Raw genomic sequence first — 57,671 nt, 5'->3', positions numbered from 1 at the left:
AGTATCAACATACCAAACAAGCATACCAGGTGAGTAACTTGCTCCACGCGTTGTGTCTTTTAAGGCTTCATCAACACCAAAGTGCTGACGCCACTCGACCAGATAATAATGTGGATAATCAAATTCACCTGTAGACGCTTCAAAACCATTGATAGCAAGACCTAGGTTGCTTGCTTTGTCAGCATCATAGTCAACCAAAACCTCTGACTCAGCCATTACTTTAATATCATCAAAGATAACGCCAATATGGCCAGTATTAAATGCCCAATATTGCAAAGACACTGTAATTTTTTGGCCTGCAAAGTAAGTTAAATCAAACTCAGCATCACGAGGGCCGTCAGAACGCCCCGCAAACCCAGGACCAATGTACTGAGAAAAGCGGCTTAACATATCGGTCAAATTACCATTTACGACATGCAAGTCTCCATTGCCATCCGTTACTCGCACCTGAATTAAAGAGTTATTTTTATCTGTTTTATAATCAGTAACAAAAGTTAAAACCGCTTCTGACTTCGCACTTAAGTCAACTTCAAAATCCAGCGTTTTAATGGCTAAGTCAGAGCCAGTAACAGGTGAGCTGATAAAACCTTTGTTATCACTTGGTAAAAGCTCTTTAACGGTCTTATCGTTCAAGTCAATGCGAATATAGTCATTGTTATTACCACGTACAGACGCAGCATCTAACTTATAAACACTACCTGTTGAGGTAAGTTCATTTTCATGTAAATCAGTGCCAACGAACCAGTTTCCGCCCATAGAAGATTGCAAGTATTGTTTGGCAAAAGGACTCATTCCTGTAGGCGCTGTCCCACTAATTTCTCCTCCATAAGACCCTGAAGACATAACCGACCAAAAGCCAACTAATGAACCTGGCGCCTTTTCAATTTCTCCAAGCCCATCCTCGGTATAGTTAACATCGTACTCGTCTGGTAGCCCTAAATCATGACCATATTCATGTGCTGATACACCAGCGGCACCATCAACGGGCTGCAGTGTATAATCGTGAACTCTGTAGCCTGTAGTACCAACAGGTTGAAAGCCAACTGCCGAACGGTGTGACCAAATAGCATCTTCACCTAAATCACCCCCTCCTGCAGCTTGATCAATTGATGAGTGATAAATCATCACATGATCTAAAATGCCATCGGGCTCTCTTAAGTCACCATCACCATCGTAATCATAGCGATCTTCTTGGTCGAAATAACTCAAATCTACGCTGGGGTCATTTGCAAGATGATTAATCGCTTCCATTACAAGTGCCTGAGCATTGATATCAACTTGTCCTGCTTGGCCTGGAGCACCATAGTAAGCAGCGTTGTTTGCGGCGGTATACCAACCAAACACTTTTCCTTCAACTTGATATGAACCACCACTTTGATCTAAATAGTACTGCTTCATACTTATTAAGTTTTGACCACTCGGCCCTGCGTAACCAGTACTCGAAAATAGCATGTCACGATAATGTTCAACCGAATAATCTGAGTAGTAATTTCTAGTTAGATCAGAAGTTACAGCATTGACTGGATAGTCAGGGAAATCTATCAAAATTGCCAGCACACGGTCAGTCGTCACTGCACCTTGCCATGCTCTGCCAGTTGCTTTTAAAGGTTTTGAATTGTCAAAACCTGAGCCACTGGCCTTACCACGTGCCACATGCCACTTAGTTTTTAATATTTGGTTGCGTTCAATCTCAGCTTTACCGCCGCTATTTTCTAACAACGGTTTAATTGTGACGTTTGTGCTACTGGCATATGCACCGCTACAAATGAGTGATATTGCAGCAGCTAACAGTACATTTTTTTTCTTCATTTTTGCATCCTAATTATGTGACTATCGCCCAGCCCATGTACCTATTAAGAGTGCAAAATACAATTACTCTGTTTGTATTGTCAATTTTTTTATAATTATTTAACAAGAAATATTTATTCCGTTTAATAACAATGAAAGTAATAGAAAGTTACCAACAAAAATATATCAATAAATTCAAACAATTAGATAATAAGGAACGTATCTATGCAATATTTTGTTAAACTAATTAGTAAGCAACCATGAAAAACAGTTCAAAAAAATTAAACAAAACGATAGCCAAGCATCCCCACTTTAGATTTGGGTTGAAGAAAAATAGACTAGTTGGTTGAGTTCGCCCTAGGGTGTTGCCACTTTGTCACAAGCGCGTTTTCTTATCGCTTTTGCGATTGGCCTTTCAAAAAGTTTGAAAGATAAATAAGCGGCCAAAACACTCAGCAACAATGACAGAATCAGCTTTAGTTCAACGGATAGCGCTAATGTGTTAACCACTTCAATGATTGGCATATGTAATAAATACAGTGAATACGATATCTTGCCAATAAAATCTCCAAGCCTATTAGACAGCAAGACATTGTTATCAGGCACTAAAAAGACTATACAGAAAAACACTGTCCCCATTACAAACAACACTTCATAACTTAACCACATCCTATTTTTAGAGTCCGACGTGATAGGTGAAAACTCAGGATACATCAATGGAATTAAGCACAACGCTAAAATAAACCAATGGCTTCGTAAATAAGCCGGAATATTTGCGCACTTATAATGCAACCCAAAAATGACGCCGATAAAGAAAAAAGGCAAGGTTCTTAAAATACTAAATAAATTGTATGGAATACCGTAGAAGTCACCAAATACCTTCGGGAAGTTAGTGAAAAAGAGCAATAACATAACTGCAATTATCACTACATAAATATAGCCTTTTCGATGTTGTGAAAGTGACCATAACAAAACAAAGATAAAATAAAAATGCACTTCTGGGGGGATAGACCACAGCACACTTTCACCATAAACGAACAATAAATGACCGACAAGAGTATTATAATCAGCAATGTTATAGAGCACGTTTTTGTCGGCTTGAGTAAAAAAATAAGAAGCAAACACAATAACTAAGTAAAGGGGAATAACTCGCCCTACCCTCGCCAAAAAATAATCCGTTATGTTTTGTCGATTACATTGCTTATCTAAATACAGGTGTGCCATTAAAAAGCCACTCAGTAAAAAAAACAGCATAACCCCATAAGCCCCAGAACCACCGCCTAAAGCGCCATCGAGCCAATTGGTAAGATCACTAAAGTGAGTAAAAAAAACGATGAGGGCAGCAAGTGCTCTAAGTGTATTTAGCTTCCTTATTTGCATACAACCAACTCCATGAGGATCTATTTCTTAGCAAAGGCAAGATTCTATAACCTGCTTTAATAATTACAACAGTTTAATTTTTTATTAATAACAATCACCTAAGATTGAGCGCTGCGATGTTGCTGTGTTAAATGAATTTATACAGCGAATTATGGATTCTGTTTTGAGTATGATGTATTTACAAAGCTTCACCAAAAAACCAACCGATTGAGTACCTGAAAAATAACCAACCTGTACAATGCCAAGCCTTTTATATGCACTAATTAAAAGGTTTTTGGTTACCATGGCAGTTGTTGAATGCTCTTCTCGAAAATGCTTATTTTCACTGTTTTTGCTCACCTGCTCATTGTTCACCAATGCATCCAATGACTTAGCTAGTATCAACACCGCTGATTTAGCTCAAAACGTTAACTTCATTGTTGAACTTAATACTCAACCTAAAACAGCCAGCTCACTGCATCTTAGCAAGGCACAAAATGCCCAGCAATTGGCCCAACGCCAGCAACACGTTATCAGGTCAGTGCATCGCGTTAGTCCAAGTATCGTTATTGATGCCAATTACAACACGGTGCTAAACGGATTTTCAGGCAAAGGAAAACGTGCAGATATTCAAGCTCTGCAGCGTCTTCCGATGGTCAAGCGCATTCATATTGTTGAAGATAAAACTTTACCACCACTTGATAAAATAGCAGCAAGAGGGGCCTATTTATCTTTTCGAAGTGGTGCAGACCAAACTACACCTACGGGCCTTGGTGTAACCGTTGCAGTGTTGGACTCAGGTGTTGACTACACACACCCTGCACTCGGTGGGTGTTTTGGCCCTGCTTGCAAAGTAGTCGGAGGCTATAACTTTATAGACAACAATCATGATCCTATGGATGAAAACGGCCACGGTACTCACGTAGCCGGTATTATTGCAGCACAAGGACAAAACCCTGGTATTGCACCGGATGCTAAAATTTTGGCTTACAAAGTATGTACCAAAACATGCCCCGTTAGTGCTATTTTACAAGCCTTTGAACATGCTCTTGACCCCGATGGTGACCCAAATACCGATGACGGAGCAGATATCATCAACATGAGCTTGGGTGGTAAAGGTGATATTGATAGCCCGCTTACTATTGCAGTAAATAATGTTGTAAAAAAAGGCGTAACTGTCGTGGTTTCTGCAGGTAATGTGGGCGCGCTTGGACCGCAAACCATAGGTAGTCCCGGCAACGCAGAACTAGCAATAACGGTAGGCTCGTCGGGTAGTTACGATAATACCAAAGCAGTCTCTGAGTTTAGTTCTCAAGGCCCTATTTTATCTCACAGCTATCAAAAGCCCGATATAATCGCGCCTGGCTACATGATTAATTCGCTTGCGCTTAACAGTTCTGATACCACGATGTCAGGTACATCAATGGCAGCCCCCCATGTTGCAGGGTTAGCTTCTTTGTTAAAAGAACAGCGCCCAACTTTAAGTCCACTTGAAATAAAGTCTTTGATTGTGGCGCATTCCTACAATAAGCACGCTCCATTTGCCAAACAGGGTAACGGTCAGATGAGTATCACGCGCGCACTGAACGCAAAATTACTCCCTTTTCAATCACAAGTGATGATTGGCAAACTCAATAGAGACGGCGATGTACACAACTCTGAGCACAGTGTTGCAATAAAAAACATATCTGATGAACCTGTTACATTAAAAGCGCACATTAAAGTCCCTAGTGATCAAACAAACATCTCATACTCTATTGATAGTACCAGTTCACTTACACTTGCGCCCAATGCTACCCATCGTTTTAAAATAACAGTTAAATCAAGCAAAGAGTTAGATTATGCCAGTGACTTTTTACACGAAGCCCAATTAGTCATAGAGCATGAAAGCGCACAACTTTACGTGCCCATTATCATGCTAGACGCGATTGAATACACGATTAACTCGCAGCAACTTGTTAAAGAGTTATGGCTCAAAGAGCACGACAATAGTGGCTCTTATACCGATCAGTACATCACACAAACGCAGTACCTACTCAGACCGGGGCAATACACACTGAATGCGTGGTACAGCCTTGCCGATAAAGAAGCCATCGTGGTTAAAACACTTGATATAAAAGACGCATCGCATATTTCAATTTCAACAGCGCAAGCGCCACATAAAATCAAAGTACAAAGCTGGCTAGATCATCAAGGTGCTTCAAGAGACCTCAATGAATTAGAGGGGTTTGGCGTGTTTTTTGATATCGCGAATAAAAGCCAACAAACACGCTGGAGCAAGTTTTTTGACCTGTCAAATAACGGTATGTTTGTAAGCAAACCGCTATTCTCATCATCGATACCACAAGGCAATATTTTAAGCTTCTCACTCATGTATGGTGATACAGCAAGTTCAGCAGATGATTATCATTTATATGCATGGTCGCAAAGTATCGATAAGCTCGATGGCAATAAAGCCATTGAGTTAGACGGCTCATCAAGCAGCACTGTATTTTCAGTCTCTGCCCAACACCATAACGAGTTTAAGTGGTTAGTCTATAACAATCTTGAAACTATTCGTGACGACACCCCATTTAATAGTAATACACTCGGTGTATACACATCAGGTAGAGCATTTGCAAAAGCACTAAGTTCAGCCCACCGATTATCTCAGCCTTTAAGTTTAACGGTGCATGGCAACCCTCAGCAATCGACGTTTGCAAACAGCTATAAATATCAGTTAACAGAGCAAAAGACTCCCTACAAGTACGTTACCACCCCTACTTTTAATTTTGAACAGGCGGGGGTAAAACAGCGTAACCACGCTACCATTGAACGTAATTTTAATATTGATTGGCAAGCCTTAGTCATTGATGCACATCAAGCTGGCTTTGATAGCCAGCTGGTTTTTCGAGATGAATTAAAAAGCCACAACAACTTACAATACAGCGACTATATTGATGACTCGGTACTTGTTTGCGATCAATTTATCGTCGCTAAACGCCAATACACATCATCAACAAACGGTAACCTATTTGGTACAACAACTGCGCATAATAAAGTGCAAGCATGTCAAAATAGTCAATTTATTACCTATGCAAATAGCTACCTTGCAAACACTCCATCTTTGATTGCAAGCCAATTACAGCTAAACAACAATGAGCAACAAGCACGTATAAATGTTGTTAAACTTGATTATCAAAGCATTTCTCAAGCGAGCATTCCATTTCATTATTTGGTAGAAAACGACGATTCGTTACAAGGCGATGTAAAAGTTCTTGCTGAGTTAAATATCAATGGCCAGTGGCATGAATTAGATGTAACGACGCTAAGCAAAAGCATTGATGATAATGGATCACTGGTAAAAACGAGTATCGACTTACCTGAACAAGAAAATACGCAACTTGCAACCCTAAGAATAAAGCTATTCACCAACACTTTGCATAAAACCATTTGGTTAACAGATTCTATTGTTGTCGGTGGCACGCTCGAGGAATTATTTGCTCAAGACTCAGATAACGACGGTATAAACGACGCTCAAGACCGCGATGCTGATAACGATGGGATGACTAACGGGTATGAGTTTTTAAACAACCTGAACCCCTATGACCCCACAGATGCCAAAAGCGACTTAAATAAAAATGGTATCAGTAACCTTGCACAGTTTGAGCAAAATACCTGGAGTCAATTTATAGAAAGCACGGTTGATAGTGATCTTGATGGTTATGTTGACCTGCGAGACCTATTTCCTAACGATCCAAACGAATGGGCAGACTTTGATAAAGACGGCACTGGCGATAACGCCGATACCGATGATGACAATGATGGTTTTGTTGATAATCAAGATGCATTCCCCTATGACGCGAATGAATGGCTAGACTCTGATCAGGATAGCATTGGCAACAATAGCGACCCAGACGATGATAATGACGGATATTTAGATGCTGAAGATGCCTTTCCAACGGACCCAAGCGAATGGCTAGATACCGATTTAGATGGCCGCGGTAACAACATAGATAATGATGATGATAACGATGGCTTTCAAGACCATGTAGATGCTTTTCCTTTAGATGCCAATGAATGGCTAGACTCCGACCAAGACGGTGTTGGTAACAATGCAGACAATGATGATGATAATGATGGATTCATTGATACTGAAGATGCTTTTCCAACAGACGCATCAGAGTGGTTAGATAGCGACTCAGATGGCGTTGGTAACAATGCAGATAATGACGATGATAACGATGGCTATAGTGACGACAATGACGCATACCCGTTAGATGCGTCAAAATGGTCAGATAAACCTATAACAAATGTTACACCAATAACAACGTCTCACACTGAAAATGGTGACGCGCAGGCAAAAAGTAGCGGCAGTTTTGGCTTATTCGCTCTTGCCCTATTGCTGTTATGCCTGTTTCGTTTAAATTTAATGACGAATTCACCTTATAAATTTAAATGCAACAGCTTATAGTTTTATTGATATGCTCAATCCTAAACACTTAGATTGAGCATATTGAGAATCATACGTACAAACGCTAGGTAGACTTATCCCATATACCAGGCTCACATTGCCCTTGAATAGCCACCTGCTTGGCGTTAAATTCAGGCTCTTTTCCCTGTTTTCTTTGTTTGTTGTAATCTTTATTTACAGCAACAATAGTCGGTGTGAGTTGAACGATGGCAAAAATATTAACCAAGGTCATCAAACCCAAAGCCATATCCGCCAAGCTCCATACTTCTTTTAGGGTCGCAGTTGCTCCCCATAACATCATGCCCAAGTACATTGTGGTATAGATACTACGACCTACTTTATTATCAAGCTTAAACAGATGTAAATTACTCTCTGCGTATGCAAAATTGGCGACAACCGACGTAAATGCAAATAACGTGATTGCACCTGCTACAAAATAAACACCGCCTTGTGCTAAATGAGCTGTCATGGCATTTTGCGTTAATCGGATCCCTTCCATGTCGCCACTAATATTCACATCAGCGAGCAAAATGATCACGGCCGTGCAACTACAAAGCACAATGGTATCAAAAAACACCCCTAGCATTTGAATATACCCTTGAGTTACTGGGTGATTGGGTATTGGACTAGCAGCTCCTGAAGCATGAGGCACGCTTCCCGCGCCCGCTTCATTGGAATACAAGCCTCGCTGAATGCCATTTTTAATCGCAGCCCCCATAGCACCAGCCCCGGCTTCTTGTAGTCCAAATGCAGAAAGCAAGATATCTTCAAGCATGGCTGGAACATGCTTAAAGTTAATAAGCGTGATGAGTATGGCTGCGGACACAAAAAGTATGCCCATGATCGGCACAACCCGCTCAGCAAAGCGCGCTATTGCTTTAAAGCCCCCCATTATAATAGAGCCTGCGAGCACTGTGATCACCACGCCGGAGTAGAACGGTGGAATATCAAACGCAAACGATAAGGCATCTGTAATCGTATTAGTTTGCATGGCACTAAAGCTAAAGCCATATCCCAAGAACAAACAAACAGCAAACGTGATAGCCAACCAACGTTTATTTAAACCTAGTTGAATATAATATGCCGGCCCTCCACGAAACTCACCTTCACTATCACGCACTTTGTATACTTGACCAAGCACACTTTCAGCAAACCCTGTTGCCATGCCTAGCAGCGCAATGACCCACATCCAAAAAATGGCACCGCTGCCACCGAGCGAAATAGCCACAGCAACACCAGCTAAATTACCGGTGCCAACACGAGCAGATAAACCGGTGCACAAGGCTTGAAAAGAGCTCACTTTTTCTTTATCGGCGTTACCGCTGCTCTTTAGGAGCTTAAACATGTGCGTAAATTGACGCAGTTGGATAAGCCCTAAGCGGGCTGAAAACCACACGCCGGCAAACAACAAAATATAAATAAGTAATTGACCTTCACCCCATAACAGGCCGTTAATACTTGCTATTACTTCATTGATCATGCCGAACTCCTCTTACGCACTTGCGTGCTTTATTATCGTTTTTGTAAGTGCACACCACCTAGCATACAGCGTATCGAGCCACCAGCCGATTCCAAAGTGGGAATACTCATAGGTAACAAACTCGCAGAGCGCTCTATGATATGTTTTTGCTCGTCACTCAATGCATCTAAAGCGCTTTGAGATAAAGCTAAAACGCGCCCTTGATGACCTTGTAACTCTAATGCATTACCACAAAAGTGAGCTACCTGCGCATTAGTCAGTCGGATCACGGTCTTATTTTGGCTTTTAAAGTACGCAAGTAACGCCGAGCGTTGCGCTACAGGCACCATATCTAAACCTATCATCACAAACTCTGTAGCAACACACATTAGAACATTGGTGTGATATACGGCCATTTGTTGTTCATCAAACGCATTAAATACATGTGCTTGATAGCCGAGCTGCTGACAGACTTGTTTAACCAACTTAGCACATGTACGCTTTGACTCAACCGCAAAGGCGATTTTATGGATGTGATCTATAACCATTGAGCCCGTACCTTCTAAAAACAAGTTACTCTGCGCCAATTGACTCAAATCAGTTATAGACGCTACATGATAGTGCTGCTTTAAAAACTCCACGATATCCAAGCGACGTTCGGCACGACGATTCAGTGCATACATGGGATAGGTGATCAGTTGCCCATCACGGTGTGTTGAAAACCAATTATTTGGAAACACAGAGTCTGGTGTTAAGCGACTTTCATCTTCAAATAAATGCACATCGACACCAGCATTTTGCAGTGTATCCGCAACATAAGTTACCTCTTTATAAGCCAATTCACTCACCTGAGCGCTCTGTGCCTCCACTTGATAAGCATTGTCCTGCATAGTTTGTGGGTTGGATACAAAATGATGTGGGCGGATCATCACTACAGCATTGGGGGCTTGAATAGCGCTCATACCCTAACCTTACTACAGAGTGATAAAGTAATATCTGAAAATGTATGTTCAATAAAAAAAATGAAAGGCTGCATGGCCCCTCCTATCATGTTGTCATAATGTCTAGGTTACTATAGCGAGCGAAATCTTTAGTTAAAATGGCAAAACATCACACAATAAGCATAAATTTTTAGCACAATTAGTAAGCATATTGTACAAAATGGCAGATCACTGTTATTTTAATCATAGGTTTCACTCTTTTAGAACTCACATGCAACCTTACCTCTATGACTCCTTAGACAAAGCCCTGATCGCTGCGCTGCGAAAAGATGGCCGAGCATCCGTATCTACTCTTGCCAATTTACTAGATGTATCTCGCGGGACAGTACAAAACCGTTTAGACCGACTAGTAAGTTGTGGGGCTATACTAGGTTTTACTGTTAGAGTACATGAAGAAATAGACAGTGATGCAGTGCGTGCTGTAATGATGATTGAAGTGGTGGGTCATTCGACATCGCAGGTTATTCAAAAACTCAAAGGCATACCTGAGCTTATTAGACTTCACACCACCAACGGCGCATGGGATCTTATCGCAGAAATTAAAGCTGCTAACTTAAGCGCATTTGATGGTGTGCTCAGAGAAGTCAGAGAAATTCCGGGTATCTTAAACAGTGAAACCAGCATTATGCTGTCGTCAACCTAATGCTGATAATCAGTATACTTTTTATAAATCGCTGCAATTTCTTGGTTATTAACCATAGTAGTTAACGCGGTGTTGAGCTGCTCTTTTAAATCAGTTAGGTGAGGCTGCAGGCGCATAGCAACCTTTGCAGTTTCAATGATATAAGCGTCTTTAAAATGTCGATAGGCGGGGTTGTTCGCCATATAATAGTGCGCAGTGTCTTTGCCAATCAATACATAGTCTAAGCGGCCGTAGGCAAGTTGACCTAGTAATTCTTTTTCTGAAATATTGTCATAAACAATCAATTTATCTTCATCAAAATGACTTTCAAATGCACCATAACGATACCCTCTCACTCGACCAACGAGGCTCCCATATGCTTGGCTAACATCTTCCAGCGTATTAGCGTTATTACCGAGTAAGATTTCCACCGACTTGGCATAGGTGATTGTGTAGATCCCTGGTACTTTTTGCTGTATTCGCCATTGCATACTAACGCCAGGTTCGATGTCTACTTGTCCAGAATCAAAAAAGCGCTGCCCACGTGCAACAGAGGTTGCTACAAACTCAAACTCATGCCCAGTTAACTGCGCCAAACGTGCAAAAATATCAGTAAAAATACCCACTACTTTGTCGTTTTCTTTGAAGCTATATGGAGGGTTAGCGCCATGATAAACCAGCACCGTGTATTTTTGAGCAAACGCGGAAGAAGCCAAAAATAGCAGTAATAAAAGCCATACTTTCATTGAAACTTCCTCCTTAATGCTATAGCAAGCGCATTATTTAGTTATAGCACCATGGATAATTTTTGTACAAAAATAGCTGCTAATCGCCATTATTCGAAGTGCTATAAAGTTGCAGGGTGAACTTTAAAATCACCAGTAAATTCGCGATAAACCACAAGTCTTTAATCACAAATTGACCAAGTCCAGCCAGTACCGTTTGAGCACTAAACGCACCTTGTGCTGTGATTAAAAAAGTTTGCGTCATTACAAATACAGCGCCACACCCTAACATCGCAATGATTAGCAGCTTATAGCGCCTTATTGTTAGGCCAACCCCCAGTAATACGGCAAATAGGATATCGTAGCTGCCAATCAGATTTGACGCCCATTGAACCGAAAACAATTCATACAACCAAGACATAAATGGCGAGGTGCTCACCAAAGATACAATGCCTTTGGCCTCAAACTCATAGAACTTTAAGCCCCCAATCCACATGAGCACCATAGCAACCGGTAAGTAATTAAACCATGCAAGTTGCACAAGCGAGAACCGCGACGCAAAAAAGAGCGTTAACGCTAAAGGGATAAGCGCTGCATATTTGATAACACCTTGGCCCGACCCTAAAATTGGAAAGCCGCCTAGACTTTCGATATAACGACTCGAGTCAAGCAAGGTCAGTAAAGGAAGCGCGGCTACCAGTAATATAAGGCCAAAGCTCAACATGGATAATTTCTGCTTTTTCGAACATAGCACCAAGGCCGCAGCAAGCAACATCAAAGCACCGAACAGCCTGCCAAAACCATTTGCGCTTATCGCGCTTCCCATGTTGAAAAAGTTGACCATAGTCGTCATTTCTTTTTCGCTGCCATTTAATGCCAATGACACGCCTAAAAGTGCAAGGCTTAAACAGACGCACACTTTGACGGCATGATTAATATAATTTTGGATCATCTTATTCTCTCATTTATCTGTATGACTGATGTAGACCGAACAAGCATGGTTTTACATTCACTCTAGGCAGTAAGATAAGATGCTTTTATTATTTAGGATAAACATGCCATACAGTGCAGATAATAAAAATGGCGCTAAAAGCACCATTTTTATTATCAACTCAGATTAATTTGATACGTGGGCGGTTTGTTTAATTGTTTACCAAGCCCTCTTAAACCCAGCCACCAAGCAAATGCAATTCCCCCCATTACGGCGAGCCAAGTACCAGCAAATAGAGGCTGCTGAGCAAAATTTGCTAGCTGATAAATGCTCGTAGATAGAATATAAGCCAAAGAAGTTGTCCAGCCTATCACCAGCCACATCCAACGTGCTCCAGACTCGCGTTTAACCGCGCCTAATACAGCCACACAAGGGGTATACAGCAAAATTAAAACGAGGTAGCTAAATGCCCCAAGCTGGCCATTAAATTGACTGGCCATTTGCGTTAACAGCGCATTGCTGTTGGCATCTTGTTCATCTAATGCGCCTAACCCTAATGGATCGCCTAAGTTACCTAATAGGTCTATAAAATTGTTAGGGATAGTGCTTAAGGCCTCAGCGGTTGCGTTAGTCAGCGAAAACTCGCTTTCTTGCTGCTCTTCACCGATATAAAGCGCATCTAAAGTACCTACAATGGCTTCTTTAGCGAACAGACCGGTGACAATGCCCACCGTTGCCGGCCAATTATCTTCTTCAATCCCTAAAGGTTTAAACGCAGGCGTCACTAGCTGTGCGGTTTTGGCTAATAATGAACGTTCGGTATTTTCATTACCAAAGCTGCCGTCGGTGCCAATTGAATTAAGCATACTCAATAACATAACCACCATCACGATGGTTTTGCCAGCGCGTGCAATAAACCCTTTTAAGCGGTGCCAGGTTGTTAGCCAAATATTGCGCCATACTGGTAGATGGTAAGCTGGCATTTCTGTATAAGAAGGCGTTTTTTCACCGGTGAAAACCAGTTTCCTGAATATAAAACCACTACCAACAGCAACAACAATACCCAGTAAATACAAGGCAAATACCACATTAGCGCCATTGGTTGGAAAAAACGCTGCAGCAAACAAAGCGTAAACCGTTAACCGAGCACCACACGACATAAATGGCGCCATGATTATTGTTAATAATCTGTCAGACTCTCGGTTCATGGTGCGCGCTGACATCACCGCAGGCACATTACAACCAAAACCAACGATTAAAGGCACAAATGCGTTACCCGGTAATCCGATAGATGACATTAAACGGTCAATCACAAATGCCGCGCGAGACAAATAACCACTGTCTTCAAGTAACGATAAGCATAAATAGAGTACCCCTATCACAGGGATAAATGTTGCAACTAATTGCACACCAGCACCAAAACCATCGGCAAGTAACACACTGAGCCATGCAGACGCACCTACAGCGCCAAGTACTTCTTTAACTCCATCAATTAACAAAGCGCCGACAAAAATATCGAAAAAATCAATAAACACGGCACCAAAATTAACGGCAATGGTAAACATCAAATACATCATCGCCAAAAAGATAGGCACACCCAAAAATCGATTAAGAACAACCTTATCAATGGAGTCTGTTATGTCTGAACGTTGGGGTGAAATAATATTCACCCCTTGAGTTAGGCCACGCACCCGTTTGTAACGTGCAACCGTTGCCGCAACAGGATCATGCTGCTGTACTTGCTGTTTTGTGACCACATCAGGTTTGGGTTTACTATCAGCTAATGTACTTGTAAGTGCTTGTTTTAATGAATCAAGACCTTTGCCAGTTGAACCAATGACTTCAATAACGGGTAATTGCAAACGTTCACTTAATAGCGATACATCAAGAGATTTACCGCGTTGGGTCGCTACATCCACCATATTGGCTGCCACCACCATAGGCGTACCAAGCTCTTGCAGCTGAGTTGTCAGCACTAGGTTGCGCTCTAAATTAGAGGTATCAACAATATTGATGATTAAGTCAGCATCACCTTGGCGTAAAAAATCAATGGCAATTTGTTCATCTTGTCCAGGCTCTATTTGTTCAACACTGTAAAGGCCAGGCAAGTCGATAAGCTCAATATGTAACCCCGTAGCCAAGGTACATTGACCGAGTTTTTGCTCAACCGTCACTCCGGGCCAGTTACCTACCTTTTGTTTTGAGCCAGTTAAGCGATTAAACAGTGTGGTTTTGCCACTATTGGGGTTACCCACTAATGCAACTTTCATCTGCGCCCCTAAGTATTTAATGTTAAAGAAATAAAGCTCGCATCAGTTTTACGAACACTCACTAGGGTGTCACCTACCTTTACCTGTAATGGACAGCCCATAGGAGCAACGTTCATCAGCTCGATTGACTCTCCAGGTACTAAACCAAGGGCCATGATACGACTGGCGAGTGCAACATCTTGGTGCCCCAATGCAGAAATAACGGCTTTTTGTCGTGGTTTTAAATCATTTAAAGTCATAGTTTAAGCGCTTACTGCAATTAACAATAATTCCCATTACCATTTTGCGCATAATAACTCAGAGTCAAAGCTAAGGAAAGAGCAGCTTTCATAAAGCTGTAACTTACGCCCAAAAATCAGAAGGTTGCATAACAAAAAAGTATAAAAAAACTGCAAATAGTATATTATTTATTAACATATACACCCACAAAAGTTACGACCCGCACGTAAATATCAATTCAGGAAGTTCTCATTCAAAGTCTTATGTTTATCTCTAAATGACACATTCCCCTGAATAATGGACTAGTTGTAGAAATTAAAATTATATTGTATAAGATATTCATACCGAGTATTTGTCTGGATTGGGTCGATGTTTATTGATATCTAAATAGTTGTCTTTCCTAATTTGTGAAGGGGTTAAGCCAAAAAAGCATTTAAATTGCTTAGCAAAGTAGCTTGGATCACCAAACCCTGTACAAAAACAGATAGATGAGATAGGTAATGACGTTTCAACAAGTAGCTTGCGTGCTTGTTCTAACCTTGTTTCTGTTAAAAATTGTTTTGGTGTTTTAGCTAGATATTTTTTGAACCTTCTTTCTAACGCACTCACAGATAAGTGGGCAATCTGAGCGAGTTGCTCAATGGTAATCGCTTTTTGATAGTTGAGACGAATAAACTCAACGGGTGTTTTTATCGCGTTGATATGAGCAAGTGTTGTTGATGTTTTTTGCAAGTGTCGAGTTATACCGTATGTGCCGATAACGTTGCCTTGCTTATCTTTCAATGGTCGCTTTGAGGTAGTAAACCAAGCCAGCTCGCCATTGTTAGATTGATTTATTTCAAAACGGTCTGTTACACAAGCTCCTGCTAAGACCTTTTTGTCATCTTGGATAAATTGTCGTGCCACATGGACTGGAGCGAAGTCAAAGTCGTTCTTGCCAATCACATCATCCAATTTTGCGGCACCCACGTGGTCCACAAAAGCTTGATTAGCATAAACAAAGCAATGCCTAGAACTTTTTATCCAAAAAAGGACATCTGGAAGTAAACTGAACATATTAATAATTTGAACCATATCAACATCTTTAGTATTTTCAATACATTCTATTTCTTCTTTTTTGTTTTCCATATTTCCGACAACTAATTTCGACATCACAAACTTTATATGTAAAACGCCGATTTTATTTTATTTTAGACTGAAATTATCTTAACAGCTTCATGGGACAAAATAATAGACTGTTCTGTAATTAGAATGTAAATAGGTGACAACGAGTGAGAAAAGTAAGAATGGGCATGGTCGATGGAGGGCCTGATGCATTTATTTGTGCGTTACCTAAATCTCAAAGAATGGACTTCGTGGTTATCGTAATGCCTAACCATTTACACTTTCTTGTATTGCGCGACAAACCAGCTACCGTCAGCCTTGCTCAAGCATTGGAACTTGAACTAGAGATCTATAAATCTAAATGGCTTTGTGGACTTACTTGTGCATACGCGAATTATCTCCTTATCAAACAAGCCGAAGAGCTGGTTAAAACAGGAGAGTTTGGCGCGGTTAAAAAGGTGATTGTTGAGTACACAAGGCTGGTTTGCAAAAAATGAACCAACAAAATTCCAATAGACTATTCGTTGCCTGCTGTTTGGCACTCACCGTAACTGCAATGACTTTTGCTATTAGAGCGGGAATATTAACTCAGCTTAATGCGCAGCTTAGCTGGGTCAATGCGATGGCACTTTTAGACTTTCCTGTAGCCACTATTTTTGATGGCGTTGCTTATAACTGGCTAGGGCCCAAGAAACTACTGTTCATTGCCTTAATCGGATATGTTTTGGGGCTCATATTAACCATGAGTGCAGCGGGCTTTGGCTTGCTAATTATATCAAGCTTTTGTATTGGCTTTGCTAATAGGGCTGTCAAAGCTGGGTGTAATCCACTGATTGCGGATATATTTCATACAAACAAAGCCGTAATGCTGCTCCCAACCATACTTTATGGATATTTAGTGCTGGCCCAAGCCTTCCCAGCTAAAGCTGTAGAAAAAATATCTATATTAGGTAATGTGAGAAACCTGCTGCACCCATTGTTTATCTTTATGGCATTTTGTCAGCCTTTAACCTCTGTGACAGAGCTAAGTACTCAACAATGGATAGAAAGAGTTTTCGGCGACACTGGTGCTCCCCCTATGATTGTTATGGCGATGATAACAGGAGCAATGGCCGTAGGACGCTTTTTTGCAGGACCTTTTGTGCACTCGTTTGACCCCATTGGTGTGTAGTACGTCTCTGCAATATTTGCTGCTTTAGGTCTTTTTTAATGAGTACGAAAATCGGTATTAAGGTCTATTTTTCAGCATTATTGTTTGCATTGGGTGTTACGTATTTTTGGCCTACTATGCTTGGCTTTGTTGCAAAAAAATTACCTAACACTGGCGCTTTAAGTCTGTCAGTTATGGGCGGGGTCGGTATGCTCTCTGTCAGTTTGTGGAGTCCAGTGATTGGTAGGTGGATTGATTTAGCGAGAACAGAAGCACAGCAATATAATTTAACAGACGAGCACGTTGAACTGATTACGGGCCAAGCTACATTAGGGTACTTGGTGTTATTCCCTTGTACTTTAATCATTGCATTTGCCTTTTTACTCGTACAGCAAAAATAAAAACTTCTATGCATAGGAAGCTGAAATGACTCAACTAACCGACATTGATAAGAAAAAGCGGCAATTCTTACATCACTTAACTGTTTTGCTGGGGGGGGCTTCAGCAGCACAATTCTTGGACGGCTCAGTACTATCAAGCGCATTTGCATATTCTATAAAGGCAAATAGTGCCGACAAGGATGGCGCTCTATTAAAACAACATCACATGAAACTGCTCAAATGTATGGTCGACTTGGTAATGCCCAAAACAGAGACTTTATCTGCCAGCGAATTGGATGTACATGGGTTTATAGATCATCAGTTAAAAACGGTTCACAGCATGCAGGACCAGCAAGCAGTCATAAGTCTACTACAAAAAGTAATGAACTTTAGCCAAAGCAACTTTAATGGCCCCTTTATTGCGCAATCTTTCGAGCACCAACTCAAAGTGATGCAATGTGTAGAAGCGCAATCACATGGGTTTGATAAACAAGATAGGAAAACACTCAAGTTGCTTAAAAATTTGATAGTTTTTGGTTATTTCACTACTGAGTATGGTGCAACTCAAGCCTTAAAATACCAAGCGATACCAGGTGGTTTTAAAGGCTCGATTGAATATACATCGGTGGGAAACTGCTGGGGCTCACTCGGGTTTTATTAGGTTCATGTGATGACAGATTTATACATAAAAAATAGCAAAGAAAAGTTTGATGTGTTAGTCGTGGGTTCAGGCATTACTGGCGGCTGGGCAGCCAAAGAGTTTTGCGAACGAGGCTTCAAAACACTGATGATCGAGCGAGGTCGTATTGTTGAACATCGCAAAGATTATATCGGTGAACACAAGGGCCCTTGGTTGTTTGACAATCGTATGAAAGTCGATAATTTACTTGTTGAGCAACAGTATAATGTGCAAAAACGATGCTACGCATTCAGCGATTCAACAAAACATTTTTTTGGCAACGACAGAGACTTGCCGTACACCACTGCTCAAGGCACAGGGTTTAGCTGGATACGCGCCAATCAGCTTGGTGGTAAGTCATTACTTTGGCATCGCCAATCCTATCGGTTCAATCAATGGGATTTTGAAGCTAATAAAGCAGATGGCTATGGTAATGACTGGCCTATTCGATATAACGATTTAGCACCATGGTATGCTCATGTTGAAGCACATGTTGGTATCGCTGCAAATATGGATAATTTAGATACTTTACCCAACAGCGTGTCTTTACCTGCATTTGAATGGACTGCGCCAGAGCGCATGCTCAAAGATAAATTAGCAAAGCTTTACCCCGATAGGCCCATGGTGATGGGCAGAGCTGCACATTTAACTAAGCCAACAGAATTACACTTAGCGCAAGGCAGAGTACAGTGCCAAGCCCGCAATGAATGTCAAAAAGGTTGTTCCTTTGGGGCTTATTTCTCAACGCAAAGTTCAACCCTACCTGCGGCCGCAAAAACCGGAAATTTACATATTGCCCCTAATAGTGTGGTGCACAGCTTGATTTATGATCGCAATAGAAACAGGGTGGTTGGTGTGAGAGTGGTTGACAATGAAAGCTTAGAAACAAGAGAGTATTACGCTCACATGGTTTTTTTGTGTGCATCTACACTCGGATCGACACAAATATTATTGAATTCTAAGTCTAAAACCTTTCCAAATGGCATTGCAAACAGCTCAGGTGTACTTGGTCACTATTTGATGGATCATAATTACAATGCGAGAGCTGTTGGCGTAGTAGAGGGTTTTGACAATGAATATTACTCGGGACGGCGACCGACAAGCCCCTATATCCCAAACTTTCAATATAAACCTAGTCGATACGCAATGGACTATAAAAGAGGCTATGCGTTGGCAGCTTGGTCGAGTCGAGAGGACTGGCGCGCTAAATCTAGCAGTGATGGGTTTGGTGCTGATTTCAAAAATAACATGACGCAAGCCGGACGTTGGTTATTTGGGTTATCTGCTCAAGGAGAAATGTTGCCCAGATACGAAAACCACGTATCGTTGCATCCAACGAAAACGGATAAATGGGGAGTACCGCAACTACTTATCAATTGCCAATGGTCAGATAATGAAAAGTTGATGATGGATGATGCAGCGCAGACCGCCAAAAACATGCTGTTCAAAGCTGGATTGAAGGATGTGTATTGCTATACGCGCTATCACGAGCGCCACCCAGGGCTTGCTATTCACGAGGTCGGTACAGCGAGAATGGGCTCCGATCCAAAAGAGTCAGTATTGAATGGATTTAATCAAAGCCATGATATTCCGAATTTATTTGTAACTGATGGTGCCAGTTTTTGTTCAACGGCTACCGTCAATCCATCACTCACTTTTATGGCTATTACGGCTAGAGCTGTTGATTATGCCGCAAAAGAATTTAAAAACCGTCGAATTTAGGAAAATAAGCATGAAAAAAAGAACACTCGCCTTAGCCCTGCTATTAGGTACAAGTCTATCAGGATGCCAACATGCTGTGGTAGATAATCAAAGAGATTTTTATCGAATAACGAACAAGAAAAAAGTCAGTGTACAACTTTGGTCTGTTAAAGATGCTTTAAAACAAGACTTCAACGGCACCATAACCCAGCTAGCTCGCATGGGCTTTGATGGCGTGGAGTTTGCTGGAGAATTTGGCCCCTATAAAAATGATCCTCAAGGTCTGCGTAAATTTTTAGATAGTTTGAGCTTACAAGCCAGTGGTGCCCATATCGATTTTAAGCAATTCTCAGAAGACAAGTTCAGCGACTCAGTTAAATTCTATCAAACACTAGGCGTAAAGTATTTAATCGACCCATGGGAAAAACGCGCATGGGATCACGAGCAAGTAGCTGATGTAGTCAAAGACTTAAATGATCTTGCAGATAAACTAGCGCCGTACGATATGCAAATTGGCTATCACAATCATCAACATGAATTTGCCCAATATAACGGAGCTACATTCTGGGACTTCATAGCAGAAAATACCAGCCCTAATGTTGTATTGCAGCAAGATGTGGGTTGGACATCTTTTGCGGGACAAGATCCGGTTGCCTATGTTAAAAAGTATCCCAACCGCACAAAAACAACCCACTACAAGGTAGTTATTCCTGAGAAAAACCCTGATAACCTGTCACCGATCATAGGATTAAATAATGGCATAGACTGGCCAAATCTCACTAAAGCGTTATATGAACAAGGCAGCGTTGAATGGATTGTATTAGAGCAAGAGCACTATCCTGAAGGACTCAGTCCAATACAGTCAGTTGCCCTGTCAAAACAAAACTTAGATAAAATTCTTCAATAAAGTGTTAAGGGAAGTGGGCTGCCCATGTCCACTTCCCTTTGCATAAGTAAGTTACAACTTTTCCTAGCCTCTTTGTTTTCATTACGAAGCCTCAATAATTCAACACGTTCGTCTGAATTTAAAGCAGTACCTGATTGCTCAGCTTCAAATTTGGCTTTCCAATTGCACAGCAAATATCTGTAACCTCATACAAGGTGCTGCGGTCTTTGAAACACTATAAACCTTGTTTAAAGCCTTGTTTAGTGACCAATGCGACAGCTTCTCGTATAGACTCAGCAGGATAACTTCAGTTTGCTCTTTTTGTCATTTTTCACATCAATATTTGGATTGTACTCCATTATCAATGATGTCCTGCACAATTGGAGCAGTTCAATAGTTTAAGACCTTAGTAATCAACGTGTATGGCCACCCCTGATACGTGCCTCCAAACATCGCTACTACCTATCAGTACTACTTACTAAACAGGGTTCAACGTAGCGCCATACTTTACCATTGCCAGAATTGAGATCTGGGCGACTTCCTTTGGTCCACCATTGAGCCCGATAGACTAAGTTGTTATACGCGGCTTTATCTGGATAGCGATATATCTGTTCGGGCTTCCAAGCGGCTACATGACAGCTGTCGCTGACAACCTGAATCGTTTGCAATGTATGATCGAGTGTATTTTTGCTATCCATCGCAGTCAAACGAACTTGATAACTCCCGGGTTGTTGGTAGATATGTGTTGGACTTGCGAGTGTTGACGACTGGCCATCACCAAAATCCCAGTAATAACTGGCAATACCGTTATCGTCTGTTGAGTGATCAGTAAAACTGACTTGCAACTGCGTTTTGTTATACGTAAACAATGCGGTGGGCCCCGCGTCATGATCTTGACTTGGGCAGTAACTATCGTTCTTTACACCTGAATCATAAACACCAACCGATTCCATCGCCAGTACAACATCGTTTACACAGTAGTTGAGATCCAAAGCTGCTTGGTAAAGCCCTTGCCCTGCCGACTCAAACGTGGCGTCACTGGTCCAATAGAGCTGATTGGCCAACGTAAACAGCTTAAACGCCTTTTTAATGCTCCAACCGGTCGTTGTGGCAAGTTCATAAAATGCTTTGTTAAAAATCCCTGAGCTACGATGTACGCCTGTGCCTTCAACATATTGACTGGTATGACTCATTTTGGGGTTATCCATTGACCTGACGGTTCCAGGCTCTTTCAACAGTTTGTCACCAATTTGCCAGTTAAATTGTTGGTGTACAAATTGATTCAGCGCAGCCGCGGTAATGTCTGAGTAGGCTTCATTGAGCCCACCTGATTGACCGCTATAAACCAATTGCGAATGTTGCTCCGTAAAGCCGTGCGCAATTTCATGGGATGTCACACTCAATGTAGCGGATGGATAAGTTTTTTGTGTGCCATCCCCTAAAGTTACAAACTCTCCATTCCAAAATGCGGCCGCTCTATCTTGCCCATAGTGCACACGCATTTTGATTTTTGTGGTGAGCGCCGACGTGTTAACCCACTCATTGAACATTTTATCGGTAAGCTGTGCAAAAGCATGGGCATCGTTTAAGGGCGAAAACGCACCATTTACTTCTCTGGTGGTATTCTCTGAACAAGCAAATTCGTGTAAATGCAGTTCGCCTGTGGTGTTACGCATATCATAGGTAGTCACATTGGCACTATCTAAATAGCAAGTACCTTGGCGCTCAATTGCATCGAACTTTGCAAGCCCATCTTCAGCCCCATAGTAGTAGAGTCCAGTTTTACCATTTCCCCCAGGGCCACTTGCTTTTATTGGTGTAGAGGCATGAGTTAACCCTTCCCATTGCTTCAGAATATGGCCACTGTGGGCATCAATAATGAAATAGGGACGAGTCGGTACTACAACGTCACTATAAAAAGAAACCAGCCAAACTAAATGTGCTTTGTTGCTATCGTCTAACCAGACATGCAGCTTTTGTGTGGTATTTTGAACAGCTGAGCGACTCAGCTGTGTATTTTCCAATGCCTTTCGAATAGCTACTTGTGCTGTAATTTTTGGTACTGTTGACGTAATATCGTCGCTAATGTGTGTTATTACATCACCATATAAACTATAAATATTATAGTTCTTGAGGCCCACAACAAAAGACTCTCCCAATAAGGGGAGCCCTTGATAGTATTGTTGTTTGCGCATTTTTGTAATGCCCGAAGGTAGCAAGACTTGGCGCAAGGTTTGTGCATCACGCAGTAGTGTGTGTACAGTAAGATCACTTGTCGTATAAACAGACTGACTATGCTTTAAAGCAGCATAAAATGCACTCGCGTCAACCCGTTCTGCAGCGCACACTGACGATGTACTGAAAGCGAACAAAACGAGTAAATATTGATGTTTATTGATTTTGTTTTTCATTAGCTTATCCCTAAAAATCAAACCACGTATAGCAATATACCTTACTGACGATGCCGATACATGGTTTGAACCGAACTTGATACATTTAAAGTCATGAGCAGGTAGACGATATTAAAAGTCATCATCTAGCCAGAGGTGATGCTTACAATGCGTTCTGAGTGGGGTCGTCACATAACCCATCAAACTTCCATACATGAGTAAACACATCTGGTGTGGCTCCGGCTCCCCAATGAATGGCCGTATATTTTTTATCTAAGTACTTCACCTTATCCCCAATGCGATAGTGTTTATTTTGCTGCCATTGAGCTCGGTCATCACATATTGGCGCAATGCCATCATCAGCATTTACTGCTTTAATTTTTAATGAGCGATGTCCTTCGCTATCCGTGACGACTAAGCGCACCATGTAGGTGCCTTCTTTGTCATAGGTATGAATTGGATTTTGCTGCACACTACTGGTGCCATCGCCAAATGCCCACTGGTGGCTAACAATGGCATCGTTATCGGTGGATGTATCAGTGAAAGACACTTCAAGTAAATTGCCGCGGTAGGTAAAATTGGCAACAGGCAAACCAACGGGTAGCTCACAGGCTTGTTGATCAAGATACTGCTTTGCGGCAAGCACCTGAATCACGCCAAAGCCATATTCATTATCGCGCCCAACAGGACCTTTATCTAAGGCGGTTACTTGCAGAGCTTGGCGAATTTGTTGGTTGGTACAATTTGGGAAATAGCCCCAAAGTAGTGCCGCTGCACCGGACACATGTGGAGTTGCCATTGATGTGCCGCTCATATTCCCATATTCACCATTTTTGGTTGTGGAGTTCACCTTTACGCCCGGCGCTGCAACTTCAACTTGATCGTTATAGGTAGAAAAACTCGCTTTCATTCCTTGCTCATCGACCGCAGCCACAGATACCACATCATCGTAAGAGGCTGGATAGTGATGGTTTAAAAAACCACTGTTACCAGCTGCGGCGATATGCAACACACCTTGTTGATAAGTGGTATTAAATGCCTCACGCTCCAATTCTGAAGGCTTATTGCCACCTAAACTCATATTGATGACGTTAGCACCAGCTGCGGCACACTGATAAACCGCTTCAGCGATTGTAGAGCCATAGGTCCAGCTCCCTTGTGAGTCGAATACTTTGACAATATGAAGTCCAAGCTCACCCGATGGATTAACACCAACAACGCCCAAATCGTTCCCCCCGATCGCCGCGATTGTGCCTGCCACGTGCGTGCCATGACCATGGCCGTCTTCAAACCAATTGCCTGAATCAAATTCACCATAACCATCATCACCGGTGATATTTGCATGCGGTAAATCAGGATGTCCTAGGGTATAACCCGTATCCATAATACAGACCTTGCGATTAGCCGCGCCCACATCGGGTAATTGGTTGGCCTGAATTAAGCTTATACCGTAAGGGATGGATTCTGATTGGAGGTAACGTTTTGGGTCGCCCTCAATAAATTTAACGCTGTGATTGGCCTTTAAAGCCTTGAGTTCAGACTGGGTTAAATAGGCAACCATTGCATCTTGTTGTATCAAGCGTTTTGTGAGTGTTAATCCAGCCTTTGACGCAAAACTCTCGATTACAGTTACTTTTGCTTCATTCATATCTTTATGAAGATATTGCGTTTTTCCTAATTCATTCAACATATACTCAGGATTGAGTTTGATAATAAATCGCTCCTTCATATTGTCTTGAGCGAGGGTTTTTGCATAAAGGGCGTTAGAACCAAATATTGAGATTGCGCACATTGCAATACTGATACTCTTTCTTTTTATATTTTCCATAAATCACTCTCTAAGTTATACGTGAATACAGGTTTGGCTAGCTTTAAGAAAAAAAGACATCGCTGTCATTCATATCAAAAGTAACCCACGACCAATTGAATAAGCCTACTTATGTATAGTTTGTCAAAAAAATGATCGCAAGCGTTAACTGGGCAGCGAAAAATATAACGAAAAGCTTATCAAGTTTAAAAAACAAACATGTTAACCTTTGATTTTAATATATTTAATATGATTTCCTATCTGCGCTTCAGTGCATCTCCCCTCCACTTAACGCCGAAATTATTGCATTAATGGCCGTATTACTCCTAGTTTAAATTTTAACTTTGTATTTACTATTGTTGCGATATTAGAAAAACAAATTTCAAATATCTGCCAAGATCGGGAGTATAAACACTGTTAATGGTAAACAGGAATTCACCTTCCCTATCTTGCACAAATGTCTAACGGACAAACACGTATGCCCAAAGACGTTAAGTAATTACCAACTTAATACTCGAACTTGGGGCGCTGAAACTAAGCGGTGATGAATTCACAAGCAATCAAATAGAAGGTGAATGAAATGACTCATTCTGTGCAATTTAAATCATTATTGAGATGTCTTGAACTACCGAACTTATGTAGTCAAACAACCAACAACATCAAATTGCTAAAAATAAAAAACAGCAGCTTAGAAAATAAAAGAGCCATTAAAAACTAATCAAATCGTTTTTTAATGAAAAGCTTAATTATCAACAAGGATACAACGAGATGAAACTAAAAACCCTAGTCGGTATCTGTACGTTTGGTGCCTGTATGGCACATTTAACGACATATGCAGGCACAAATTCCATCCTTCAGCCGGCGAGCCATATAAAGCTCACACACAACGAACAACTCCAGCAGGCGTTAGCACCCGATTGCGGCATTGAAGACAATGGTCAAGATTGGTCCGCACTACAGCGCGAATCTAAGCAATATCGTGTAGCAAAAACGCTCTCACGCCCTATGATGTCTAAATCCATGGAAAGTACGTCACTACCTGAAGAGTTACTCCAAAACAGTGTCGCAGTTCCAGGGCGTTATTATATTCCTGTGGTTTTTCATGTGTATGGTGATGAATACAACTGTGCGGATGAAACACAAAAATGTTTAACCGATGATAAAATTCAGGACGCGCTGACTAAACTAAATAATGATTTTCAAGGTTTATCCATCGACTCGCCCGAGATAACACCACAGTTTCAAGCAATTAGAGAGAACCTCAATATAGAGTTTGTGTTGGCAGGGAAAAACCCACAAGGCAACGACACTTCGGGGATCGTTCGCCACGCACGTGAGCAAAAAGGGTATGGTAATTATGATGACGAAACCTTAGCTCAAATACAGGCTGATGCGTGGGATAACTACAGTTACATGAATGTTTATCTAATGCATGATTTATATGATGATGGCAAGCTTAATAAATCAGGAGTCGCATGGTATCCAGAGCTGGCGATGACGGAGCAAGGCACGGCGCGTGTTGTATACAACGGCCATTATGTGGGCAACAACACCAGTGAAAACTTCCGCTCAGTACTCACTCATGAATTCGGTCACTGGTTAAATCTGATCCATACCTTTGAAACCAAGCAGTGTTCAATCACTAATGAAGCCTTTTGTGCTTCGACGGGTGACAGAAGCTGCGATACACCTCAAATGTCTATGCCTAGCGATATGCAAAATAATGCACCTAATTGCTTAGGGCAGCCCACCAACACTGAAAATTTTATGCATTACTCCGATAATTACGCCATGTTTACACAAGAACAAGTAAACAGGATGACCGCAGCACTGCATAACCCTGCTCGTAATACACTTTGGTCCAATGAAAATTTGATAGCAACAGGCCTGTCCCAATATGTGAGTAATAGTGCGCATCCTTGGGATGGCGTATCTGGGTTGAATGTTGAGCCAAGCGGAAAATTACTTGCCAGCCACGATATCCCTTTTGCGGATAAAGGGGCGATTGAGACCTTCGAAGTAAATTTACCTTTTGATGCTAAGAATATCTTGTTTTACCTTAATGGACATACAGAAGACCCTGATATGTATGTTTCAAAAGGGCAGGCTCCTACAGCACCAACTGGGGACTCGGACCAATGGGTTGCAGACATAGTGTCTTTTAATTCCGCAGGAGATCGAGAGCTTGCAACGGTCGATATTCCAGACGTGACTGTGCCTTATTTTGCCTCTGTACATGCCTTTACGTCATTTAGTAATTCAAAATTCAGCGTACTTCAAGGTGAAGACCCATACCTAAAGGAAGGGGAGCAACGCTACTCCGTATTGAGCATAGACAACTTATGGGCGAACAAAAACAACGGCTCTTGGAGTGAACGCCCAGGTAAAACGTATGATTTTCAATTTAGTGTACCTGAAGAGGCATCACGCGTCGTGGTTGTGGTGCCCGGTGGCTATCAAGGCCCAAAAATGGCAGATGGAACAATCAAAATAAACGGTGATCTCGACCTCTATGTCGCCAAAAATCGTGCTGTATCAAAAACCGATTTCGACTGTCGACCTTTCACTTGGAAAGGGATCTCAGAATACTGTGAGTTCCAAGGTGGAGGAGATTTTGACCTGTTCATTGAGCCATTTGAAACCTACAGCAATGCATCAATTCAGGTTTACTATGAAATTGCCAGCACACAAAACCAATTACCATTTGCTAATGTCAATGGCAAGACTCGCTATGAGGCTGTGGGTCACGCGCTTGAATTTAATAGTGCTGGTTCAAATGATCCGGATGGAAAAATCGAATCTTATTTATGGGATTTTGGAGACGGTACACAAAGCACGGATGCACAAACAACACATACCTACTCACACACCGGTACTTACAATGTTAGTCTCACTGTAACAGATAATTCGGGTAATACCGCGACGGCACATACCAGTGCTGTGATCACTGAGCTCTCACCAAATGATGCGCCATTATGCAGCGACTGTGAGCGTGTTTATTTAGCTGATGAATTAGATCTCGCTACCCACGCGAATGGGCACGTTTATCGCTATGAGTTTGCTGTGCCTGATGCTGCGTCGTTAGTCACATTTGAACTTGTTGAATATTATAATGGCGACCCAGACATTCATGTGAGTCGTAATCAAGCTGTGTCGAAATCTCAATATGACTGTCGTCCTTGGGAAGCTCCGAATCAAACTGAATTGTGTCAGTTTGAACAAGGTGGCATTTACCAAGTTATGATTGACCCATTTAAAGATTACGAGTCACTGCGTTTTAGAGCTTATTATGATATTCATCGTGATGCTGATCACTCAGCGCCAAACCGTTTACCCAATGCTGATGCGGGTGGCAATCAAACGGTGAGAGCGGGCATTGCGGTGCAACTAGACGGTACTCGATCTAGCGATCAAGACGGAACGCTTGTTGAATATAAATGGGATTTAAATCACGGTTTAACATACTCAGGTGCTGTGGTTACACACCATTTTGAGCGTGCTGGTAGCTACCCAGTTACACTAACGGTCACTGATAATAAAAATGCCAGCGCCAGTGTACAGGTTATCTATCAGGTATTGCCGATCGGCGATTACGATCAAGATGGCAATGTAGACACTGATGATATCAATGCCATAAGCGCAGCTATCGCGGCGAATCTGCCTATCGACAGCAGCTTTGATATTAACGGCGATGGTGTTGTTGATAACGCAGACGTAGCAGCACTTGAAGCCTTATGTAGCTTCGCACAATGCTCCAACATTCCACCAGCACCTCAGCCACCAGTTGCTCACGCCCATGCTTCAACGTCGAAGCTACAAATTGGCCAACAAGTCGCTTTCAGCAGCGCGGGTTCTGACGACCAGTATGGGCTGATCACCGCCTATCAATGGGATTTTGATGACGGTACGCAAAGCAATTTTGCCAATCCAACACACAGTTACGAGCAAGCAGGCATCTATCAAGTCACCTTAACCGTGACAGACAATGACAACATGACGGCTAATACCACCATCACAGTGAATGTTGATCACCCGCCATTAACAGACGCCTGTGCCGACTTCGATGGTGTTTATACGAGAGCGCTCGCGCCAACTGAACCACGCTGCATTAATGGCACGCGCGGCCACTCCTTCGCAGGCATGGACCGAGGTCCAAAAAACGTAGCCATCACACTTATCAATGCCCCCTCTGATGCCAAAGTTTATTTCGGTGATGGTCACTGGCCAAAAACTGATGGTTCCGATCATGAGGCCGTGTCCTTCACTCAAGGTAACCAACAATGTCTGCTCTATGAAATTAACGAACAGTCTCGTTACTGGGGCTACTTACAAATTTCAGGGGATGCGACTGGTGCCACGATAGTTGTAGATTACGACGTCGCCGGCTGTCGCCCACTGTAACTTTTAAATATCGGGCACAATTGAGTATTAAAAGTGCCCGATATTCACTCTCACCAACTCAGGAAAACAACATGTATAAAACAATTAAGATCACACCTTTGGTGGTAGCATTAAGCTGCACATGGGCTTGGGCACAAGATGATAGAGATATAGGAACCCTTGACCATGCTACTGACATTGCACATATCAGTGCTGACGCAGAGTACACACCCGATGCGATGTTCAACGATAAGTCACCTAGCGATAAACCAACGATAAACTTGGCTCAGCCTAAACTGAGCGAGCCGCAATTGATGATAATGAGCGGCCAAGCTGCAACAACGCAAACCTGCCCTACGGAGGCGTTTAGCCACCTCAGTGGTTCGGTATTTTTAGATGCGATTAAAAATTATGGCCACGAATGTATTGATACTTTATTTAACGATAAACCCGAAACGCTAACACTAGGCGGATATACAGACGCTAACTTTAATACCGTTATAACCGAGTTAAAAAGCCAACTGCGCAGCTATGATGGACAAACAAACGCCGCATATCTGAGCAGTTTATTCTACTGGTTAAAAGCATATGCGTATTACGATAATCGACGCTTTGTAAATCCAACAACAAAACAAGCCATGACACAAGCGGTCAATGCCCTCTATGCGAACAGCCATTTTTTCGATAAAACCGCCACCCATGCGCAAGTGGTCAGAAGCGCAACGGGTATTATTAAAAATGCGCAAATCGGCCAGTTTTTAGTCCCCATTGCACTGGGCGTACTTGCTCGTTTCGATGAGTCTTACGAGCATATCAATGACTGGGCCCGTTCAGTTACCCCGTTGTTTTGGCAAGTTTTGAATGACTGTGCCAGAGACGAAACCTGTCGCGCTCAGCAACATAACATGGCTTTAATTGATGCTATTACAGGGTTTATTTACAACAATCTGAATTGGTTGCGTAAATCAGCCAATGACTATCATTTGTTTAATTTGGGCTACCAGCTAGTTAACCTTTACAAAGGTAAAAACGACTCTCATTTTGCTGCTATTGAGGGGAGACTGAGCGCAGAGATCTCAAAAGTACTCACGACCTACGGGCCATTGAAAACCGATAAAGAACGTACCCTGTATTTAGCGGTTTTAGAATCGATTAACTACAACCGCCAATGCGACGCTTACTCTGTGTGTAACAAAAGAGCAGAAATTATCGAGCAAGTGCTAAACAATCGCGTGGAATGTCCATCAGGCAATTTGTTTATTTGGGCTCAAGACATGGATGATGCACAATTAGCATGGACCTGTAATTCCTTAAAAACCCACGACGAGCACTTTCACCAATTGCTGCGTACTAACCATATTCCAGTCACACCTGATGACAATGATTCTTTGAAAATGGTGATCTTCAATGATAAAAAAGAATGGGTGACCTATGGTGGCGTGCTGTTTAATGTCAGCACCAGTAACGGCGGTACCTACCGAGAAGGGGATCCTGCTAAAGCCGGTGATCAAGCCACATTTTATGCCTATGAACATGTGTCTGAGCGACCTATTTTTGATATCTGGAACTTACGCCATGAATATGTTCATTATCTAGAAGGACGATACATCTCCAAAGGTGATTTTCGTGATAGTAATGATGCGGGTCGCACGGTCTGGTTTGGCGAAGGCATTGCTGAATATAGTTCTCTAAAAACATGTAACGCCAATGCAATAGAAGAAGCCAGAAAAGGCACTTATTCGCTCAGCACCATTTTTAGCAATGAATATGGCGTTGGCCAAACACGTATTTATGATTGGGGCTACCTTGCAACAAGGTATATGTACGAACAACAAAACGAGGCGTTTTTTAACATGTTAGCGCTATTTAAAGCCGGCGAATATCAACGCTATCGCACTGAGCTTGTTGATAAATGGGTATCGCAAAAGTTATTTGATACTTCGTTTGCCAGTTGGTTACAACAAGTTGATTATAGCGGATGCAGCACCGATACAACCCGCCCCCCCTCACCCATTGAACCCGTTAATGTCGATGATATACAAGGCAGTGATAATGTTGGGGTAGATGCCTGTGCAGTGCAACCACCAACAACAGACACTCGCAGCCAAGCAGGTCATGCATTGTGTGTCGCACCCGATCCCACCCGCAGAGTCAAAGAGTACCCCTTGTATGTGCCTGATGGGTTAAAAAATGTATCGTTACAGATCACGTTACGCCATGGCAGCGGCAATGCAGAGCTTTACTATGAATATGGTCGCCCAGATAACGGCTGGCAGTATACGCATGAATCAAAGGGACCTAACAACAGCGAAACCATTACCGTCGATAACATTCAAAAAGGCTGGCATTACATTGCCGTAGATTCAGACAACGGTTTTCAAAATACCACCTTACTGGCTCGCTATATTCAGCAACCCATTGTCGGTGATAACGAATTACAAAATGGTGTTTCTGTCCCTGTGAATGTCGCCGATCATGGTCAACTGATGTACACCATGACCGTGCCCGCAGATGCGAAAGACATTACCTTCAGTACCACTGGTGGAACTGGTGAACTGGACATGCATGTGAAATTTGGCAGTGAGCCGAGCAAAAAAGACTATCATTGCCGCCCTTGGATAGTCGGAAACCGAGAAACGTGTCACTTTGCTTCCACAGCTGGTGGGGTCTATTACATAATGCTCAGTGCAGTTCCTATGTTTAGCGGCGCAACGTTGACAGGGTCTTATACTCACTAACTTGAAAACTTCACGCTAGGACCTGTTGATCTTTCGAATTTGTTATTTCAGCAGGTTGATAGGTATTTATGCAAGGCAAAGCCAGTTTACATAGTTACCCCACCTCCATGTGGGGAAATACGCTAGAAGTACAAATCAAGCTCTAGTGTATTAGAGCAAACCTAGAATGGAGTGGGTTATACCTACCCTCTTCCTAAGCTAAACCAAAAAGCCACTAATTTAAAATATTACTGATAAGTAATAAAACGAGTTTATTCTCACATAATCGCTTTTGTGGTGTAGAAAAGTTGGTTGAGGTTTCATTTTTTACATTCAAATTGCAGTGTTTTCGTTCTGTGACTTAAAAAAGTTGCAATTTTAGGGTAGCAAAATCGTTTCGATTGCCAAGTAATTCAAACTGGTTTCAGAATGGACTAAGCACAATCATCACAATTAAATTAACTCAGCAAAAATACGCTCAAAGCTTTACATTATTTAATCTTAAAATTTTTAACCGCGTTTTGACTAGGTCGCTTTGGGGTGTGACAAGGCGTGATGCTTTAACTGAAGTGAGCGATAAGCGCACGGCAAACGAATGCTTGCCGTGTTTTAGAAGAAATTAATTAGACTGCTGTTGGTTAAGCTTTTCTTTTGCCTGCTCGACTTTAGAAAAATCTAAGCCTAGTTCATCAACCGCTTCTTTGATAAGCGCAGGGTTTTGCATTACCAGTCCCATTAACTGCTGCAGTTTTTCTTGTGGGATCCCTAGCTGTGCTATCACACCCATTGCCATCATCGGATTTTCAGTTAACGTTTGAAATAGCGCCTGTACTTGCTCGTCGCTAATATTGTGCTCTTTTAAAATCGCTAAAATAGGGTTCATTACTTTACCTTCGATACTTTGATAATACGCCCTTACTTTACGCTTAAAATAAGGACCAATGATAGTGTTATGTGGTGGCTAAGATGAGAATTTTCAAGCACTCTACTTTAGGCACACTAATTCAACGGCCAATCCTGAAGAAACAAAAGTCAAACCAGCTCATGTATTGAGCCCTGCCACAACTTTGGCTTTGTTATCAACCAAGCAGTAAAACGTGAAGCAAAGACTCCCACCAGCGCAAAACCTAAAGCAGTGTGTCAAATGTAATCATCGCTATCCCTTATTTTTATAATCCGCTGTACCTAGACTAAATTAGCAACAAACGAGTTCAAAATTAACGCATGTTAACCTATTGATTATGTCGCTGAGCAGGGAAACGCTCCTAGCCTATGTTGCAAATTATTGCGTACAGCGGGCCATTCACTGGCTATGATTGAATACACCGCCGTATCTCTAAGTGAACCATCAGGCATGATCTGGTGGGCTCGTAGTACACCATCTAACTTGGCACCTAATCGCTCAATAGCTTGACGAGAAGTCTGATTAAAGAGGTGAGTTTTAAACTCCACCGCAATAGCACTGTATGTGTCAAATATATTTTGTAATAGCAACAGCTTAGCCTCGGTGTTAATGGCTGTTCGACGTACACTATTGGCGTACCAAGTATAACCAATCGCGGCTCTTTTGTTTTTAGCATCGACCTGATAATAGCGCGTCGTGCCCGCTACTTTTCCTGTTTCATTGTTGATCACAGCGTAAGCTATATCGCCGAGTTGCACCGCCTCTAACGCTCGATCTACATACCCTTTCATTTGTTCAGGTTTTGGCACGCTGGCATACCATAATCGCCATGATTCACCGTCTTTTACAGCATTTTGTAAGCCTTGTGTATGACTTAAATTTAGAGGCTGCAAAGTGACATGACGCCCAAACAACGGCTCATTTCTTATCCACATTGTTGTTATTTCCTTTACGATCTTTTTTTCGATGATACACTGCATTCAAAGCCTTAACCGTAAGCAGTCTAACCAGTCGATTAAATTGGCATAGGTAGATACGCTATTGACTTCAGGAGTGAATATGCTGCTAAATTTTGCTGTTTTAATTGCCCTTTTGCAAGGTATGCCGCTAGATCTCACTGAACTCAAAGCACAGTTTATGGCTGAGCCACAAGAGCTTGCGCAGCGCTATTATGATCACCCAAAACTGCCAGCTAACACCGGCTCAGCACAATTTTATCAATTAACATTACGAGCTGCGATCGTCAGTAACCAACCACAGCTGGCCAATGATATTGCCCAAAAGCTAACGCAGCCAATCTGGCAGCCCTATATAGAAAACCATCATGCAAAACTCGTCAGTAATATGGGTGTATTGTTAAGAATTAACGGCCGTTACGAAGATGCAATGAAAGCTTATCAATGCGCTTTGGCTTTGAATAATGGCGATAAGAACTTTAGCTTTCATACTTTGCTCAATCTACAATCAGCCATGTTGCACGCTAAACAATACGACAAAGCAAAAGACATGTTAGATAAAGCGGCTAAATTAGCTACTAATGAGCAACAGCATTTACGGGTCAAAATCAATGTAGCAAATCATTTTCTTGATACCAATAATTTGTATAAAGCCAGAGCGTTATTCAAAGAGCTATATAGAGACTTAAGCCTAGCTGGTGAAACAGAAACCGCAGCACGTGTCGGCTTAAACTTGCTAAATACAGAGATTTTGTTATCTGATTACTCACAATTTTGGCGCTACCAAAATTCGGTTAGACAATCTATTTTCTCAATTGCAGGTAGCAATCATCATTACTACTATCACTTTGTGATAATGCGCTCATTTGTTAACGCTATGCAAGCACCTAACAATATTCAGCATACACGTTTTGCATACGCCATTGAGCACGGTCGTTTTTTGTTTGAATATGGTCAACAGGCGTCTATTGGGCGGTACGTTAATATGCTTAATGTGCCTTGGATCTCAGCTCAGTTCACTAAACAGGTAGCTGATTATCAAAAAGTTAGGCCCAAAAAGTTCGTACCAATGGCCTTACTAGAGCAGCATTGTAATGTAAAAACAGTAGCCCAACATCATTCTGGGCTACTTTAAAAAGCCAGCTAACTCATCTAAAAGCCAGCATAGGACGCTGTATTCTTGCCAAACTCAAACACATTTACTTTACCGCATTGTGCAAAGTGATTTTTACTCGCATAGGGGGCGTCTGGCTGGCGTATATCACCTTCCCAACCTTGGCCATTCTTAACATAAGCTTTTAATTCAAACCAGCCATTGATAGTGTTAGTACAATCCATTTGCACGTCTAACATCCAATAGTGATGACCATATTGGTTTAATGGCGTTTCGCCATAACCATCATTTTCAACAGTACGTTTGGTGCCCCATTCACTCGGCCAAGCGTTTGTTGTCCAATCTAATGGACTACCCTGTGCGGTTATATCTTGGGTAGATTCATTAGCAGACCAATCTAGGTAATGATCTCCTGTTTTCCAGTCTAAGGTTGTATTGTTTTTCAGGTTGTTATGGCTAATTTTCAAAGTACAAAGCGCAGGAGTTTGTGTGCAATCTTTGCCAATACTCAATGCATAGTCATGATCAATACCACCACGGATAAACATATCTTGACCTGAAAGCGTCTGCGCTTTAACAAATACAACGGTACGCTTCATCGCAGTGTGTGTGTCTTCCAATATCTTAGCATTGTGATGAATCGCAAGCGCATCCATTTGTGATAGTGAAATAGACGCAAAACCTTGTGCGCTAACAGAAACTTGACGGCCAGAGCAACTGGATTTATCGGCGCTTATACTTCCAGACAACACATCACAATATATCCCAGGAGCTAACCCTGTTTGTAAAGTTTGAGACAGTGTACCTGACTCTCGGTTAATAACCACAAAGCCTTCATTGCCTCTTGAAAATGCAATTTGGTTATTACCGTTATCCCACCAATTACTCACTTGCCAGTGCCCTGTGGTGTTATTGCGAAAATCAACAGCGCCCGAGATCATACTGTGACGATGCTCACACTGCCATTGATCTGCAAAGCAGTTTAATTGACCATTGTCATGCACGGGAACATTCGGCGCGCCTGCATCGCTGTCATGGTTAAACTCGTAGCTCGACATGACTTTTGGATAACCATAGGGGTAGGCCAACATAAATACATTGGCTAAGTCATAAAGTTTACCATCGGCAAATGTCACCACATTACCTGCACCACCGTGACCGCGTTGGTTATCATGGTTATCCACAAACACCACCGCTTTGTAACTGGGCATCATTCCCCACGCTTCGCCAAAACTGCTAAGCCAAGCGAGCTTGCCGCTTTTAAAAGTTTCACCTAACTTGGTGGTGTATTTAAACTCAGTAACAAGGCCATTGCCAAAGTACTCGCTCGCGCTCACCGCTTCGCTGCCTTGATCAATTACTTCTTGAAACACCAAAGGCGTACCATTTACTTGCGACAAAACCGTTGCTATATCTGACGCTGGCATATGCTTAGAAGCATCGAGTCTAAACCCTGCAACACCTGCGCTAACCAGTGAATTTAAATAGCCACTTAATTGCGATTGTACATAAGCAGAGTCGGTGTCTAAATCTGCAAGTCCAACAAGTTCGCAGTTTTGTACTCGCCAAGCATTATTGCCATAATCTTCGCCATTGATAGCACAGCTTTCATGAAAATCATTTGGACTGTACATAGGGAACTGCTTAATACCATAGCTGCTGCCCGCAACCCCTTGGCCACTGCCAGCCGCCATGTGATTAATCACCGCATCAACATAGATATCAACGCCCGCTTGCTTACAACGCTGCACCATGTCTTTAAACTGCGCTTCGCTACCACCGCGGCTATGTAGTTGATAACTCACAGGTTGATATCGTGTCCACCAAGGCTCACCTATAATGTGCTCATTTGGTGGTGACACTTGTACCGCTGCATAGCCTTTTGGCCCCAAAAAGGTTTCACATTCTTGGGCTACATCGGGCCAAGACCATTCGAATAAGTGTACAAAGGTAGTAGGTTGAGCATGCACGCCCTGTGATAAACACAGCAATGTTGCCCCGCTCAATGTAGATAATTTAGATATTTTATTTAGTGTTGTCATAATGTGCTCTTGTTATTGATTTTATTTACAAACCGATAACAATGTAGAGCACACAGACTAATTTATCCCGCTGAATACGTATGCAGTCAATGAATGCTTGCCACATCACTCGAGTCAAAAACGTACAACTCTTTGTTGATAAAGAGTAAATAACAGTAAGTTTATCTTTATTGAATTTGCTTAATCATTTGCAAAATATCATGCACGCTGAGCCCAGTATCATGCGATTAATTGGCATTGGTTAAGATGCTGCAGCTCGACTTAAGCGATCTAACACATCAAGCCATTGCTCTTGCTCAGGAGGAAGCTCGACCCAGATATGTTTAATATCCGCATTATCTAGCTGATAGAGCGCGTAATATAGGTTTTGCGCGTAGCCCGCTTTGTCTGACGATAGTTTCATTTGCACCACGGACATATCATCAAGTGAGCCTGTTAATGCGTCTGAGTAGTACAATACTGCAATATCATTTTGCGAGAGTGTAGAGTGTAAATTTAGTTGCTCAATTAAACTGTCGCTTGCCAACAACTTAACAGGTTTAGTTGGTTGATAGTGTGCTTTAACATTGCCTGGCACTGCCACATTGTGGCTTTTGGGAAGCTGCACGTCACACTCCAACACAGCTTCTATTTGTGACTTGGTAATGGGCCCAGAACGCAAAATAGTCGGCACATCACAGGTTAAATCCAAAATGGTGCTTTCTAATCCCACTTCGCAAGGGCCTCCGTCTAAAACCGCAGCGATTTTTTTATTCAGGCCAAACATGACCTGCTCTGCCGTTGTAGGGCTGATGCGTTTGTAGGGGTTGGCAGAAGGTGCCGCTAGACCGGTGTTTAGGCGAGCGAGCAACGCGAGCACATCACGCTGATTTGGCACTCTTAGGCCAACGGTTTCTTGCCCACCCGTAACCACATAAGACACATGCGCTGCTTTTGGCAATATAATGGTTAACGGGCCCGGCCAAAAAGCATCAGCCAAAAGCTGTGCACTTTTTGGTACTTTACTAGTCCAGTGACTGAGTTTATCAACACTATCTACATGTACAATTAGAGGGTGATCTGCAGGTCGCCCTTTAGCAGCAAAAATTTTACTTACCGCGTCTGGCTGACTAGCATCTGCCGCAAGTCCATAAACCGTTTCGGTTGGAATAGCGACTAGCTCGCCTCTTTGCAAATGCTCATATGCAATTTCGACACTTTGCGGGTCGTTTGTAGATAAAATGTCTGTTTCTAAGTTTGCGCTCATACCAAATCCAATCAGGAGCTAGGCTCGTACATAGTCTGCAAACCCGCTATTATACCCTAATCAATGTACACAGCCACAACAAATCCATTAGGGCCTGTTTATCTTTCAAGTTTGTTTTTGCAGCATTTTGATTAGCATTTACACAAGGCAGAGCCAGCATAGTATAGTTATTCTATTAAGTCTGACGATAAAGACTTTGCGCTCCTGCAAAGACAACGGCCCTATAAAAGAGTATGCAGTACCTATGAACTTCAATCCCCATTTGCCTTTGGTATACCATCCAAATTACTCTTTCACATTTGATCCAAAGCACCGCTTTGTGATGAGCAAATTTGCGCGCTTATATGAGCAATGTAAGCAACTAGGTTTAATCCAAAACAACCTTTACCGCCCCAGCACAGGTACCCCTAAGCGCTTAGAGCACATTCATTGTGAAAATTATATCTGGGACCTTTGGCATAATCGCTTGAGCGAAAAGAGCATGCGTCGAATAGGCCTGCCTTGGTCAGAACAGCTAATGGCACGTACATTTACCGCGCCACTAGGTACTTTGAAAGCAGCCCAGTTAGCGCTACAACACGGTATCGCTTGTCATTTAGCAGGCGGAACGCATCACGCCCATTACGATTTTGGCTCAGGATTTTGTATGGTTAACGATCTTGCTTTTACCGCGACGGAGTTAGTCATGAGTAAACAGGTCCATAACGTGCTTATTTTTGATTTAGACGTGCATCAAGGCGATGGTACTGCTGCCATGCTCACTCATAACCCTTATGTGTTTACTTGCTCCATCCACTGTGAAAAGAACTTTCCGTTTAGAAAACATCCGAGCGATCTAGATATTGGCCTAGACAACTACCTAGAAGACCAAGCATATTTAAACACCGTCAAAGAGGTACTAACGGGGCTAATTGATGACTTAAACCCATCACTGGTGCTGTACGATGCAGGTGTTGATATTTGGCAGCATGACACGTTAGGAAAGCTAAACATTAGCTGGCAAGGCTTACAACAAAGAGACGCGCTTGTTTTATCCACTTGCCAAGCCCGCGGTATTCCCGTCGCTACCGTAATTGGTGGCGGTTATGACAAAGATCATCATCGCCTCGCGCAAAGGCACAGCATTGTTATAGAGCAAGCAGCTAAACTATAACTCTCAATGAGTTACGGGCTCTCAAACTGTTCGTTGTGCTTAGCAAGCGCTGCTCGGACACTCTGTATTATGCTAAGGTCTGTGTTCTTACTAAATGCCATACAAGCTTGGCGCTCATTTGCATTTTTAACTTCATATGCTATTTCTAATAACTCAAAAGGCCTTCCCATTTCCCGCATTCTTTCATATGCGGTGTATTCAGTGGTGATGATAAAATCAACTCTTCTTGCCAATAGCTTGCGAGGACTCGCACTGGGATCAGCCGTCAAATCAAGATTCACACCATTTTTAAAACCTTGTGCCAATAAATACTCATGAGTAATACTGCCTCTAACTAAGGAAATAATATAGTTTTTAGCATCATCTAAGCTGGTTAATTTAATATCATCGCGGCTACGCAACTTAAATAAGTACTCTTTTACAGGACTGAGTAACGGACATGCCCACAAAAATAGCGGCTCTCGCTCTTCAGTGCGATAAATTGAGTAAATCATTGTATTGGCTTTTGTTTGCGCTATTTTCATAGAACGTACCCAAGGGTAGCTTCTGATCTCATAGGAAATTTGTGCATCATCTAGCACTTCACGCACTTTTTTTGTTGCACGGCCCACTATTTCACCTCTTTCATCGGTGAAATTATATGGGACCCACTCTTCAGTCACTACATTTAACATGGGTTTTGCGTTGATAGAGTATGCAAACAATATCAATGCAAGCCAAAACACCTTCATTTAACAACTCACAATAACCGCTCATTGTTTATTATGCGTCTTAATGCAATACATAGCAAAACCAACCTATCGTTTACAGGGCAATTTTGCATTTTTTCTTAACTTCATGCACCATGCCCTCTTAAATAATAGAAAGTATAGTTAGTTATGAAATCATTCTTCTTTTTGCTCTGCATTTGGTTATGTAGTTATGGTGTGAGTGCTCAGCAATCAGCAAAGCCCACTGAATCTCAACAGGATAAAGCGCTTGAGGAGTTACAAGCGCCAATGTATAAACCCCTATTGGAACGCTATATTTTAGATGAACTAAAATCCGTACGCTATGACCAACAAAAACTGCGCGAAGACGTTACTAAGCAGGTAACTCACTCTCAGCTTGACGCAGCAGATAGAGCGCTAACCTACACCACCGACACCATCAACAATGTGTTATTCATTATCACTGCCACCGCATCTATTTTGGTGGTTGTTGGTTGGACGTCGTTAAGAGATATAAAAAATAAAGTTGAAGACTTAGTTAAAGAACGAGTGGGCAACATTACACAAGAATATGAACAAAGACTTCAGGTACTCGAATCAAAGTTAAAGGAACGATCAGAAGAAATCCTGAACAATCACAAAAAGATAACCATTACCAACGAGGTACATTCGCTTTGGATGCGCGCTAATCTAGAAAGCGACATGAACTCAAAAATAGAAATTTATGATGAAATACTAAAGCGCAAACCAGAAGACGTTGAAGCTATCGCGTACAAAGCTGACGCCTTGCTAGAGCTTGGTGAAACAGGCGTTGCAATTCAACTCTGTAATCAAGCGTTAGAGATGGATAACGACTATGGTTATGCATATTGGCAAAGAGCATGTGCCTATGCAATGCTACATCAACATGCTGATGCGATGGCTGATATACGGATGGCTTTAGAATATGCGCCTAATCTAAAAAATGAGTTATTACATGAAGCAGCGTTCGCCAGCTTGCACGACAATGCCAGTTTCAATGAACTCATTGAGCACGTTTAAGCGCCCTTTTTATTACCCGCTTCTGTAACTTATAAACCTGCTGGGCAACACCGCCCAGCTCAGCTTGCTTATTTTGCAGTTGAACGAATTGAGCATCGCTTAAATCAAATGCAGAAAAAGCGTTACGATGATGGGGAAAAGAAAAAAACAGTCGCTCAAGGCTTCCATCATCGAGTGCTATTTTTAAGCCCCTCTCAAGTAACTGAGCAAGCTCCTGATTTCCTTTTCTTACATAAAAATACATCGTTGCAGGATACTGCAAAACAAACTTTGACCAGACCATTAATTTCTCGCCTTTTATCGCCAACAGTTCAGTATTTGCTTCAGTAATGGCCCTTGGAAAATAGTAACCAGAGTGTTGTTGTAAAACTCTATATAACTCTTCATCACTATAAGTATTTTCAATTAAAAAACCATTAGCTCTTAAGATGTCAGCATCCGGCCAGTCCCTGCCAACAAGCGCTTTTAAACGCTTTAGTTGAGAAACATCTTTCAAAGCATTAAAAAAATGTGATTCGCTTTTATTGATCACTAACAGACGAATACCGTAACTACCAAAAGCTAAGGGAACAGGTATTGCAAGCGCTTGCTCACTTCGCGCTTGTGCAGACATGGTCCACATCACATCAATGTTCTGCTTTTTAAGCTCTATAAACTGACGATTTTGTGTGATCACAACATCAATCGGCTGTAACCATATATCCTGTTTATCATTCGATACCTTAGACAAAGCAAGTTCGAGTACTTTAACAAAGTACATATTGTTAGGGTTATTACGCAGCGATGTTGCATCCACATACTTAATCGTTTGTGAAAAGCTACTTTGTGAAATAAGAAGCAAAGCAAAACAAAGTTTATATATCATATAATTATTAATCTAACCTCTGTTTATAGCCTCTTTAAATATGCGTCAATAGCATGGGAAAGCAGATCATCTATCTGCTCTTCAAATTCGTCTTTATCTTTATCAAGCCTGTCTAAGTAAGCAATAACCTGAGTCGACGATAAATTTTTATTCCCCACTTTGTACTCTCTCTCAGGCAATGACTTGTCATAGCGTGGAACAAAATTAAACGATGCATATATTGGCGGTTTAATAATTTTGTTCGCAAACTGGCAAAAGCCTTCCACATAATCAACGCCGGTCGGACCTAAACACCCAGGTTCAACGCGATACAGTAGTCTTATTCTTTTGTCTTCACTCATTTTTATACCAAATTTATGTTGTTTAACTTACAAACCAATGAGTATGCAAATAATGTCAGCTTGCATTTGCGTCACCAATATTGCTCTACGGTTATATGACCAGGCTCAGCTCGCCTATGTCTTTTAAATCCGCTCTCTATTAACAGTTCAGTGGTGTCTTTCACCATTTGTGGGTTACCACAAATCATAAAATGACTGGATTTAGGCAGTTCAGTAAAACCACAATATGCACTTAACTCTCCTGTTTTCAATAACTCAGTAATTCGCCCTGTAAGGCCAGATAAAGGCTTTTCTCTAGATACTACAGGAATGTAGGTAAATTGCTGAAATAACTGCTGTGTAGCCATGATTTGATGTTGATAAGTGAGATCATCATTATGGCGAACACCGTGCACTAATATAACCTGTTTAAACCGATCCCATAGATTCCCTTGGGCAATTATCGACAAAAATGGTCCTATCGCGGTGCCGGTGCTCAACATCCAAAGCACATCGGCATCAGGAACTTCTTCAAGCGTCAAAAAGCCGTTTGGCTGCGCATCGACATATAACTCATCATTAACCTTAAGCTCAGACAATTTATTAGACAAACTTCCATCTGCAACTTCAACTAAATAAAACTCCAACACAGGGTCTTGCGGAGAATTTACAAAAGAATAGGCACGTGCAATACGCTTATCTTCAATGTGCAATGCTAGCTTCGTAAACTGACCCGCTTTGAAAGGCTGCACATCAGCGCATACTTTTAAGCTAAATAGACTTGGCGTCCACCAATTTACATCGAGTACTTTACCTGTTACCCACTGTGGCATGCATTTCCTCCATTCATAGCCTGCACGTTGCTAAATTCTTAGCTTTACGGACGCGTCCCCACCCTTAGCAAGGCCAAATTTAGTGCAGTTCGACATACTAAAACGCTTTATTTATCTGAGTTAAACCATGGCAGATATAATAATAAAGTCAAAATTTGGGACACCACGGCGCCCCCAAGAATTCAGCTAAAGACTTATCACCTCGCCTTTTGGGCTTTTGTTTAGGGTATAGCTGTATCATATCTATAATCTCTAAATGGGCCTTCATAGCAGTGCCATAGCCTCTTTCTAGTAATGGGTTGATATGCTCAATGAGCCACTTTTCATGCACTGCCGTTACCACTTGTGTTTTAATAGATTGCGCGATTACATCTAACCAATATAAATACTGTGAGTCGTGCTCTTTAAGCAAAACCTCAATGCCTGTTCGATAATCAGCAAATTTGTCCAAAGATTTATATGCCAACGCTGCGCCGAGAATATTGAATGTAACCCCTACTTTAGACAACTGATCATCAAGCAAACCATACTGTTCTCTCGCTTGTTCGAAACTACTGAGCGCATCCTCAAACTTACCCAAAGATGTCAGTATATTGCCCCTCACAACTAAATAGCCGGCCTTAACTTTCATTGATAACTGTTTTTCATCAATGCTGTTAATAAGTTGAAATGCCATAGCTGGCTGATCTGATAACTTATATACAATTGCTAAATTAACCTTAAGCAACGAATGCTCTATGTCACTTGCAGACTGCGCAAGCGCGCATGTGTAGTGCATTCGAGCTTGCTCTAATTGATTATTGTAGCGATAAGCAACACCAATTCTGGTTAGCAAAGTAAACTTCATTGGCTCTAAATAACTCGATAATTCAGCGTCATATAACCGTTTAACAATACGCTCAAAAGTAGCCCACTGCGCCGAGTTTAGCGCTGCTAACAACCCCGTATAATGTAAATCAATGATTGCTTGCTTATTCGTTGAGGTATTGGCTTGTTCAAGCATTTGAGAATACAACTGCAGCGCTTTATCAGGCTCACTAGAGGAGAGTTTTTTCAACTCATCTAGCTGCGCTGCACTTACAGGCAGCATAAGTAACGAAGACAATAGCAAAGCAGTAATCGACATCTAGAAGTAACTCCCAAAGCGTGACGCTATCAAAAGCATAGCTTTGATCTAAACAATTTTCCTAGATGTTTTACAAAGTTACAGACAAAAAAAAGCCGCACTGGGTGCGGCTTTTTGGGTGTGATTCGCTTTGTTTTAGGCGTGTCTCCAAAACTCTGCGATTACGTTACCAAGGAACTTATTCATCTGTGAGCCTAGCTAAACCCACAAATACAAATTTTTTAAATAGACTCTAAAGCGATTTTAACCATCTCGTTGAACGTGCTCTGACGTTCTTCGCTTGGTGTGGCTTCACCAGTAATTACATGATCACTCACTGTAAATAGAGCCATCGCTTTTGCACCATACTCAGCTGCTACGCCATACATACCAGCGGTTTCCATATCAACCGCCATAATGCCTAACTTATCTAGCTGCTCATAGAAACTGCTATCAGCTTGATAGAAGGTGTCGGTTGTGAATACGTTACCGACTTTGGCTTCAATACCAAGTTTACGCGCTGCATTTACGCCATTTTCTAATAAGCCAAAATCAGCTATCGCAGCAAAATCATAACCACGAACACGAGCACGGTTTACGTTTGAATCAGTGCTTGCACCTTGTGCAAAAATTACGTCGCGAATTTTGATGTCTTGACTTATACCGCCACAAGTACCAATTCGGATCAGATTTTTTACGCCATAGCTAACAATTAGTTCTCTGGCGTATATAGACATTGAAGGAATACCCATGCCTGAACCCATGATGCTTACTGGTTTACCGTTATAAGTACCAGTAAAGCCATACATATTACGAACACCAGTCACTTGACGTGCATCTTCTAAAAAGTGCTCCGCAATATATTGTGCTCGAAGCGGGTCGCCTGGCATTAATACTGTTTCAGCAAAATCACCACTGTTTGCACTAATATGAGGTGTGCTCATCGATTGTTTTCCTTCTTTATGCTTTGTTTAGTGAAGTAACAAACCCTTCACCATACTCAAGCGCAGATAAATTAAACCACTGGGCAAGGGTTTGACCTATATCTGCAAAACTTTGTCTTTCTCCTAACGGAGCATTCATCATACCCGGTGTGTAAGCCAATACAGGCACATACTCGCGAGTATGATCGGTACCTGGTGCTGTTGGATCACAACCATGGTCGGCAGTTATCAACAACAAATCATCGCTTTGCAGTTTGTTGAGTATAGTCGGTAAAAATGCATCAAATTGTTCCAATGCTTGCGCGTACCCAACTGCGTTACGGCGATGACCAAATTTTTCATCAAAATCCACTAAATTAGTGAAAATTAAACTGTGATCCGGTGCACTATCAACTAGCTCAGAGGTCTTCTCTAACAAGTTCATTAGCCCTGGCGCTTTGTGTTTCTGAGTAATGCCTTGGTGAGCATATATGTCAGAAATTTTACCTACACTGATCACTTCTCCACCGTCCGCAGCTAGTTTGTCTAATACTGTCGGCGCTGGAGGTAATACCGAATAATCTCTGCGATTACCCGTACGAATAAAGTCGGCACTCGAAGTGCCTATAAACGGCCGCGCAATCACTCGTCCTATATTCATTTCATCAAGCAGTGCCCGTGCGATTTCACATACTTGATAAAGCTTGTCAAGGCCGAATGATTGCTCATGAGCGGCTATTTGAAAAACGCTATCTACTGAGGTGTAACAAATAGGCATGCCGGTTTTCACATGCTCTTCACCCAGTTGTTCTAAAATTGTTGTTCCAGAGGCATAACAATTTCCTAGAATGCCTTCGATACCAGCCCGTTTGCATAACTCGTCTACAAACGACTGAGGGAAACAAGGTGTTGTATTTGGGAAATAGCCCCAATCAAACAACACTGGCACACCAGCCATTTCCCAATGGCCAGATGGCGTATCTTTACCGCTTGACAGCTCTTTAGCATAACCCCAAGCTGCTTGCGGGTTCTGGCGATCGCTCACTTCACATGATTCGCCACCTGCCGCTTCACAAGCGTCTAACAAGCCTAAGCGGCTTAAGTTAGGTAAAGATAAAGCCTTGCCGGTTTCTTTTTTATAAGCTTGTAAGAGGTGTGCAAGCGTATTTGCACCAACATCACCAAATTTATCTGCATCTGGTGCGGCGCCAATACCTAGGCTATCTGCCATTAAAATAATTGCTCTTGCCATCAGTTACCTCATATTTACAAGATCTGGGTTTACATATGTGGAATTATTCAACGTGCGCTCCCATTGGTTGCTACTTTAATTGTTGCTCCGAATAATCGTACAGGACATAAGTCCGCTGTCATAAAAGCATAACAAAATTCACGAACTGCTTTGAAGTTGTTGATTTTGTCTCACAGGACATAAGTCCTGTTTTGTTGTCTGCAAAATCGCTAAATTTGCATCCTAAGCGAAGCAAAAGAGATTAATCGTGTCTTTTTTGCTATTGTGATCTTCCAACGTTAACAACTGCTGGGTGTGAACTTTAGTGACACGAACAATTATAGCTATTGCTGGAGCATCTGCTTCTGGCAAATCTCTTTTTACACAAACAATATACAATGAACTGGTTAACGAGCTTGAGTCAGGCGCGATTGCCATTATTGAAGAAGACGCTTATTACAAAGATCAATCGCATTTGCCGTTCGAGCATAGAACTCAAACTAACTATGACCATCCGGATGCGTTTGAACATGACTTGCTGCGCACTCATTTAGAGCAGCTAAGAAAAGGTAATGCAGTTGAAGTACCCACTTATGATTATGCTCAGCATACTCGTAGTGACACAACTCGCACAGTAACACCCGCAAAGATTTTAATTATTGAGGGTATTTTGTTACTAAGCGATCCTGCATTAAGCGAAGAGTTTGATATCAAGGTGTTTATTGATACGCCTTTGGATATTTGTTTACTGCGTCGTATGCAACGAGATATTGAGCAACGTGGTAGAAGCTTGCCGTCGGTGGTGGAACAATACCAAGCAACGGTAAGACCGATGTTTTATCAGTTTATTGAGCCTTCAAAGCACAATGCCGACTTGGTCGTCACCCGTGGCGGTATGAATCGCGTTGCGATTGATATCATTAAAAGTAAAATAAAATACTTACTGCAAGAATAAAACGGGAACTTTGGGCATGACAACAATAATGAGCTTGGTGGGCATGTTAATGCTACTGAGTGTTGCGTTCGTTTTTTCAACAAATCGTAGCGCTATAAACAAACGTACGGTTGGCGTTGCATTTGCGATGCAAGTGGCAATCGGGGGCTTTGTACTGTTTGTTGAGGCGGGTAAAAACGCTTTGGCGAGCATGTCGAGCGCAGTTTCGGCTGTGATTGGTTACGCCAATGACGGAATCGGGTTTTTATTTGGGCCATTAGCAGACAAAAGTTCTTTGGGCTTTATCTTTGCGGTGCAAGTACTCCCTGTGATCGTATTCTTTTCTGCTTTAGTGGCTGTTTTGTACTACTTAGGCATTATGGAATGGATCATTAAAATTTTAGGTGGCGGTTTACAAAAGCTGTTACAAACATCAAAGCCTGAGTCTTTGTCTGCGACTGCAAATATTTTCGTAGGTCAAACAGAAGCGCCTTTGATTGTTAAACCGTTTATACCAACGATGACAAAATCTGAATTATTTGCCGTAATGGTGGGTGGTTTAGCAACGGTGGCAGGCTCCGTAATGGCTGGATACGTGGCAATAGGTGTAGAGCTTAAATACCTAATTGCGGCGAGCTTTATGGCAGCACCGGGTGGCTTCTTGATGGCAAAAATGATTGTGCCAGAAACAGAACAACCAAAACAAAACTTAGCAGATGTAAATGCTGAGGAAGACAAACCAGTTAATGTTATAGATGCGGCTGCGGCAGGCGCATCAAGCGGTATGCATTTAGCTCTTAATGTAGGTGCAATGCTACTGGCATTTGTAGCATTAATTGCTTTGTTAAATGGCATGTTAGGTGGAATTGGCGCATGGTTTGACCATCCAACCTTAACATTGCAAGAGATTTTAGGTTACGTATTTGCTCCAGTAGCATGGCTAATTGGCGTGCCATGGGATGAAGCCGTTACAGCCGGTAGTTTTATCGGTCAAAAGTTAGTAGTGAACGAATTTGTTGCCTACTTAGACTTTATGAATTATCGCGATGGGTTAAGCGAACATACACAAGCGATTGTCACATTCGCGTTATGTGGCTTTGCTAACCTATCATCAATAGCAATTTTACTAGGCGGACTAGGCGGTATGGCGCCAAGTCGTAGAAAGGATATCGCACGCTTAGGGCTCAGAGCGGTTTTAGCAGGGTCAATGGCTAACCTGATGAGCGCAGCAATTGCAGGGTTTTTCCTCTCGCTAGCTTAGAAACTTAACGAGATATGCCGCATTTGCAAAACAATTGGTTGACTGCCTTAAGGGGTTAAGGCATTCATACTAACTTGAACGATACTTCACCAAAGGGCCGCAAGGCCCTTTTATCGTTTTAAAGCCATAAACTTTTTTACCGCGCACACGTCTTTTTGTTACCATATTTCCTACATCAAACAGAGCAGATAAAACACGTAAGCAAATACCGTGTTGATGGAATGCTACTCACCGATTAAAGCTACGAATAATAAAAACAGCTCACAGGAGTCCATATGCAAACTTATTACCTTGAAATGCGCTCGAAAGAGGCTTTTAAGCCTGCAGTCCAATCACCGGACTTATCCATCGTTGAAGTTGAGTTGCCACAGCCACAGTTCAACCGGTTTTTGTATACGTTTGTTGGCAAGACTTGGCAGTGGACTGATAAAGCACTTTGGAGTGAGCAACAATGGCAAAACCATATTGATACGAACAACATAAGAACCTGGGTGGCTTATGTACGTGGTGCGATTGCGGGGTATTATGAATTGAGCAAGCAGCAAAATGGCGATGTTGAACTAATGTATTTTGGGCTCACGCCAACATTTATTGGGAAAGGGTTAGGTGGCGCATTGCTCAGCCATGCTATTAACAGTGCTTGGTCTATCGAGTCAACCAAGCGTGTTTGGGTTCATACCTGTGATCTAGACCACCCAAGTGCCCTGCCTAACTACCAAAAACGTGGTTTTTCTTTATACAAAACACAAACCGACTAGCCTTTAACAAGCGCAAAGCCCCCGTCATTACAAATGTGTCGTTTTGCAATTCAATACGATGGCCACTTTATGCGGGTATCCCCTTGGCTTCGGGCTCAGGCCTTTCCTCATAGCTATGCTCGAGCCTTTCAATCGCTTGGTATGCATAGTGTTTGTCCTGTTCAGGAAATGTAGCGATTAGCTGTGCAAACTCATCAAATGTCCAGTTGGTCCGTTGCGTGCCAAGCCCTTGAGCTATCTTCTCGTAGCGTTGTTGGTTATCTTGAGTCCTATTCGCAAGCCATGCTAAAAAGGCAACTACACTGCAGTTAACACAATCCGTCGCATAATCGACTAAAAATTTATCTGCCAATTTAATGGCCTGCGGGTATTGCTGAGCAACCACTGACCAGCCAATTCGCGCGGCTCGCGCGCTTTGCACCTTAGCCTGAATCGCTGGGCTAGTATCCTCTGCATATGCGGCTATAACTGCATTATAAGCATTGGGGTTGTTATCACGCTGTGCAATATCATCCGATTGATTAAACATGGCTTTGGCGGCTTGCAGTCGTATTTCGTCATGTTCGTCATTGCGGTAGAGGTCAATAACCTTGTTGTATGCGTCTGGGTTGCTATCACGCTTTGCAATATTATTCGATTGGTTAAACATGGCGTTGGCGACAGCCAGTCGTATTTCATCATGTTCGTCGTCACAATAGAGGTCAATTATTTTGTTGTATGCGTCAGGGTTGTTATCACGCTTTGCAATATCAGCCGATTGATTAAACATGGCCCACACGGCTCGCAGTCGTACTTCATCATGCTCGTCGTTGCGGTAGAGGTCAATAACCTTGTTGTATGCGTCTGGGTTGTTATCACGCTTTGCAATATCATGCGATTGATTAAACATGGCTTTGGCGGCTTGCAGTCGTATTTCACCATGTTCGTCATTGCGGTAGAGGTCAATAACCTTGTTGTATGCGTCTGGGTTGTTATCACGCTGTGCAATATCAACCGATTGATTAAACATGGCCCACACGGCTCGCAGTCGTATTTCATCATGCTCGTCATTGCGGCAAAGGTCGATAACGTCATTGTATGCGTCTGGGTTGTTATCACGCTGTGCAATAACATTCGATTGATTAAACATGGCTTTGGCGGCTTGCAATCGTATTTCACCATGTTCGTCATTGCGGTAGAGGTCAATAACCTTGTTGTATGCATCTGGGTTGTTATCACGCTCTGCAATATCATGTGATTGAGCAAACATCGCTTTGGCGGCATAAAACTTAAGCTCAATATTGCTGCTACCTTTATAACGCTCTATCACAAAGTGATATAGATCATCTCGCTTGATTGATGTTGCCGATAGATAGAGCTTTTCTGCAACCCACCCCCTTAAATCATTACTAAGACCGTCATCCGCAGGAAACTCATCAAGCAGTTTAGTGATATCACCGTCTATGATATACAAATCAGGGATATACTTCCCTGTCAACCCTATCGGAGGATAAGGTTGTTGATAGTGTGTCAATGCATAGGAACTATAAAGCCTGTTATAGGCATGTTCACACCCCATACTCGCATTGCTAATCAATAAATAAATATCTTCTGGATGCTCCTTAACTAGTTTAATAAGCGTCTCTAATTCCTCATTAAATGTTGACAAAAGTTCATCAACTTGGAAATGACTTAACCCCCTTAGCTCAGTAATGATACGTAACTTCTCGCCTAAGCCCAGTGACAGAGAGTAAATACTCTTATCGACCATCTCCAATGCGGTGTCACGCTCTTTGCTGGTCAATGCGATTTGTTGTGCACTGGCGGCTAATGTGGGCACAATATGTTGCGCTGGTGTTTCCATAATGATTTTTTTGAGTGCTCTGCTTAATGCAATGGCTAAGTTATAGTCTCCTTGCAGTGACTGAGCATGTTCACCTAACCTTTCAATGGCTTCTAATCGCAATACAATATCTGGTTCAGTAACCAGAAAATGCACTAAAGGAATATCACACAACAAATCATGGCCCAGGTGCCATTGCATTGCTTTACCACTGCCCGTTGTCGACACCCACCCTTGGCGCTGCAACATATCAGAGGCTTTTCGTAATGGTTTCGGAAGCCCCTCTCGTATCGCTTTATTCATCGGGTATAGGCACAGTAAACAAGTGAAGTCTTCATCAGCTAGATTGTCATCAATATGGCGACGTAAACGTTTTACCAACCAATAACCATCATCCTTGTCGCTTTTGTTATCTGTCATACCATGATTACTAAAATCGTAACTCACCAGAGTAGCAATCAACGGCACCGCTGAGTCAATGGCTTGAGAACGCAGCGGCTCTGGCACCTTGGCATTAGTGAGTATCTCTTCACATACCTGTTTTCGCCAAGGTAATAATAGTCGGTCATTAAGAGATATCTCTTGGCAGGCTCTTGAGTTTAAATATACAGGCCCATGCATAGTCGCGGAGCCATTACTTAGTGTTCTTGTGGTTGTGATTAAAAATGCATACCCTTTGCTTTGACTGATGATGGCTTGGTGAATACCATCATATAAACTGCCCATTTGCTCTATATAATCAATAATCAGCAAGGTTCTACATTTATTCAGTCTCGCATCTTCGATGATAGATTTTACATCTTCTAAACTCGCATGTTTTTGTACCAACACACCTCGAAACCCAGATGCGCGATACAACTCCAGCGCAAGGCGTGTTTTACCTAAGCCACCATCTCCGGTTATAACTAGAGGCCGAGTGTGATCTTCAAGACAAGACCGTAACTTGAATATACCCAACTCTTTTGGTGCAGCGACATAAGTTTGAATGTCCGCGCGCAATCGTGCCCTTAGTCCATCTTTACCCGCTAACCATTCAGGATCATCAAAGCCTATTGGCAGCGATTGCTTGGTCCCAAAGCTAAGCTTGCTAAGTACATACTTTCTGGGTAATTGGAAAGCGAACAATATGCCTAACACGGCCATTATGAACCCAAGTACCGCAGACCTATTCTCAACCACAAAAAATGCGATCACATCAACAGTGTCAATAACAACGGAAAGCCAATACATAATTAGTCCTTGCTGCTAAGCTTTGAATTCAGAGTGTAGTTTTAAAACATACTCATTTATTCTCATGATATCAATGCCATGGAGTAAGGCTCGCAACCTTTTTATATGGGTATTCGTTTTCAAGTGCTGCAATCACAAACAGAGTTAATTTGACAGCAGGTTATTTGTAAACAAAGCTTAAAGTATTGTTGAATATAAATAATCAATCCAAAAGCTCGTAGAACCGCGCCAAGAGTCTTGTGTTCGGTTTATCATTCTAACAACAATATGCCCGTTCTACGGCTTGCTTAAAAACTCACGGTTACCGTATACAGACTCCGATGCGACTGAGCCTCATAACTAGCTCAGCTGGCATAGTATAGGTTAGGAGCTGTTATGCACGACGCCCTATTCTCTTTGTTTTTTATGACCTTACTACTTTTTGGCAGCCCAGGTCCCGCGCCAATTTCTTTACTTGCTTCAGGTGCAAATTTTGGCTACAGGCGTAACTTACCTTTTTTAACCGGGATACTGATTGGATTATCTCTGGCGATGGTGTTGGTCAATGTGGGGTTGGCTCAGCTTATTGAAACCTCGCCTCAATTTGCTTCAGGGTTATCTATTTTATGTGTCGGCTACCTTGTATATCTAGCATACAAACTGTATGTGCAAGATACCCACAATAGGAGCAACGATAAGTTGCCGGGCTTTACGCAAGGTGTGCTATTAAACCTTATTAATCCAAAAGCGTATGCTTCACTGATCACACTCTTTTCTCAATTTAGCATTGGTAGCGCTCCGCTGTTCAACCCATTGCTATTTACCGGCTTGATCTGTATTAGTTTGGTCGCAATCATTGACGCATTATGGTTATTAGCGGGTGCAAAGCTTGGAAAAGTATTTAGGAGCCGCCAACATATTAAGCGGCTCAACGGGGTTTGCTCTTTGGCTATATTGTTAGTGGCTTCAGTGCTAATTAGTCATTAAACCTGTCGCTCAAGCGCGGCGCCATAAAAACCATCAAAATGGGTGTTTACACCGGGTAGCAAGCTTAACTCTTCCACAAGTTTAAACTGTGGGTTATTTTCTAAAAATGCATGTACTTGTTGTTGGTTTTCACTCGGTAAAATCGAGCACGTGGCATACACCAAGCGGCCGCCAGGTTTACACATCTGGCTATAGCGCTGCAGTATTTCTCCTTGCAGCGTTATCAAGTTTTCTATGTTGTTGTTTGCCAACTGCCATTTGGCGTCTGGATTGCGGCGCAGTACCCCAGTGCCAGAGCACGGCACATCAAGTAACACTCGATCAAACTTGTCTTTTAAGCGTTTTACTGTTTTGCTATTTTTTATAAGGCGAGTTTCAAGCATATGCACGCCAGCTCGTTTGGCGCGTTTTTTCAATATATCGAGCTTGTGTTGATGAATGTCCATAGACAACACGTAGCCTTTATTTTGCATTAACGCAGCGATATGCAAGCTTTTACCCCCAGCTCCCGCGCAGGCATCGACCACTCGCAACCCTGGTTTTACATTTAACAGTGGTGCTATCTGTTGAGACCCTGCGTCTTGCATTTCAAACCAGCCTTGAGAAAACGCTTTGGATTTAAATAGGTGCCCGTATTTCGTTACCTCAAGGGTATCTGTGTCGGGTAGTAACTGGCATTCTATATTTTCCCGTGCCAGTTCTACTTGCAAAGCTGATGCATTGGTTTTAAGCGTATTGGTTCTTAAGTAGGTTTTGGCTGGGTTATTTAACCCTTGCGCAACGTTCAACCACTGCTCACCAAGCTCGTTAGAGGCTCTTTGCCATAACCAATCGGGGTAACTGTTCAGCTGTGCGCTAGTTGCCTTGTCTAAATTGTCATTTAATAGCTCAATACTTAGTGCTGTAAGCTCACTCCAATCTGGCAATGTTTTGGCGTTGAGCAATTGGTATGCCCCCCAAATATGCCACATTGAAGGACTATCATTGTCTTCGTAGCCAAGTGCGACTGTGAGCTTGCGCCACCAGCGAATAATATTGTAGGTGTCTGTAACAAAGGTTTGCCTATTTGTAAGGTCCCAATACGTTTGTTCACCAAGCACTCGCTCAATTACTTTATCTGCATATTGCTCAGTAAACATTATTTGCTCTAGGGCAAAAATTTGCGCTTCTACACTTTGACGTTCTGCGTGCACAGACAACCTCATTTATTCAATATATCAGTGCAGATTGTAACTTTTTTTCTGTATAACAGCGAATAATTCTAACTAGCCTCTGGTTTGGATAATAGTTTTAGAATAGGAAATACTTGCAAACTGGCAAAACGAGCCGTTTATGACCTACAGCGCATTACAACCAGCCTTTTATTACGAATATAACAATTATTTACATATCTATGATTGTCTCAGATACAGTATCAGATATCATAACGGCAATACCAAGGCTTACGTAACCAAAAACATTTATTACAGACTGAACTATGAGTGATATTTGAATGAGGATAGAGATAACGCAAAGCATGGACGACTTTTGTTGAACTAGCCTACTCTATGTTTAACAGCAAAGCCGATAGTGCCCGCTATCGGCTTTTTACTAACTTTTATCGAGCAAAATTATTGAACATCTCGAATAAACTTCCATGGCTGGGTAGAGTCCGGCGTATTACCTTGAGTCCACCACTTCGCTTCATATATTTTATTTTTATAGCTAACCTGATCGCCTTTTAAATAGACTTTACTTGCATCCCACGCAGCCACACCTCCTACTGGTGGCTCGTCATCTGGTGGCGTTAGCTCATCCACCACCGTGACTTGTGGCCAACTTGCATGAGATTTATAAAAGTTCGTTACACACTTTTCATAATCCCCTGGTACTAGTGCAGAATAAGCCGTTTGATACCCCACGAGCTTACATTCGAACGAATAACCACCTGGTCGGTCTGAATAATAGGCCCAATCACCTTCCCAGTTGGTATACAGTACATCTGTGGCCCCATTTAGGTTTAAGCTCCCATACGGCGTTTGTTGCCAGCAGGTGTTTTCTTCATCTGTTTCAATTGGGATATTATAATAGTGCGCCAAGCCTTCCCAATAGCGAATACGATTAACTGGCTGACCTTTATTTTTGTTTTGCTCGCCACACTCAATACCGCCATTGATCACATTGATAGTCGTGCCAAAGCCATAGCCAATACCTGCATCTTGCTCGCGCTGAGAAGGCACCCACGTGCGGTCAATCACATGCAGCATGGCAGGCTTTGGTGCTTGGGGTGTTAAAAAGAACCAAATTGCAGATGCAAGATTCAACCACGAATCAGCCACCAGCCCTGGGTTATTCAGTAGCACAGTAGCATCGCCATCAAACATTACTTCTGAAAACGCACCATAATTAAAGTGATATGAAAGCTGTTTAGCGCCACGGCCGAAATAACCCTGCCCTTGTGCACAAGGCCAACGTCTATTTTGCCAATCGTTTTGACCACACCCTGTTGTATATCCAGGCTGACCTTCCGACCAGCCCATTTCACGTACATGTACTAAAGCTTGTTGCCACTCTTCTAAACCTAACGGGTTATCAGAAACATTATCCTTAGCAATATGCCCACCGGTTTCTTGTGAAAAGTGTGCAAAAGCGGTCACAATTGATTTTTTACAGATAGCGTCGGCGTTACGCCCATCGCTATACTCTCCACAGAATGCAGGGAATTTACCAATTGCTCTTAAGAATCGAGTATAAGTGTATTCGGGCGCTGCCATGTGGGTTAAAAAATCCCACTGCGCTTGAGGAAAAACACGCTCTACACGCTTTACATTACTGGGGTTATCGCTACGACCTGGCAAAATTGCTTCAACAACTGCATTACTTCTTGTTTCTAAAGCTTTTGCCCAGATGGCGTACATTGGGTTGCTGGTTTTAGCTGCAACCGTTTCTTGTAGTTCTACTTTTGATATCAGATAGCCACCAGGGTTTTGCGGATCAGGTTCAATCGTCATTGCACTTGCAGATGAAATAGCAGCTATATTGAGCGCTACCATCATAGGGGTTAACTTAAACATGTTGTTCTTCCTTCTTTATATGTTGTATCGAGTGAGAAACAAAAAATTCACACTGGATTTAAGAGTATTAACCAAATGACATCGCTGTCAACGACTTTATGTGAAGGAATGTAACAATCAACTTGACCAATAAACGTTCAAATTTGTAGACGCAAAAGTGTAGCCTTTTAATTGTTAAGTATAATTTCTACAAAACTTACCCTGTCCCTGCATTTTCATGAAGATTTATTATTAAATTCACAGTAAGGTAAGAAGGTAACAATTAAGCAGGTAAACAGTATGGTAGTAACACAATTACGCCCAGAGCATTTTGAAGCAGTCGTTAAACTGGCCAATCAAGTACACGGAGATAACTACCTTGATATGCCTGGGATAGCAAAAATGGTAGCGCTTGGCACCAAGTTTGACATAAATGCCTGTTTTGTTGCGTTAGATGATAGCGGTAACTTACTTGGCTTTAGAACGAGCTACGCTGCAGAGCAATGGCCAATTGACAAATGGTGCTCGCCAAAAGCGTGGCCTGTTTTACCGTCACAAATGGCTTACTTTAAGTGTATTGCCGTGGCACCAGAAGCTCAGGGGCAAGGTATTGGCCCGAAGCTCCTGCATGCGTCAGTGGTTGCATTAAGGCAGCAAGGTGCCCTAGCTGGAGTTGCACACCTTTGGAAACAAAGCCCAGGTAATGGCGCCGTAAAGTATTTTACAAAAGCAGGCGGCCAAATCATTAAAATTCATAATGACCGCTGGTTAGAAAACTGCATTAATGACGGGTACGTTTGTACAATCTGCAGTAACGAGTGCCACTGCCAAGCAGCTGAAATGGTTTTAATGTTTTAAATTTAAGAAAAAGAATAATATGAGCCCTAACTATTACGACCCGCTAACACATACACACTGCCAAGCAAGTGGCTATGCACCAAGCTACTGGGCAAGTACGGTTGATTTACCAATTCCTTGCCCAGCACCAGTGACCGATGCACACTATGAGGTCGCTATCATAGGTGGTGGCTTTAGTGGCTTACTCACTGCCTATTATCTTGCTCATTATTTCAATATCAGCTGTTGTGTGCTTGAAGCGAATCAAGTTGGCTTTGGAGCCAGCGCCCGTAACGCAGGTTTTGTGCTAAAAGGCTCTGGCCGTTTGAGCTACCCTCAAATGGCTAAAAAATGGGGAATGGATGCC

The 57,671-nt window shown here is 42.2% G+C and carries 44 protein-coding genes (2 of these 44 cut by a window edge); 19 read left to right on the top strand and 25 right to left on the bottom strand.

Translation table 11 applies throughout. From position 1 onward, the window contains the following. Both HG263_RS17055 and HG263_RS17050 read right to left on the bottom strand, forming a co-directional pair. On the bottom strand, positions 1-1,809 hold the 5' portion of the coding sequence (locus HG263_RS17055) for an immune inhibitor A domain-containing protein (protein ID WP_171627302.1). 402 nt of this gene lie to the left of the window's left edge; the window shows 1,809 of its 2,211 coding nt (coding positions 1-1,809); its start codon is at positions 1,807-1,809; the stop codon falls past the left edge of the window. 336 nt (positions 1,810-2,145) lie between these two features. Beyond that, a complete protein-coding gene (locus HG263_RS17050; RefSeq protein ID WP_171627301.1) occupies positions 2,146-3,168 on the bottom strand; it encodes an acyltransferase family protein in 1,023 nt (340 codons plus the stop codon). A gap of 283 nt (positions 3,169-3,451) precedes the next feature. On the opposite strand from HG263_RS17050, the gene HG263_RS17045 reads away from it, so the two are divergent. Next, a complete protein-coding gene (locus HG263_RS17045; protein WP_171627300.1) occupies positions 3,452-7,600 on the top strand; it encodes a S8 family peptidase in 4,149 nt (1,382 codons plus the stop codon). A 64-nt stretch (positions 7,601-7,664) separates the two neighbouring features. Here HG263_RS17045 and HG263_RS17040 read toward each other — a convergent pair whose 3' ends face one another. Then, complete coding sequence (locus HG263_RS17040; RefSeq protein ID WP_171627299.1) at positions 7,665-9,080, bottom strand: alanine/glycine:cation symporter family protein; 1,416 nt, start codon at positions 9,078-9,080, stop codon at positions 7,665-7,667. Between the two features lie 32 nt (positions 9,081-9,112). Next, positions 9,113-10,021, bottom strand: a complete 909-nt coding sequence (gene ctlX, locus HG263_RS17035) for a citrulline utilization hydrolase CtlX (RefSeq protein WP_171627298.1) — start codon at positions 10,019-10,021, stop codon at positions 9,113-9,115. Between the two features lie 250 nt (positions 10,022-10,271). On the opposite strand from ctlX, the gene HG263_RS17030 reads away from it, so the two are divergent. Continuing rightward, positions 10,272-10,703 carry an Lrp/AsnC family transcriptional regulator gene (locus HG263_RS17030; RefSeq protein ID WP_171627297.1) on the top strand — a complete coding sequence of 144 codons (432 nt, stop codon included), beginning with the start codon at positions 10,272-10,274 and terminating at the stop codon, positions 10,701-10,703. On the opposite strand, the gene HG263_RS17025 is transcribed toward HG263_RS17030, so the two are convergent. The 5 genes from HG263_RS17025 to HG263_RS17005 all read right to left on the bottom strand — a co-directional run bounded on the left by HG263_RS17025 (position 10,700) and on the right by HG263_RS17005 (position 15,979). Next, on the bottom strand, positions 10,700-11,428 hold the full coding sequence (locus HG263_RS17025; RefSeq protein ID WP_171627296.1) for a substrate-binding periplasmic protein: 729 nt from the start codon (positions 11,426-11,428) through the stop codon (positions 10,700-10,702). The genes HG263_RS17030 and HG263_RS17025 overlap by 4 nt on opposite strands. 79 nt (positions 11,429-11,507) lie before the next feature. After that, positions 11,508-12,359 carry a DUF417 family protein gene (locus HG263_RS17020; RefSeq protein WP_171627295.1) on the bottom strand — a complete coding sequence of 284 codons (852 nt, stop codon included), beginning with the start codon at positions 12,357-12,359 and terminating at the stop codon, positions 11,508-11,510. A 155-nt stretch (positions 12,360-12,514) separates the two neighbouring features. Next, the gene (feoB, locus tag HG263_RS17015) at positions 12,515-14,608 is read right to left on the bottom strand and encodes a ferrous iron transport protein B (RefSeq protein ID WP_171627294.1); all 2,094 of its coding nucleotides are present in this window, start codon (positions 14,606-14,608) and stop codon (positions 12,515-12,517) included. An 8-nt stretch (positions 14,609-14,616) separates the two neighbouring features. Then, entirely contained in the window at positions 14,617-14,847 is a 231-nt protein-coding gene (locus tag HG263_RS17010) for a FeoA family protein (protein WP_171627293.1), read from the bottom strand. Between the two features lie 319 nt (positions 14,848-15,166). Further along, positions 15,167-15,979, bottom strand: coding sequence for an AraC family transcriptional regulator (locus HG263_RS17005; RefSeq protein WP_343044009.1), 813 nt, complete (start codon positions 15,977-15,979; stop codon positions 15,167-15,169). Positions 15,980-16,098: 119 nt separating this feature from the next. On the opposite strand from HG263_RS17005, the gene HG263_RS17000 reads away from it, so the two are divergent. From HG263_RS17000 to HG263_RS16980, 6 genes are read left to right on the top strand one after another with little or no spacing between them, the layout of a single operon-like run. Further along, positions 16,099-16,428, top strand: a complete 330-nt coding sequence (locus tag HG263_RS17000) for a Gfo/Idh/MocA family oxidoreductase (RefSeq protein ID WP_171627291.1) — start codon at positions 16,099-16,101, stop codon at positions 16,426-16,428. Next, positions 16,425-17,102 (top strand): MFS transporter, encoded by a 678-nt coding sequence (locus HG263_RS22450; protein WP_246240012.1) that lies wholly within the window; start codon positions 16,425-16,427, stop codon positions 17,100-17,102. The genes HG263_RS17000 and HG263_RS22450 overlap by 4 nt, the downstream gene beginning before the upstream one ends. A gap of 38 nt (positions 17,103-17,140) precedes the next feature. Further along, on the top strand, positions 17,141-17,482 hold the full coding sequence (locus tag HG263_RS22445; RefSeq protein WP_246240011.1) for a hypothetical protein: 342 nt from the start codon (positions 17,141-17,143) through the stop codon (positions 17,480-17,482). A gap of 25 nt (positions 17,483-17,507) precedes the next feature. Next, positions 17,508-18,122, top strand: coding sequence for a gluconate 2-dehydrogenase subunit 3 family protein (locus HG263_RS16990; RefSeq protein WP_171627289.1), 615 nt, complete (start codon positions 17,508-17,510; stop codon positions 18,120-18,122). 9 nt (positions 18,123-18,131) lie between these two features. Beyond that, positions 18,132-19,862, top strand: a complete 1,731-nt coding sequence (locus HG263_RS16985; RefSeq protein ID WP_171627288.1) for a GMC oxidoreductase — start codon at positions 18,132-18,134, stop codon at positions 19,860-19,862. Positions 19,863-19,872: 10 nt separating this feature from the next. Continuing rightward, entirely contained in the window at positions 19,873-20,748 is an 876-nt protein-coding gene (locus HG263_RS16980; RefSeq protein ID WP_171627286.1) for a sugar phosphate isomerase/epimerase family protein, read from the top strand. A 437-nt stretch (positions 20,749-21,185) separates the two neighbouring features. On the opposite strand, the gene HG263_RS16975 is transcribed toward HG263_RS16980, so the two are convergent. Both HG263_RS16975 and HG263_RS16970 read right to left on the bottom strand, forming a co-directional pair. Next, a complete protein-coding gene (locus tag HG263_RS16975; protein WP_171627285.1) occupies positions 21,186-23,138 on the bottom strand; it encodes a M4 family metallopeptidase in 1,953 nt (650 codons plus the stop codon). Between the two features lie 142 nt (positions 23,139-23,280). Further along, a complete protein-coding gene (locus HG263_RS16970; RefSeq protein ID WP_171627284.1) occupies positions 23,281-24,945 on the bottom strand; it encodes a S8 family serine peptidase in 1,665 nt (554 codons plus the stop codon). A gap of 747 nt (positions 24,946-25,692) precedes the next feature. Here HG263_RS16970 and HG263_RS16965 point away from each other — a divergent pair. Both HG263_RS16965 and HG263_RS16960 read left to right on the top strand, forming a co-directional pair. Further along, positions 25,693-29,325, top strand: coding sequence for a PKD domain-containing protein (locus tag HG263_RS16965; RefSeq protein ID WP_171627283.1), 3,633 nt, complete (start codon positions 25,693-25,695; stop codon positions 29,323-29,325). A gap of 71 nt (positions 29,326-29,396) precedes the next feature. Next, positions 29,397-32,042, top strand: a complete 2,646-nt coding sequence (locus tag HG263_RS16960; protein WP_171627282.1) for a M9 family metallopeptidase — start codon at positions 29,397-29,399, stop codon at positions 32,040-32,042. 598 nt (positions 32,043-32,640) lie between these two features. On the opposite strand, the gene HG263_RS16955 is transcribed toward HG263_RS16960, so the two are convergent. Then, a complete protein-coding gene (locus tag HG263_RS16955) occupies positions 32,641-32,904 on the bottom strand; it encodes a DUF2999 family protein (protein ID WP_171627281.1) in 264 nt (87 codons plus the stop codon). A 356-nt stretch (positions 32,905-33,260) separates the two neighbouring features. Beyond that, positions 33,261-33,860 carry a GNAT family N-acetyltransferase gene (locus HG263_RS16950; protein ID WP_171627280.1) on the bottom strand — a complete coding sequence of 200 codons (600 nt, stop codon included), beginning with the start codon at positions 33,858-33,860 and terminating at the stop codon, positions 33,261-33,263. A gap of 124 nt (positions 33,861-33,984) precedes the next feature. Between HG263_RS16950 and HG263_RS16945 the strand changes: the two genes are divergently transcribed. After that, on the top strand, positions 33,985-35,016 hold the full coding sequence (locus HG263_RS16945) for a tetratricopeptide repeat protein (protein ID WP_171627279.1): 1,032 nt from the start codon (positions 33,985-33,987) through the stop codon (positions 35,014-35,016). A gap of 17 nt (positions 35,017-35,033) precedes the next feature. Here the strand turns inward: HG263_RS16945 and HG263_RS16940 are convergent, their stop codons facing one another. Further along, positions 35,034-37,037 (bottom strand): alpha-amylase, encoded by a 2,004-nt coding sequence (locus tag HG263_RS16940; protein ID WP_171627278.1) that lies wholly within the window; start codon positions 37,035-37,037, stop codon positions 35,034-35,036. 241 nt (positions 37,038-37,278) lie between these two features. Further along, positions 37,279-38,283, bottom strand: a complete 1,005-nt coding sequence (locus HG263_RS16935) for an L-threonylcarbamoyladenylate synthase (RefSeq protein ID WP_171627277.1) — start codon at positions 38,281-38,283, stop codon at positions 37,279-37,281. A gap of 244 nt (positions 38,284-38,527) precedes the next feature. Between HG263_RS16935 and HG263_RS16930 the strand changes: the two genes are divergently transcribed. Further along, complete coding sequence (locus tag HG263_RS16930; protein ID WP_171627276.1) at positions 38,528-39,436, top strand: histone deacetylase family protein; 909 nt, start codon at positions 38,528-38,530, stop codon at positions 39,434-39,436. A gap of 11 nt (positions 39,437-39,447) precedes the next feature. Here the strand turns inward: HG263_RS16930 and HG263_RS16925 are convergent, their stop codons facing one another. Beyond that, positions 39,448-40,167 carry a substrate-binding periplasmic protein gene (locus tag HG263_RS16925; protein ID WP_171627275.1) on the bottom strand — a complete coding sequence of 240 codons (720 nt, stop codon included), beginning with the start codon at positions 40,165-40,167 and terminating at the stop codon, positions 39,448-39,450. 147 nt (positions 40,168-40,314) lie between these two features. Here HG263_RS16925 and HG263_RS16920 point away from each other — a divergent pair, with 147 nt between their 5' ends. Next, complete coding sequence (locus tag HG263_RS16920) at positions 40,315-41,187, top strand: tetratricopeptide repeat protein (protein WP_171627274.1); 873 nt, start codon at positions 40,315-40,317, stop codon at positions 41,185-41,187. Here HG263_RS16920 and HG263_RS16915 read toward each other — a convergent pair. From HG263_RS16915 to HG263_RS16890, 6 genes are all read right to left on the bottom strand, one after another. Further along, entirely contained in the window at positions 41,171-42,052 is an 882-nt protein-coding gene (locus HG263_RS16915; RefSeq protein ID WP_171627273.1) for a transporter substrate-binding domain-containing protein, read from the bottom strand. The genes HG263_RS16920 and HG263_RS16915 overlap by 17 nt on opposite strands. Positions 42,053-42,075: 23 nt before the next feature. Then, positions 42,076-42,393 (bottom strand): hypothetical protein, encoded by a 318-nt coding sequence (locus HG263_RS16910; protein WP_216628489.1) that lies wholly within the window; start codon positions 42,391-42,393, stop codon positions 42,076-42,078. 71 nt (positions 42,394-42,464) lie between these two features. After that, the gene (locus tag HG263_RS16905; protein ID WP_171627272.1) at positions 42,465-43,205 is read right to left on the bottom strand and encodes a ferredoxin--NADP reductase; all 741 of its coding nucleotides are present in this window, start codon (positions 43,203-43,205) and stop codon (positions 42,465-42,467) included. A 148-nt stretch (positions 43,206-43,353) separates the two neighbouring features. Further along, positions 43,354-44,331 (bottom strand): YfgM family protein, encoded by a 978-nt coding sequence (locus tag HG263_RS16900; protein WP_171627271.1) that lies wholly within the window; start codon positions 44,329-44,331, stop codon positions 43,354-43,356. Positions 44,332-44,552: 221 nt separating this feature from the next. Further along, positions 44,553-45,254: a purine-nucleoside phosphorylase gene (deoD, locus tag HG263_RS16895; RefSeq protein ID WP_171627270.1), complete on the bottom strand. Its 702-nt coding sequence runs from the start codon at positions 45,252-45,254 to the stop codon at positions 44,553-44,555. Positions 45,255-45,270: 16 nt separating this feature from the next. Further along, the gene (locus HG263_RS16890) at positions 45,271-46,485 is read right to left on the bottom strand and encodes a phosphopentomutase (protein ID WP_171627269.1); all 1,215 of its coding nucleotides are present in this window, start codon (positions 46,483-46,485) and stop codon (positions 45,271-45,273) included. Between the two features lie 304 nt (positions 46,486-46,789). Between HG263_RS16890 and udk the strand changes: the two genes are divergently transcribed. The 3 genes from udk (at position 46,790) to HG263_RS16875 (ending at position 49,417) form a co-directional block, all read left to right on the top strand. Beyond that, positions 46,790-47,419 (top strand): uridine kinase, encoded by a 630-nt coding sequence (gene udk, locus HG263_RS16885; RefSeq protein WP_171627268.1) that lies wholly within the window; start codon positions 46,790-46,792, stop codon positions 47,417-47,419. A 16-nt stretch (positions 47,420-47,435) separates the two neighbouring features. Then, the gene (locus HG263_RS16880) at positions 47,436-48,659 is read left to right on the top strand and encodes a NupC/NupG family nucleoside CNT transporter (protein ID WP_171627267.1); all 1,224 of its coding nucleotides are present in this window, start codon (positions 47,436-47,438) and stop codon (positions 48,657-48,659) included. Positions 48,660-48,934: 275 nt separating this feature from the next. Then, on the top strand, positions 48,935-49,417 hold the full coding sequence (locus tag HG263_RS16875) for a GNAT family N-acetyltransferase (RefSeq protein ID WP_171627266.1): 483 nt from the start codon (positions 48,935-48,937) through the stop codon (positions 49,415-49,417). A 67-nt stretch (positions 49,418-49,484) separates the two neighbouring features. Here the strand turns inward: HG263_RS16875 and HG263_RS16870 are convergent, their stop codons facing one another. Beyond that, positions 49,485-52,469, bottom strand: coding sequence for a HEAT repeat domain-containing protein (locus tag HG263_RS16870; protein WP_171627265.1), 2,985 nt, complete (start codon positions 52,467-52,469; stop codon positions 49,485-49,487). A gap of 375 nt (positions 52,470-52,844) precedes the next feature. Here HG263_RS16870 and HG263_RS16865 point away from each other — a divergent pair, with 375 nt between their 5' ends. Continuing rightward, the gene (locus HG263_RS16865) at positions 52,845-53,435 is read left to right on the top strand and encodes a LysE family translocator (protein WP_171627264.1); all 591 of its coding nucleotides are present in this window, start codon (positions 52,845-52,847) and stop codon (positions 53,433-53,435) included. Here HG263_RS16865 and HG263_RS16860 read toward each other — a convergent pair. Together HG263_RS16860 and HG263_RS16855 are read right to left on the bottom strand one after the other, a co-directional pair. Continuing rightward, on the bottom strand, positions 53,432-54,628 hold the full coding sequence (locus tag HG263_RS16860; RefSeq protein ID WP_343044006.1) for an RsmB/NOP family class I SAM-dependent RNA methyltransferase: 1,197 nt from the start codon (positions 54,626-54,628) through the stop codon (positions 53,432-53,434). The genes HG263_RS16865 and HG263_RS16860 overlap by 4 nt on opposite strands. 417 nt (positions 54,629-55,045) lie before the next feature. Continuing rightward, a complete protein-coding gene (locus HG263_RS16855) occupies positions 55,046-56,488 on the bottom strand; it encodes a chitinase (protein ID WP_171627262.1) in 1,443 nt (480 codons plus the stop codon). Positions 56,489-56,767: 279 nt separating this feature from the next. On the opposite strand from HG263_RS16855, the gene HG263_RS16850 reads away from it, so the two are divergent. Both HG263_RS16850 and HG263_RS16845 read left to right on the top strand, forming a co-directional pair. Beyond that, the gene (locus HG263_RS16850; protein ID WP_171627261.1) at positions 56,768-57,325 is read left to right on the top strand and encodes a GNAT family N-acetyltransferase; all 558 of its coding nucleotides are present in this window, start codon (positions 56,768-56,770) and stop codon (positions 57,323-57,325) included. A gap of 19 nt (positions 57,326-57,344) precedes the next feature. After that, positions 57,345-57,671, top strand: partial view of an NAD(P)/FAD-dependent oxidoreductase gene (locus HG263_RS16845; RefSeq protein ID WP_171627260.1) — the 5' end (the start) only. The gene runs 1,014 nt beyond the window's last position; only the first 327 of its 1,341 coding nucleotides appear in the window; the start codon lies at positions 57,345-57,347; its stop codon lies beyond the right edge, outside the window.

Source organism: Pseudoalteromonas caenipelagi (genome assembly GCF_013140855.1).
GTDB classification, from domain to species: Bacteria; Pseudomonadota; Gammaproteobacteria; order Enterobacterales; family Alteromonadaceae; genus Pseudoalteromonas; species Pseudoalteromonas caenipelagi.
The sequence above is the reverse complement of the archived record's forward strand: the minus strand, read 5'-3'. Positions and strand labels throughout refer to the sequence as shown.

What these genes read in the sequence shown, in the direction of transcription:
- HG263_RS17020 (WP_171627295.1), bottom strand. Translation starts at nt 12,359, where the DNA reads ATGATCCAAAATTATATTAATCATGCCGTCAAAGTGTGCGTCTGTTTA.
- HG263_RS17050 (WP_171627301.1), bottom strand. Translation starts at nt 3,168, where the DNA reads ATGCAAATAAGGAAGCTAAATACACTTAGAGCACTTGCTGCCCTCATC.
- HG263_RS16985 (WP_171627288.1), top strand. Translation starts at nt 18,132, where the DNA reads ATGACAGATTTATACATAAAAAATAGCAAAGAAAAGTTTGATGTGTTA.
- HG263_RS16970 (WP_171627284.1), bottom strand. Translation starts at nt 24,945, where the DNA reads ATGGAAAATATAAAAAGAAAGAGTATCAGTATTGCAATGTGCGCAATC.
- HG263_RS16855 (WP_171627262.1), bottom strand. Translation starts at nt 56,488, where the DNA reads ATGTTTAAGTTAACCCCTATGATGGTAGCGCTCAATATAGCTGCTATT.
- HG263_RS16940 (WP_171627278.1), bottom strand. Translation starts at nt 37,037, where the DNA reads ATGACAACACTAAATAAAATATCTAAATTATCTACATTGAGCGGGGCA.
- feoB (WP_171627294.1), bottom strand. Translation starts at nt 14,608, where the DNA reads ATGAAAGTTGCATTAGTGGGTAACCCCAATAGTGGCAAAACCACACTG.
- HG263_RS16960 (WP_171627282.1), top strand. Translation starts at nt 29,397, where the DNA reads ATGTATAAAACAATTAAGATCACACCTTTGGTGGTAGCATTAAGCTGC.
- HG263_RS22445 (WP_246240011.1), top strand. Translation starts at nt 17,141, where the DNA reads ATGAGTACGAAAATCGGTATTAAGGTCTATTTTTCAGCATTATTGTTT.
- ctlX (WP_171627298.1), bottom strand. Translation starts at nt 10,021, where the DNA reads ATGAGCGCTATTCAAGCCCCCAATGCTGTAGTGATGATCCGCCCACAT.
- HG263_RS16980 (WP_171627286.1), top strand. Translation starts at nt 19,873, where the DNA reads ATGAAAAAAAGAACACTCGCCTTAGCCCTGCTATTAGGTACAAGTCTA.
- HG263_RS17040 (WP_171627299.1), bottom strand. Translation starts at nt 9,080, where the DNA reads ATGATCAATGAAGTAATAGCAAGTATTAACGGCCTGTTATGGGGTGAA.
- HG263_RS16965 (WP_171627283.1), top strand. Translation starts at nt 25,693, where the DNA reads ATGAAACTAAAAACCCTAGTCGGTATCTGTACGTTTGGTGCCTGTATG.
- HG263_RS16945 (WP_171627279.1), top strand. Translation starts at nt 33,985, where the DNA reads ATGCTGCTAAATTTTGCTGTTTTAATTGCCCTTTTGCAAGGTATGCCG.
- deoD (WP_171627270.1), bottom strand. Translation starts at nt 45,254, where the DNA reads ATGAGCACACCTCATATTAGTGCAAACAGTGGTGATTTTGCTGAAACA.
- HG263_RS17030 (WP_171627297.1), top strand. Translation starts at nt 10,272, where the DNA reads ATGCAACCTTACCTCTATGACTCCTTAGACAAAGCCCTGATCGCTGCG.
- HG263_RS16925 (WP_171627275.1), bottom strand. Translation starts at nt 40,167, where the DNA reads ATGAAGGTGTTTTGGCTTGCATTGATATTGTTTGCATACTCTATCAAC.
- HG263_RS16990 (WP_171627289.1), top strand. Translation starts at nt 17,508, where the DNA reads ATGACTCAACTAACCGACATTGATAAGAAAAAGCGGCAATTCTTACAT.
- HG263_RS22450 (WP_246240012.1), top strand. Translation starts at nt 16,425, where the DNA reads ATGAACCAACAAAATTCCAATAGACTATTCGTTGCCTGCTGTTTGGCA.
- HG263_RS16930 (WP_171627276.1), top strand. Translation starts at nt 38,528, where the DNA reads ATGAACTTCAATCCCCATTTGCCTTTGGTATACCATCCAAATTACTCT.
- HG263_RS16910 (WP_216628489.1), bottom strand. Translation starts at nt 42,393, where the DNA reads ATGAGTGAAGACAAAAGAATAAGACTACTGTATCGCGTTGAACCTGGG.
- HG263_RS16915 (WP_171627273.1), bottom strand. Translation starts at nt 42,052, where the DNA reads ATGATATATAAACTTTGTTTTGCTTTGCTTCTTATTTCACAAAGTAGC.
- HG263_RS16920 (WP_171627274.1), top strand. Translation starts at nt 40,315, where the DNA reads ATGAAATCATTCTTCTTTTTGCTCTGCATTTGGTTATGTAGTTATGGT.
- HG263_RS16935 (WP_171627277.1), bottom strand. Translation starts at nt 38,283, where the DNA reads ATGAGCGCAAACTTAGAAACAGACATTTTATCTACAAACGACCCGCAA.
- HG263_RS16950 (WP_171627280.1), bottom strand. Translation starts at nt 33,860, where the DNA reads ATGTGGATAAGAAATGAGCCGTTGTTTGGGCGTCATGTCACTTTGCAG.
- HG263_RS17025 (WP_171627296.1), bottom strand. Translation starts at nt 11,428, where the DNA reads ATGAAAGTATGGCTTTTATTACTGCTATTTTTGGCTTCTTCCGCGTTT.
- HG263_RS16900 (WP_171627271.1), bottom strand. Translation starts at nt 44,331, where the DNA reads ATGTCGATTACTGCTTTGCTATTGTCTTCGTTACTTATGCTGCCTGTA.
- HG263_RS16865 (WP_171627264.1), top strand. Translation starts at nt 52,845, where the DNA reads ATGCACGACGCCCTATTCTCTTTGTTTTTTATGACCTTACTACTTTTT.
- HG263_RS16880 (WP_171627267.1), top strand. Translation starts at nt 47,436, where the DNA reads ATGACAACAATAATGAGCTTGGTGGGCATGTTAATGCTACTGAGTGTT.
- HG263_RS16890 (WP_171627269.1), bottom strand. Translation starts at nt 46,485, where the DNA reads ATGGCAAGAGCAATTATTTTAATGGCAGATAGCCTAGGTATTGGCGCC.
- HG263_RS16955 (WP_171627281.1), bottom strand. Translation starts at nt 32,904, where the DNA reads ATGAACCCTATTTTAGCGATTTTAAAAGAGCACAATATTAGCGACGAG.
- HG263_RS16975 (WP_171627285.1), bottom strand. Translation starts at nt 23,138, where the DNA reads ATGAAAAACAAAATCAATAAACATCAATATTTACTCGTTTTGTTCGCT.
- HG263_RS17005 (WP_343044009.1), bottom strand. Translation starts at nt 15,979, where the DNA reads ATGTCGAAATTAGTTGTCGGAAATATGGAAAACAAAAAAGAAGAAATA.
- HG263_RS17010 (WP_171627293.1), bottom strand. Translation starts at nt 14,847, where the DNA reads ATGACTTTAAATGATTTAAAACCACGACAAAAAGCCGTTATTTCTGCA.
- HG263_RS16870 (WP_171627265.1), bottom strand. Translation starts at nt 52,469, where the DNA reads ATGTATTGGCTTTCCGTTGTTATTGACACTGTTGATGTGATCGCATTT.
- HG263_RS16875 (WP_171627266.1), top strand. Translation starts at nt 48,935, where the DNA reads ATGCAAACTTATTACCTTGAAATGCGCTCGAAAGAGGCTTTTAAGCCT.
- HG263_RS16905 (WP_171627272.1), bottom strand. Translation starts at nt 43,205, where the DNA reads ATGCCACAGTGGGTAACAGGTAAAGTACTCGATGTAAATTGGTGGACG.
- HG263_RS17045 (WP_171627300.1), top strand. Translation starts at nt 3,452, where the DNA reads ATGGCAGTTGTTGAATGCTCTTCTCGAAAATGCTTATTTTCACTGTTT.
- HG263_RS16850 (WP_171627261.1), top strand. Translation starts at nt 56,768, where the DNA reads ATGGTAGTAACACAATTACGCCCAGAGCATTTTGAAGCAGTCGTTAAA.